The organism is Synechococcus sp. CS-603 (genome assembly GCF_977929215.1).
The window spans coordinates 1,105,979-1,157,705 of the sequence record NZ_OZ376778.1; the positions used below are offsets into that span (position 1 = coordinate 1,105,979).

The window sequence follows — 51,727 nt, forward strand, 5'->3', positions numbered from 1 at the left end:
GGCGGCGGGCAAAGCTGGTCTTGAACTGGGGCCCGGGGCCTGGCAGCGACAAGGCCGGAACGCCGAGTCCGACGAGTTGTTCGGTGGCGGTGCCGGCCATGGCCAGCCCCACCTCCCCCCAGCGGGCCCAACGCTCGAAGGCGCCGCTGGCAATCAGCAGCAACACCCTGCCCCGCTGCCAGGCCGCCTGGGCGCCGCTGCCCTCGGGTGGATCACTTTGGACATAACCGGCGGCGCGCAGCAGCGGTGCCAGTTCGGCGTCGCTGGGCCTGGTGCCGGTGGCGCAGAGCACGGCGATCGGTTCATTGAGCCTGCCCGGCCCTTCCAGCCCGCCTGGCCCGAGCCACTCCAGGGCCCCAAGCAGGCGCTGCATGTTGCCCAGGGCCTCCGGCAGGCGACTGCCCGCCAGCAACACCAGGCGCCGTTGGCCGGCCAGGGCGGGCGGCACGGGCTGGCAGAGGAAGCCATCCATCATTGAATTGCCCGGGGCCAGGGCCCGCACGCCATGGCGCCGAAGCCCCCGGGCCGTCAGTCCGTCCCTGACAGCCACGACCCGGCAGCGACGCTGGCCCATCAGGGCCCATTCCCATGGGTCCCACTCGCTCCCCTTGCAGCGGTGATAGCGGTCGGCAGGCCAGTTGTGGCCAGGCCCGCTGCGCCAGGTGTAGTCGCTCTTCGGGGTGCCGACGAAGCCATAGGACGCGCCGCTGGCAAAGGCCAGCAGCAGAGGCAGCAGATCGCCGACGGCGAGCACGGGCTGGCCGCGACGCCCCCAGCGGCGCAGGATCTGTAGCTGCCGCCAACTCAGCAGGGGCAGGCCGGCGCTGAGATCACCCAGCAAACCCGGCAGGCTCTGGTTGCTGAATCCGCCGCTGGGCAGCGCCAGGCGGGGTCCGATGCGTTTGAGCTCGCCGCCGGCCTCAGCGGCCTTGAAGGCCGATCCCTCTCCCACCAACGGCAAAACCAGCACCTGGAGGTCGGGCCGGCGCCGCCGTAGGGCCCGGATCAGGCGCAGGGCGATCTGGTCCTCGCCGTGGCCGTTGCTCAGGACCAGCAGACGGGAGGGCATGCCACGGCTGATACGATCCGGTTCAGGGAGTCTGCTCCCGGCTGGCGGCATGGCCAAGTGGTAAGGCAGAGGATTGCAAATCCTTTATCCCCAGTTCGAATCTGGGTGCCGCCTCTCTCTTCCAGGTTCCACCAGGACCTGTCTTCGTTTGGGCTCAAGCGCAGCCCAAGCGCTGGCGTTCAGAACTCGGCGACGGCACTCCAGGACTCCTGACTCGGGGCCTTGGCGCTGCAACGCACCTGGCGCTGTTCAACGCTGCAGCGCCCTTCGGCCGGCCAGGCTTTCGGCAGGCCGGTGGCCAGGCCGCGGTCATTGAAGCTCCGTTCGCTCATGCTCGACACCGTTGTCGTGAGCGGGCCCATCAGCCGGCAACGGCCCTGGTCGCACGCCATCGGCGTGCTGGCCGGTGCCAACACGCCAACAAAATTGAGCTGGGCGCTGGCGGCTCCGCCCTGGCCGGGAGAAAGGAAGCGAATGTTCAGCAAACCCTGGGAGGGTTGCTCGAACAGAACACTCGTACAGGCGGTCGCAGGCGCGTCCGCCAGATTGTTCTGGCAGGTCTGGGCCCTGCTCTGCAGCCGGCCAAAGTTGTCGGCTGGGCGCGAATGAGGCGTGGCCGCCTCGGCTGCTCCCGGAGTCGCCGCCAGCGCCCCCACCGGCCAGCTCAGTAGTAGGGCGAAGGTGAGAACCAATCGGTGCAGGGAGCTGGGCACGGGAGACCTTTCTCAGCCATTCATTCTGGAGGCCAGAGGCCGGGGCAAGAGGCCAAAGGCCGGGGCTTGGAGGTTCAGCTGTCGCCGTCAGCTACGCAGAAACCCTGGCAGCGGATGCCATTGCTGGCCGTACGACCACAGTGGCCGCAGAGGATGGGTTCTGAGCTGGTCTTTGCGTTGGCCTGCGAGCTGGCTTGCGATTCCGCCCCAGATCCCTCTCCGTCGCGGGCGGAAGACGATGGGGCCGGGGCGTCGGGCCCCGGGGAAGACGGCTGTGGATTCAGCGGTCGGTCGCAGCTGGGAGGATCATGGCGTCGAAGCCCTTGGCGGTGCGGCGTGATGGCGACGGCTCTCCCCCTCGGCGGGTTCCTTGGCCCCGATAGCGACCTGCCATCGATCGGCGTCGGCACCTGGGCCTGGGGCAACCAGTTCCTCTGGGGGTACGAACCGGAACGGCACGACGCGGCCCTGGCAGCCACATTTCAGCGGGCCGTGGACCTGGGCCTGACCTTCTTCGACACGGCCGATTCCTATGGAACGGGCCGCTTCCAGGGCCGCAGTGAGGTCTTGCTCGGCGGCTTTCTCGCCACCCTGCCGGCGGCCAGGCTTGCCGGCCTCTGCGTGGCCACCAAGCTGGCGCCGTTCCCCTGGCGGCTGGGTCGAAGCGGCTATGCCAGAGCCTTCGAGGCCTCGCGGCAGCGCCTGGGAGGAAAGCTCGACCGGGTGCAGCTGCACTGGAGCACGGCCCGCTACGCCCCCTGGCAGGAGGGGCCCTTGCTGGAGGGTCTGGCCGATCTGGTGGACCGCCAGGAGGTGGCCAGCCTGGGGCTCTCGAACCTGGGGCCGCGGCGCCTGGAGCTGATCCTCCAGCGGCTGGCCGCCCGTGGCATCCCGCTGGCCAGCCTGCAGGTCCAGCTTTCCCTGCTCGCTCCAGACGCCCTCGCCCCCGGTGGGGTGGCCGAGGTCTGCCGCCACGCCGGCGTCGAGTTGATTGCCTACAGCCCCCTGGCCCTGGGGCTGCTCAGCGATCCCGGCCGCAGCGGCCGGCCCTGGCCTGTCGGGCCGCGGGGTTGGCTCTACCGCCGGCTGCTGCCGAGGATCGAACCGCTGCTGGTGGAGATGCGAGCCATCGCTGCCGCCCACGGCGCCTCGATGGCTGAAGTGGCGCTCAACTGGTGCCGGGCCCACGGGGCCCGGCCAATCCCCGGCCTGCGCACGGTGTCCCAGGCAGAGACAGCCGCGGCAGCCGTGGGCTGGCGGCTCGAAGCGAGCGAGGTGGGAGCTCTCGATCGCCAGGCGATCGCCCTGCCCGTGCGGATGCCGGCCAATCCGTTCCAGTCGAACTGACGTCAGCCGGTGGTGAGCGACGGGGAGGGGTCGGGGCTGAGGACCACCGGTAAGGAGGCCGGACGGGGCAGCTCCCCTGCAACTGTGCGGGCTGGGGCGGGGATCAGCCGGGCTGGCGGGCTGGCCTTCGCCGCGGCCTCTGCGTCTGCTGCGATTGGCTGACGATCGTCGCTGCTGGGGCCAGGCTCGGTTTCAGGGCTGCTTGCTTCGCAGGCGGCGAGTGTTTCCTGGATCAGGGAATCGAAGAGGGGACCCGGCAGCCGCAGCCGCGCCAGTTCCAGAAAGGTTCTGGACATCGATTCACTGGCCACGGCCCCCACGGCCGGATTGTTGCGGCGCTGCTCCTGCTCTTCGAGCACGGAGCGAATGAAGCGTTCGGTGACATCGCGTTTGGTGCCCGCCCGGATCCTGGTCTCCTGCTCCAGTGTCGAGAGCAGGCTCTGTTGCTCAAGTTCCTGCAGGCGCCGCGTCAGGCTGTCGAGCACCTCCCGCGCCTCGTTCAGCACATGGCCCAGCTGGCCATCGGAGAGGCGGGGCAGATCCGAGACATACACCTTGCCGTGGTCTCTCAAGGCCAGAAAGGTGGGCCGGATCAGCGGGGCGTTGCTTGGAACCTGACGCGGCCGGCGCGGTGGATTGGGGGGTAAGGGGCCGGCGGAACTGCGACGACGGGTGCTGCGGCCGTTGATTGGAATCATCGAATATCCATCCTCAAAACTGGCGCCAGAGGCTTTTGACGGCTTAACAACTCCATCATCTGACTTCGCCGAGTCCCGAGGCGGCTTCAGTTGCTCGGCAGGCCGGCCACCGGGCCGCCTCCGCTCGGGCCCGCCACAACCTCGCCCAGGTGCCAGGCGCGCACACCCAGGCCCTCGCTGATAGCGATGGCGGCCGCTTGATCCTTCGCTGGCACCACCAGGCAGTAGCCGACACCGAGGTTGAAGGTGTTCCAGAGGTCCTCCTCCGGCACCTCGCCTTGTTCCTGTAGCCAGTGAAAGAGGGCGGGACGCTCCCAGCTGCCTGGATCGATGCGGGCGTGAACGCCCGCCGGCAAGCAACGGGGCAGGTTTTCCGGCACGCCTCCCCCGGTGATGTGGGCCATGGCGTGGAGAGGGATTCCGCCGGCCTTCAGGGATCTGACCACAGCGCCGTAGAGCTGGGTTGGCTTGAGCAGGGCCTCGATCACCGGCTCGTCACTGCCGTTGAAGGTGCTGGCGGCCGTGATGCCGCGCGCGTCGAGAATGCGGCGCACCAGGCTGAAGCCATTGCTATGGACCCCGCTGCTGGCCAGGCCGAGGATGGCGTCACCGGCCTCCACCTGCTTTCCGTCGATCAGGGCGTCGGCTTCCACCACTGCCACACAGAAGCCGGCCAGGTCGTAGCGGCCAGGGGCATAGAAGCCCGGCATCTCGGCCGTTTCACCTCCGAGCAGGGCGCAACCGCTTTGCCTGCAGCCGTCGGCAATCCCTTCCACCACTGCGGCCATGGCCTCGGGGCTGAGCTTGCCGGTGGCGATGTAATCGAGAAAGAAGAGAGGCTCGGCGCCACTGGTGATCACGTCGTTCACGCACATCGCCACTAGATCGATGCCCACGTCATGGTGGCGGCCATGGGCCTGAGCCAGTTCCAGCTTGGTGCCCACCCCATCGGTGCCGGCCACCAGCAGGGGGTTGCTCAAGCCGCTCGGCAGGCGGCAGAGCCCACCGAAGCCCCCCAGGCCGCCGAGCACCTCGGGGCGCCGGGTGGATTCAACGCTGGTCCGGATCCGCTCGACAAAGGCCCGACCTGCGGCCACGTCCACTCCTGCTGTGCGGTAGTCCATGGCATCCGTTCTGTGGGAACAACTCTGGATCCTGGTGATCCTCTGATGGGACACGGCACTGGCTGCTCCCGGGGCTGACCACCCGTGGCGGTGGACGGCTGCGAGATTGACACCCAGCTCCATCACCACTGCTGATAGCAGACATCCTTTCTGCTGATTGATCGAGGCGGTGTTGGCCCGCTCCATCCTTGATGGGGCCGGCGATGTTGGCTTCGATGATGATTCCTGATCATTCTTGTGATCCCATTCCTCCACACAATCTTTTCAGGATTGCCATTAAGTTTCCTGAGTCTTTGATTTGGTCAGGAACTTCACCACCTCGATCATTCCTCTCATGCTTTTCGATTGAGTGGATTGGTCGTCGGTTTGATCGTTGATCTTCAGGTGATTGCTGTTTTAGGCAGCGGGTTTCGTTTGTTATGCCTTCCTCCCTTTCCCTCGGAGCTCTTGCTCTCCTGCTCTCCAGCAGTGGTGTTGCCATCCCCGCTTTCGCCGATTCCACCAAGGGCCCACAACCCCTTGCCTTGGCGATGTCAAGCGAGCAACCTGCCCAAGCAAAGCCCTCCACCAGCCCCAACGGCAACGTGGTGATCCGCGACGTTCAGGACCAACCTGACTTTGAGCCTGTCATCAGGCCGGTGGTTCCCCAAACGGTGGCTTCGGCTCCCAGCCAGTCCAATGTCAGGCATGTGACCACCGGCGAGGCCAGCTGGTACGGCCCTGGTTTCTTCGGAAACCGCACCGCCAACGGTGAAATTTTCCGTCCTGGCACCCTGACCGCCGCCCATCGCACCTTGCCCTTCGGCACTCGGGTGCGGGTCACCAACCTTCGTAACGGCCGCATCACCTACGTGCGCATCAACGACCGTGGGCCGTTCGTCGGCAACCGGGTCATTGATCTGGCCCACGGAGCCGCCCAGAAATTGGGGCTCATCTCCAGTGGCATCGCCCAGGTCCGCCTTGAGGTTCTCCAGTAAGGTCTGACACCTCTCTGATCTCCGGCCCATCCGTCCCTTTGGCGTGGTGGGTCTTTGTTTTGTCAGCCGATGTTGTTGCTGCGAACCTGCGCCGAGCTGCTGCGCTGGTGCGCTTCTCTGCGATGGCAGCAACGGCCTTTGCACTTCGTGCCCACGATGGGTGCTCTGCATGAGGGCCATCTCAGCCTGATTCGCCGGGCAGCCCTGGCTCAGCCAGTCGCGGGCGCTGAGCCGGTTCAGCCCGGGGTTCTGGTGAGCGTGTTCGTGAACCCACTCCAGTTCGGGCCGGGCGAGGATTTTCAGCGCTACCCCCGCGATCTCGAGACCGATGCCGCAACAGCAGCGGTGGCTGGTGCCCACGCTCTGTTTGCACCCTCCGTTGAAGATCTCTTTCCGGGTGGAGAGGCCGAGGTCACCCGGGTCATTCCGCCGGCGTCCTTGCTGGAGACTCTCTGCGCCCGATCCAGGCCTGGCCATTTCGACGGCGTGGCCACCGTAATCGCCCGTCTGCTGGCGTTGATTCGTCCCGATCGCCTCCTGCTCGGAGAGAAGGACTGGCAGCAACTGGTGGTCTTGCGCCGGGTCGTGGCGGCTCTTGGTCTGCCGGTGCGGCTGCAGGGCTGTCCCACCTGGCGCGAAGCCGACGGACTGGCCGGCAGTTCTCGTAATCGCTACCTTTCCCCGGCTGAGCGCCAAAGGGCCAGCGCCATTCCCGTGGCCCTGCTAGAAGCCGCTGAGGCCTGGCGCTGCGGCGGCCTGAGTGAGGAACGGCTGCTGGCAGAGTTACGAGACGGGTTGGAAGCCTCCGGTCTGCAGGTTGACTACGCCGAGCTGGTCGGGGCCCAAACCCTCCAGCCACCCCCATCCGGTCATCGGGGTCTTGCTTTGCTGGCTGTGGCTGTGAACTGTGGGTCCAGCCGTCTGATCGATCACCACTTTCTGATGTCCCGAGCCCCGATTGTTGCCATCGACGGCCCCGCCGGTGCCGGTAAGAGCACCGTTACCCGGGCGTTCGCCCGCCGGCTGGGTCTCCTCTACCTCGATACAGGAGCGATGTACCGCGCCGTGACCTGGTGGGTGCAGCGCCATGGGGTCGATCCGGCGGATCCGGAGGCCGTCGCCCTGCTCCTGGGCGATCTCGACCTGCGGCTGGAGGGCGGGCTTGGTGCCGAGCAGCGGGTCTGGATCAAGGGCCACGAGGTCACCGCGGCGATTCGTCACCCCGACCTGACCGCCGCGGTGTCTGCGGTGGCGGCCCATGCGGCCGTGCGTGAGGCCCTCACCGGCCAGCAGCAGGCCATGGGCGAACGGGGAGGGCTCGTGGCCGAAGGCCGCGATATCGGCACGGCGGTTTTCCCCGACGCTGATTTGAAGGTGTTCCTGACCGCCTCGGTGCAGGAGCGTGCCAGGCGGCGCGCCCTGGATCTGGAGCAGCGGGGATTTCCCCCGGTTTCGCTCCTTGAACTGGAGGGCCAGATTGCCGAACGCGACCGTCTTGATTCCTGTCGGGCGGTTGCCCCGCTCGCTCAGGCCGATGACGCGATCGAGCTGATCAGCGATGGCCTGGAGATCGAGGCGGTGATCCAGGCCCTGGTGGATCTGTTCCGCGAACGGGTGCCTGAGGAAGCCTGGCCAGGAACTTGACGGTTTGTTTCGACTCCCCCTTAAGTCCCTTCTCCTCAGCAGTAGGGTTGAAGAGCTAAAAGAGCGTGAAACAGCTACACACCATAGGATTCAATCAATAGTTTTAAGCGAATTCCGCGCAATCAGCGACACCCGTCACCATGACACTGAGCTCAACGTCTTCCATTGCAATGACCTCCAACCTTTCGGCGTCTGTGGATCGCCCAATCGTTTCGTCATCGGCGATGCGGCATCCATCGGAGCGTCCCCAAAGCAGTGGCAATCAGGCTTTTGGCATGATGATTCATTCGATGGTGAGCATGGTCAAGAATGGTTCCTGTCGCTAAGGAACGCAAGTAAACCCTTGCAGGCATCTTCCAAGAGATCGAGCACATCCTCAAAGCCGCTTTCCCCGCCGTAGTAGGGGTCTGGAACTGATGTGGCTGAAAACTTGGAGCAATACATGGTGATCGGTTCGATCAGGGCCATGCTTTTTTGGTCAAAATTACTCTGTTTGGCCATTCTGCAGACCTGATCAAAGTTGTCCTGATCCATCGTCAGGATCCGATCAAACTTCAACAAGTCAGCCTTTGTGATCTGTCTTGCCTTGCTGGGTAAGTGGATACCGCGTTGAGCGGCAGCGGAACGCATTCTTGAATCGGGATCATTCCCGACATGCCAGGCGCCAGTTCCAGCGGATTCGACAAGATAATCCCCGTTGTGTTCGCTTGACTTGAGTAGATGAACGAAGATCCCCTCGGCAGCTGGGGACCGGCAAATGTTGCCTAGGCAGACGAAAAGTAGGCGCTGGGTCATGGTTGATTCAGGCTGAAAGCTCAGGTGTAGAGATGCTGCGATCAAGCCGTTGATCGTTCAGTCGCCGCAGGGCCAGATCGGCTCGCAGTCTGACCACCACCACGGGCTCGCTCGCTTCATTGGCAAGGCTGCGGAGGTTGGTGATCAACTGGGTCACCACGTCTGGATGGCTAAGGAGAGCCGGTGCGAGTTGTTCCAGGCCTGCCGCAACGGCGTAGCGAACGATCCACTCGCCATCGCTTTGGCCCTTCTCCAGGGAGGTAAAACAGCGCAGGGTGGCTTCTTCGCGCTCCTCAGGCCCCAGGCCATCGAGCACAAGCTGTCCGAGGCCCCGGGCAGCGGCTCGGCGCACACTTGGCACCACATCTTCGGCCAGGGCTTGCTCTAAAACGGCCAGTCCTCGGACGTCGCCGATACCAGCGAGGACCCGGACCGCCCAGGCCCTCGCTCCGTAGTTGTATTGATCAAGATTGGCGAGCAGCGGAGCAACGGCTGGCTTGCCAATCTTGATCAGGCCCTCCACGGCCGCCACAGCCGCTCCTGGGTTGTTGAACGTAAGAATCTCCATCAGGCACCCCAGACTTCCAGGGTCTGCCTTGGCACTGAGGGCTTCGGTGGCTTCCAGCAGTGCTTCGCCCGTGCAGGCTCCTTGAACCGCTGCAATCAGAGTGGCCAGTTCGCCGTGGGGCGTGGATGTCGTCATAGCAAGTCGTCCATTGCCGTCAAAACGGCTTCGGCGCTGCCTGGGCTGGGAGCGGCTTCGGCAAGTCCTCGCAGGGCGATCAGTTTGAGGCTGTTCTCCGCCAGGGTTGCGCAGATCGGCCCCAGTGCTGGCAGCCAGCCACAGGCACCAATGTCCAAGAGCGCTGAACGGCGCACCTGGAGCTGGGGGTGACGAAGCATCGCCACCAGTCGCTCACCCCAGCAGGGTTGACCTGTGAGCTGAAGCAGGGCTCGGGCGGCGGCATTGCTCACCACCGGTCGTTCATGGTCGAGGAAGGGCGTGATCACCTCCAGCACCTCCGAATTCGCCACGCCCAACTCCCCCAGGGCCTCCAGCAGGGCCTCACAGGGCTCCACCAGACGAGCTGATCCCTGCTGAGCACGTCCGGGCCCAGCAGGGCCACCCTTCAGGCGGCGCGCGAGCGGCTCGACGGCTTCGCGCGCGCCCAAGTTTCCAAGTGCTCTTGCCGCGGCTTCGCGCAGTCCTGGGTCGTCATCATCAAGTGCGCGGAGAAGATCTGGTATGGCCTGATGGGCCGCCTGCCCGAGTTTGCCAAGGGCTCTGGCCGCATTTCTGGCTACCGCCGTGGCATCAAGATCTTGATCTGGATTGTGAACACTGCGTTGTCGCAGGGCCTCAAGTAACAATGTGATGGTTCTTGGATCATCGCTGCGATGCCGCCCTAGCCACCAGGCGGCGTAGTAACGGGAGGAGGCATCATCAGTCAGGCCGAGTCTGCGTAGTGCCTCGTCTTCGCTGATGGGGCTTCCAATCAGCTCCGAATTTGCTTGCCTCTCCATCAAATCAACGCCCAATGATTCCATAAAAAATGGGGGCTTGAAGCCCCCAAGATAGACACTGATCCTTTTGCCAAGTCAGACTAGTGCGTTGATCGCATAGTCAAGATAGTTATTGGCTTCGGTTGCAGCTTCGCCACTCAGGCCGTGGTTCGCCTTGATATAACGCAGAGCTTCCACATACCAGGAGGGTGAAAGTTCGAAGGTGCGGTTGATCTCGTCGAGACCGGCGATCAGGTAATCGTCCATGGGGCCGGTGCCACCGGCCACCAGGCAGTAGGTGACCTGACGAAGGTAGTAGCCAATGTCACGGGCACACTTGGCTTTGCCTTGGGGAGTGGAGGCGTAGTTGGGACCCTGCTGCTGGGTTGTGAACGGGAACTTGGTGTAAACCGCTTGGGCGGCACCGTTCACCAAGGCATCAGCCTTGGCTGTGAGCTGCTTGGCGGCTTCCAGGCCTGCCTTGGCACGGCCGAAACGGCCGAAGGCGGCTTGCATCTCAGTGTTGCTGAGAAAGCGAGCCTGGGAATCAGCTGTAGAGACGGCTTCTGTGAGTGGGGATTTCATGGAATGGGAGAAGGGAAGTAAGGGTTGAAAGCTTCTCTAAAGCGTCAAGCGACAGAGGATGCGGCCCGGTCAAAATAGGTGCCAATCTCTGAGGAGAGAGCCGTGCAATCACCTTGGGTGATACCACCGCGATCGTTCACAATGCCGAGGGCGGCTTCCTTCATCTTGCGAACACCTTCTGCAACCGAAGCTCCAGGGGTGCCCAAGGCCAGATATGTCTCACGCAGGCCATTCAGGCAACGATCCTCCAGAACGCTGGAGTCTCCGTTGAAGATTGAATAGGTGACGTAACGAAGAATGATCTCCATGTCGCGCAGGCAGGCAGCCATGCGACGGCTGGTGTAAGCGTTACCACCGGGGGCGATCAGGCCGGGTTGCTCAGCGAAAAGGGCGCGAGCCGCGTTAGCGATGATGGTGGATGAATTGCTGGTGATGCGATTAACAGCATCAAGACGCTTGTTGCTGTCTGAAACCATTGAAGCTAAAGCATCAAGCTCGCCAGCGGAGATGAAACTGCCACGGGCATCAGCCTGAGCAATAACCTTTGTGAAAGCATCAAACATGGGGAAAGCACCTATTCTTGGAGGCAGTGTCTTTGATAATACCCTGACAAACTCCAGGACGTCGAAACGCCAGAGGCTAGGGCTTCGCTGGCTTGCCGATGCCGAGCACTGGAGGGCCAAGCGACCTGTCTATTATTTAATAGGCAAGCCCCGGATCAAGCGGGTGTTAACAAAAGGTCACCCCCTTTCGTCAAATCGACTGTGAGATCCACCTTTTTCTGCCCAGTAGTGTAAAAGCTCCACCCAGTGTTGATTCATCAATGAGGCCTTCCCCTGCAGCACCCGGATGATGCGATTGCCAGAATAAAGACTTTTATCAGTATTGACACTGAGGAGGCGTCCGCCAAGGCTCTCCACGGCTTCCGCGAAGCGATCGATCGCGTTCTGCTCAAGGGACTCCATGACCAAAAAGTTGCCTTTCAAGACAAGGTGCCGGCTGCGAATCCAGCTCCTGAGCCGTTGTTTGGCCATGGGTGGCAGATCGGCCCTCGTCATACAAGTGACTGGGTTGCGCTCAACGAACAGGGTAATTCGTTTGCAAAACTTTCTATCAGTTCAAACTCAAACTGTCGATCTGTTAGACCCCAGAGTTGTTCGTGGCTGTTTGGATCACAGCCAAAGTCGCGGCTACGCCAAAGACCTTCTTCAAGTAAAACCTCACTGACAAGGTAAGTCAGCTGGCCATTGCGCGGAACCAGGCACTGGCAGCCTTCTTCAAGCTGGCCGCGGAAGGTGCTACTGGTTTCAGGGAAAAATTCCATCGCGCAGCCCTGCCTTGCGATCAGCTCGCTACGCTCCAACTTCTGAAGAAGACTGGGCTCATGACTTGCACCTGCTACTAGGAGGGAATCTGGAGGGCTGAAGTTATCAACTCTGAGTCGATCAGGCAGCTGCCGGACATGGTGAACTCCTTGGCGATAGGGACGCCATAGATCAAAGGTATAAGCTTGTTCTGAGTAAAGCCAGCACCCATCAAAACCCGAAGTAGTAATAGGCCTGAAGGCCAGTTGAATATGGGATAGCTCTGTTGAGTGGGCCGCAAACTGGCGATCATTGCGGTAGAGACCCGCAATCAGTTGAAGGCATTGAAAAGCTTGGGTATCACTCAAGGCCTTTGCAGCCATTGTGGGTTTCTTCTCAACTTCCATCGTGCTGGCGAATTTCAGAGGAAAAAGAAGCTTGGACGATACCTTGGCCACTTTGCGTGCGCATCATGGAGACCCTTAATCTCACATCTTTGGTTGCAAACCAGATGCGTTCTTCGGCGCTGGATCCTTCATAGGGAGTGATCAATGTGAAGGCACCATCGTCATCAATATTATATCGGCCGATGGCTGGAATCTTTTCTGTATAACCTATGCTACGCAAAAGTATGCCGCTTTTGCTGTCTGTTGGCACTGGCACAAGCAGGCATTCACCAGCGCTGACATCTGATTCATCCCAATCAGAAGTACCGCGCCAACTCATCCGAAAGGGATTGGTGATCGCTTGTTGCGCGATGCCATTGAGGTCAAGTAATTGGGCAAGCTCAATCGATTCATTGGGCTCCGCCATAATGACAATTGTGGAATCAATTTCCTCAACGTGCCGGAAAGCCAGATTGTGGCCACTTCGCTTTGAATGCCATGTGCCAAGCGACTTCTTGACAAAATTTGAAATCAAAATGTCAGTCGAGGTCGCCAATTCGTTGAAGTGCGGATGAGCCAGATGATTGTGGATTCTTTGGTTTAAGCAACTAACCAATCGCAGAAAAAGCCGCCATTGTAAACATGGCGGCAATGGGATGCTGATTGTTTTGAGCTAGTTCGCAACAGGCTTGACAGTGCGTATACGAGCGCCCTGACGCTGAATCACATTGATTCGCTGAGTGAGCTGAGCATAGTCAACAGTGATAACTTGGGCCGCTCGTCGGTTGACAGAGCTATTGCGAGGCATGTCAATCACAATCTCGAAGCGTCCATTCTGATTGCCGCCTGATCTTGTCGCGATCGGCGGGTTGGCCGACTCTGAAAGGTTGGACGCCAAACTGCGAGCATTGGGCTGATTCTGACCCAAGTCACTGCTGGCATAACCACGGCATTGATTAACTGTACGAAGAAAATCCTTCGTTTGGCTCAGCTGAGCAGAATCCGTGCGGGTGTAGGGCGCAATATTTTCCCCGAAGGCTAAGCCGTATTCGTCACTATCTATATAAGAAAGGATCTCAGCCTCGTAGCCTCCAGCAGCATAGATCGCTGTATGCTCGGCGATTTCGGCTTGGTTGCGTGGCGCCCGGCCGAGCAAATGCTTGAAGTTCAACTCAATGAAACGATATTGTGAGTTCGTGTCAAAGAATCGTTGCCGATAGGCGTCAGAGAGGGCAACTGCTGCTACAAACTGCCTGACAGAAATGTCACGATTGCGTAGTTGTGACTCTAATGTGCTGAGCCTGTCGGATTCAATGAGGTGAGCATTTCCCAGCACCTGACGATAGACCGATGTCATGACATCGTCTAATTCCATTTCATTCGAGCTGGCCCAGAGTTCACTCGTGGGATTCGCTTGTATCCAGAGAGACATTATTTTAGGGTAAGGGGAAGTGAATAGACGCGGCATGGTGCTGCGTCAAAGCATCAGCTAAGCCGTTATAAGTGGATCTCAGGAGATCTCGCTTATGCTGGTAATGCGGCCGCTTGTGCTGTGAATGAACTTTAGCTGGCTTGTCATGCGGTCTCCAGCAACTTCATAAGTCGTTTGAGCTTTACGGCGACGGCTTCCGAAGGTTTGGCTTGTGACCACAATCCTGTAGCGCTTGCCTGGCGGTTCAGTTGATCCACTTGCTGCAGTGGAACGCAACGGAATGATCTGATTGGCACCACCAGTGACCTGGTTGAGAAGGCGAGAGCTGGTGACTTGTCGGTCCCCTCCGCTATAGCCATTGACGAGCGCAAGGGTGCGGTTGAAACTGTTTTGACTGCGGCCTTCGGCAGATTTGACACCTCGGAGGTACGGAACAATATCCTCACCGAAGTTATTGATGTATTCTTCACTATTCAGGAAGTGGTCAATCAAGGCTGCGTATCCTTGGCGAATCACGATGTCAAGGGGGACACGGAATTCAGCTTGACTTTCTGGAGCACGGCCGAGCAATTGCTTGAACAGCAATTCCACAAAGCGATAGGGAGAAGACTTTGTAAAGAACCGCTGCCGATAGTGCTCAGTGAGGCAGACGTTGCGAATGAAGCCCCTGACGCTCACTTCCCCGTCAATCAATTGGGATTCAAGCGATGTCGGAATATCCCCTTCCATCAGGTGTGGGTTCCCCATCACTTGGCGGTAGACGGCGCGAATAACCTGCTTCACCTCCTCGGCGCTGCTGCCAGCCCAGCGCTCAATCCTTTGCTGATCTTGTTGTGATACCCCAAACCCTGCGTAAAGCGAGGCGCTGAACGGGGCGCTATCTTGACCGGAAGTGGAACGCATCGGCTTGAAGACAGCGGTTGGAGAAGGGTTGTATCGGCCGAAATTCAAGCCCGACATAGCTCTTGCTGCAGCAGCAAGATAGGGAAGGGTCTGCGAACGTTTCGGTTGCGCATTATCACTACTGCTGTTGCTGCCCTTCAGTGAGAGCATTTTGGTGTAATTATTCTGGCCAAGACTGACTTGACTCACAACAGAGCGTAGGTATGGAACTGTGTCTTCACCAAAAGCATTCTGGTATTCATCACTACCCGTATAACTTCTAATTTCTTCTTCAAGGCCTTTGCTTTGAAGAATTTCAACTTGTCTGGAAACTTCAGCTTCTGACTGTGGCGCCCGGCCAAGAAAATGCTTGAAGTTCAGCTCAACAAAACGATGCGGTGAGCATGTTTCAAAAAAGCGACGACGATAGAGTTCGGAGCAACCCAGCTCCGTGACGAATCCACGGACGGAGAGTTCGCCGTTAGCCAAGCGAGATTCGGAAGAGCTCAGTCGCTCGCTCTCCATCACTCCGATATTTCCAAACACCTGTTTGTAGGCGGCACGAATGGCCACTTGGCAGGCTTCGGTCCCGGCTTGAGGCCAGAAACTTGTAGGGGCCATGTTTGGCTGCATCAGATTAGCTTGAGGAGCTTGAAACCGATTGAGGGTAGGCATGGCAGAAACAAGATTAGGACTCAAGGGGATTGATCAATTGACAGGTGTAATGCTGGCTATTTTCCCGCCCTCGGCGTGAATTCGTTGGTATTGTTCGGAGAGTTTTTCGAATGGGACGTAATACACCCGGCTTGATTGGCGGTAACGCGAAAACTTTTGAACTTTGTTCGCTTGATTGCCACTGACCTGAACTCGAAACACCTTTCCCTCTTGGCCGGCTCCGACGCCTGAGCGGGTCTTGCCTATGCCATTCGGAGAAGCCAGGCGGAAGCTGCTGGCCGTATTGCTGGGGCTGATCACTGGGAAACTGGTGTTCTGGTAAGCGGCACTGCCGAGCTTGGGAGCAATGCCAGCGACGTCTCCCTTGAGATCGCTGCTGCTGGCTCCCCGGGTGAGCTGGAACATCCAGGTGAATTCCCGCATACTCTTGCCAGCGCCGGTTTGCCAGCCGTGCAGATAGGGAACGGTGTCTTCGCCAAAGCGATTTTGATATTCGACGCTATCGATAAAACTGTCGATGTCGGCTTGAAATCCAAATTCGTCAAGAATGGTGCTATGGCTGCGAAGCTCTTCGAAGTTGTCTGGTGCTCTGCCCAGTAAGTGCTTGAAGCTGAGCTCAATGTAGCGATACCGGCTACAGGTATCGAAAAAGCGGCTTTGGTATGTATCGCTTTTTGCTAATTGCCTGACGAATTCACGAACGCTGATTCGACCGAGCTTGAATTGTGATTCTGCAACGACTTGGCGCTCTTCTTCCATCACATAGGCATTGCCAAGAACTTGGCGGTAAATTGCTCTGATGATGACGTCTTTATCAGCGTTTTCATCACCCGTGAAATGCTCTTGAGCGCCGATTGATGTGAATCGCTCTACGCCAAGGAAGGAAGCAGGTCCAAAGGTCATGCTGGGAGTGCTCGGGGGACTAATGGCATACCCAGGGGGCTTGGGTGCCATGGTTCAGTTCTTCAAGATCTTACTAATGGGCACCGGCCCATTCTCTTCTCATGCGTCAATTGTTACATCAATCCGACGATCAGGGCTTGATCGTTTTGTTGAGTTCAATCAGCGAATCTGACAAAAAAGCGGCCCCGAGTGGGGGCCGCAGAAGAGGCTGCAAAAGAACAACGTGAGGCGTTGCCCTAGGGCAAGGCTGTGATCAGGAGAGGGACTCGATCACATAGGAGAGGAGCGACTTGAATTCCTTGGCGGCTTCAGGGCTCATGTCACGAGGAGCACAGGCGCGCTCACGGGTGTAGGAGAAGGCTTCGACATAGGCCGCGGTGGGCAGATTGAGGGCACGGTAGACCTCACGAGCGCCGGCAATGCCCCACTCATCGATAGGACCGGTGCCGCCAACGACGAGGGAGTAGTTGATCAGACGCAGGTAGTGAGCGATGTCGCGGTAGCACTTGTCGGTTTTGACCTGATTTTCACCAGCTTCACCGGCTTGCTTGAGGTAGGGGTACTTCTTGAAGCAGGCATCACCGGCTTCCTGCACCACTTTGTCGAAGCCAGCAGCAAGCTTTTCAGCAGCTTCAAGGCGAGCAGCGGAACGCTGGATGGACCCTTGGACCGACTCGAGATCGGACTGGGTGGGGAAGCGACCGGCAGCGTCAGCGGCAGTGACGACGGTGGTAACGACAGATTTCATTGGAAACTTCGAAGCGAATGGGTTTGGGAAGGATCAGTCAGAGACTGGAGGAAATCAGCCGAGTGCGCTGATGATGCGATCGAAGTAGCTGGCGGCTTCTGACGCGACAGCGGAGCAGTCACCCTGGATGGTTTCCATCTTGTTGAAGCGGGTGCCACCCATGCCTGGGGTGTTGGTCTCGCTGATGTGGGCGCAGGAGGAAGCCTTCATGATGGCAACGGCGCGACCAGCGGACTGGAGGGGCACACCCAAAGCGATGTAGGTCTCCTTGAGGCCGTTGAGGCAGCGGTCGTCGAGGACGGAAGCGTCGCCGGCGAGCAGGGCGTAGGAGATGTAACGAAGAACGATTTCGCCGTCACGCAGGCAGGAAGCCATGCGGCGGTTGGGATAGCAGTTTCCACCAGCCTGGATCAGGCCGGTGTTTTCGCAGATCATGCCCGAAACGGCGTCCGAAACGATGCAGCTGGCGTTGCTGGCGATCGCGTTGACGGCATCAAGGCGCTTGTTGCCATTGGCCACGTACTGGCGCAGAGCGGCGAGTTCGGACTCACCGATGGTGGCGGTCTTGGCGTCGGCGCTGACTACAGCGCGGGAGAAGGCGTCGAGCATGGGTTCTTGAAAAGAGGGTGAGCCGCGTCGTGATGAGCGGCGTGGTTGTTGGTGAGGACGATGTGCTAGCGGCAGGCGTAGGCATGCCGAAACCGACACTTCGCTCGCCAAGGCGCTAAGCAATCCCTAAGGTCGAAGGGTTGGTTCTCAACTTGAGACCTTTGCGGCTGTCCGCCCAGAAAGGCTAGATCTCATCGGTTTTCCTTTCCCCTGAGTTGGTGGACTCATAGGATTTCGTAACAAGCTTTTCAGCGCAAAAGCTTTTCAGCCCAGCCCGCCGACTCCAGTCAGGGGGGAAGATGGGTCGGTTGGGCCCCAAAACGCCTTGATGCCAGACCTCAGCGATCGTTCCATCACCAGTTCAGAAGGCCCGGGGGAGCTTGAGCTCGCCATTCAAGACCTGCAGGCCTACCGGCAGCGGTTGGTGCAGGACGTGATGACCATGGGCCACAAGCTGAAGCTTCCCCAGGCACGGGTGGAGCGTGACCTGCTCGAGCATCCCGAAATTAAGGAGGTTGACCAGCTGCTCAGTCAGTTGGGCCAACAACGCGCCGGCAACGCCTAGCCCGTAGGCCAACCAGCCGATCTCCGTCGCTCAAGCACGCCTCTGGTGGGTTGAGGCCGAGGCTTTCCAGGGCCATCACACAGGCGTAGCGCAGCTCCCAGCTTCTGGCACTGACCGCATGCTCCTGCAACACGCTTCCGGCCTCCGTTGTTTGCAGCCGTGCCAGGGCCAGGGCTGCAGCCGGTCGGGATTTCAGAAATTGGGGCCGCTGGTTGTTGAGCCCATCGATCACCAACGGCAGCAGCATCGGGTCGCCCAGTCGTCCGAAGAGATGCATCATGTGGTAGTGGGCTCCGTAGTCGTTCCAGCCCTCCTGCTCAAAGCTGCTAACCAGGGCCGGTAAGGCCGCTTTGCCGAACTGCTCCTCCAAGGAGACGATCGCCAGGTAGGTGCGTCCGAAGTCGGTTCCGTACAGCTCACGTACCAAGGATTCAAGCGCTTGGGGCTGGTCGTAACGATGAACCAGTTGCAAGCTTTCGGGGCGATCATCGAGTTGACGATCGAGGACATCTAACAGCAGCTCATCGGAGAGAGGCTCGCCGAAGCAGGCCGCGTCTGTGTTGCCGGCAAGGCTGGCCAGATGACGGATTCCCCGTAACCGGAACACAGGCGAGACAGGGGCTTGTCCGATGCGTGGAATGGCCGGCAGCCAACCCACGTCCATCAGGTCTTGGATGACGCCTCGCCTGACGTTCACATTGGGGTGAAACAGGAACGGCTCCAATTGCTCCAACTCTGAGCCATTGCCCGAGATCAATGCGCAGGCTGTGATAGCGGCCGTGGCCAGCATCCCGTCGTCGGCATCCACGAAAGCCGCGATGGGTTCGAGGGCGGCCTGGCATCGCTGGCGGGCGAGAACCTGCACGATGACTCTCCTGCTCTGGCTGGGGTCGGCCAGCAACTCGATCAGGCTGGCCTGGATTCCCGCATCGTCTGCGCCCAGTTGACCCAAGGCCCAGGCTGCATTCTCGACAAGATAGGGATCCTGACTTGTCAGACAGTCGACGATGCCCGCTGTGGCACGCCGGCAGCCCAGCCGGGCGAGGGTTTCTACTGATTTGCGCCGCGCAATCCTCTGGGCTTGGGCCCCGTCTGTGTCCTGGAGGCAGGCCATCAGTGCCGCTTCGGTGTCCTCTCCAGGAAAATTGATCAGGTGCGCGGCTGCCGTGTAGCGGTCACTCTCAAGGTCGAGATCCTTGAGCGGTCTCAGCAGCATGGAGATGGCTTCATCCTTGCCGAGGCCGGGATGAATGTTGAAAAAACGGTGATCTGACATGGTCTGAAGTCACTGGCACTGAGGTTCCCAGATTTCGAAGACGGCATCGATCGGACGAGCGCCCTTCAGGGCCTCCCAGGAGATCCCCTTGAGAAAGGCTTCGGGACTGTTGGTCTCCACCAGGTCGACACCCCACCCTCCGAGCTGCAGTGGAGATCCAAGCTGTCCTGGTTGATCCTTTCGGCCTCCTAAAAGCAGCACGGTATAAGCATCAGATTCCCCGGCCCGCACACGCTGGTTGCGCAAGGTCTGGCCGAGAAGGCGGGCCAAAGCGATTGGCTCCAGTGGTGCGGTTACCTTGGCGCGCCAATGCGGGTGCACAAGTTCTTTAATGGCGATTCCATTGGCCGCTCCAGTGGTGATTCCGGTGTCCAGCCCGTCTGTGAGAAGCTCAACCAAGGCGCTTCCCCGTAAATCAGCGTAGCTCTCGCTCGGTAACTGGAAGTTGTGGGAGATCACGAAGCTGGTGTCAGTGGCCATAGCTGGTGATCTGTCTTGATTCATTTTATCTGATTGTGGTTCGCGCTACCGCCATGCAGTCGTCACGGGGAAAGCCAATAATCTGGTTCCAAGGACATTAACCAGTGGTGCTCCAGCTCAAGTGGTGGGATTCCTCAAGGGCCGAGTGGATGCCAGCGAGGCCCAAGAGCAACAGCTGCTGGGTGGCGGAGATGGCTGAAGGTTGGAGCTGCGCGCGATAGGTGCTGGCCATGTCCAGCAGGGCTGAAGCCATGGCGTCGACCGGAACATCGAGCAGCCGATAGAGCTCCATGGTCGCGGCATAGCCCTGCTGGTCGCAGAAGCCCGCCTCACCGATGGCTGCGCCATAGCTGGCGATGCGCAGAAAATGCCAGAGATCGCGCCAACAAGCCTTGGATCGATCGGGAGTGTGCAGGGAACCGCCGATTGTGAACAGCTGTGGAAACTGCCCATGAAGGGTTGATTTGGCATGCTCCACAAGCGATGGCATCAAGCGTTGAAAATTCAGAATGTCTTCCTGATCTGCCTGTGATTCGCTACAGAGGGCTTGGAGCTCTTCGCCATGCAGCAGTCGCTTCGCTTGATCCGCCTCAAGGAGGTATTGGACGTGCTCATTGCTGAGTGACAAGGAATTGGGCAGCGTGAATAGGCGAGCCTGGGCGATCAGTGCTTTCATGTGCGCCGAAGGCGATTGTTGTTCCATCGACGAGCGCATGATCTGAGTTGGCAACGACAATAATGAAAGCTTTGGGCCAGAAGTCTGAGGTAGCAGTCTTGAAGAAACGACAGGGCCACTGCTTTTGAGCAGGATCAAGGTTAGACGGGCCTGATTCGAAGCTGTAGGGCCTCAGCTCGTGAGTAGTCGCTCGATCAATTTGGCTTTGGAAAGTTTTCCTGCATTGTCAATGCCTTGCCGTGCGGCCTGCTTGCGAAGTTCAGATAAGCTGAGTTTTGCTAAAGAATTTTTGAAACCCGAATCAGTTATTACAGTTGTTGGTTCGCCATGTTTTGCCGAGCCCATAGACTCATCTGAAGTAGGGTATTTCCCGGTTCTGGTAAGGAAATGCCAGGGGCGTTGGTGAGCCACTGGAATCAGTTTTTCCATACTTGCGAACATTGGGCCTGTTGATGGGGCCCTATCTAGGACCAGGCTTTGGTATTGGCAAGAACTCTTCAGAACTCGTGATCCAATACCGAGGTGATGCTGCATGTTGGAGAATGGCTTTCCAAGACCAGGACTCTCAATGAGCGGTACGGTTTCACCTCAGTTCACGCCGAAGGAAAATGATGCCCTGCTGGCTGAAGTGCGCTCTGCCCTGGCCAACGGTCAATTCTGCGGCGATGACCCGAAGGCCTTGGCGCGCGTTGTTGAGGGATTGGCGGATCCCCGCGGTCTTGTGCGCTTCAACTTCGCCGAGACGCTCGGAGCGATTGGCCGCCCAGCCATTCCGTTCCTGCTCAAGGCCCTGCGCGGGCACGAGAATGTGGCGGTTCGTCGTGCTGCTGCCAAGACGCTGACCCTGATTGAGGCCCCAGAAGCCCTGTCAGATCTTGATGCTGCCCTCAGTCATGATCCCGATCCGGTGGTGCAGGGCTCGGCGGCTGGTGCCATGGCCCGTTGTGGCGCCGACGCGGTTCCGTTCCTGATGAAACAACTTCAGGATCCTGATGCGGGTGCCATCGTTAAAGGATTGGCCCGGTGGGCCCTCTCGTTTATTGGCGCTGAGGAGGTTGGGCCCTTGGCTGAAACCATGCAGACGGGGAACCCGGATCAGCGCGCGGCCTTGGTGGAGGTGATTGCGGAGCAGATACGCTCCAGTCAGGATGCTGAACTGATCGCACTGCTGATTCAGTGTTACTCGGATCCTTCGGCGGATGTTCGCGCTGAGGTTGTCACGGCTTTAGGTAATCTGCTCGATCCTCAATACCTGCCTCAGCTTCTTATCGGGCTTGCCGATTCATCTGGAGTTGTGCGCAGGGTCGCAGCACTGGCTCTCGTCAAACAAAAAGATCCTGGTGTGCTCAGCCAGGTGAGAGATGCCGCCCATGCAGAGAAAGACCCCAGTGTGATCCCCGTGATGGAACTGGCAATTCGCCAGCTTGAGCAGCTCATCAAAATCGATTGATTCAGCTCTGCCAAGCCTGTTCGCTGAAGCGATCCAGGGCCTGGGTTGCCGCTTGCTGAATCATGCTGTCTTCCCTGTGGGCTCCATCAGCCAGGAACTGTTCGACCAATAGCTTGCCCTCGGCATGATTCATGGAGGCCAGGGCATTCAGTGTTGCCATGATCACAGCAAGATCATCACTCTTGAGAGCAGATTCCAGGGCTGGCAGAGCCAATGAACCCATTTCCCCGAGTGCCATCACAGCGGTCAGCTGGACCACGGGATTGGGCTCCAGACATTTTTGACCCAACAGATGGATCGTCTCGGCGCTGAAATTGTGATCCGGCCAAGCCACGGCGATCTGGGCCATGCCCTTGCAGCAACTGGCGCTGATGGTTGGATCGACGCTCTCGGCGAGCTTGTCTCGGATCAGCGGCTCCACCGCAGGACCGATGGCCCCCATCGCCCGAACTGCGCTCCGGCGCAGGCTCACATCTTCAGCATCGAGAAGGCCGAGTAGCCGAGTGCTGACGCTCGGATCACCACTGGCGATGATCTCATGCATCAGCCTGTCGCGCTGGTGGGGATTCGGATGGCTGAGTTGGGCGAACAGTCCGTCGATCGACATTTCTGGCAGAACCCGGGGTGTTGTTGTGAGGCGATAGGGGAAGTCTGCCAGACAAAAAAGCGGCCCCGAGGTGGGGCCGCAGAAGGGGCTGCAAAAGAGCAACGGGAGGCTTTGCCCTAGGGCAAGGCTGTGATCAGGAGAGGGACTCGATCACATAGGAGAGGAGCGACTTGAACTCCTTGGCGGCTTCAGGGCTCATGTCACGAGGAGCACAGGCGCGCTCACGGGTGTAGGAGAAGGCCTCGACATAGGCGGCGGTGGGCAGGTTGAGGGCGCGGTAGACCTCACGAGCACCGGCAATGCCCCACTCATCGATAGGACCGGTGCCGCCAACGACGAGGGAGTAGTTGATCAGACGCAGGTAGTGAGCGATGTCGCGGTAGCACTTGTCGGTTTTGACCTGATTTTCACCAGCTTCACCGGCTTGCTTGAGGTAGGGGTACTTCTTGAAGCAGGCATCACCGGCTTCCTGCACCACTTTGTCGAAGCCAGCAGCAAGCTTTTCAGCAGCTTCAAGGCGAGCAGCGGAACGCTGGATGGACCCTTGGACCGACTCGAGATCGGACTGGGTGGGGAAGCGACCGGCAGCGTCAGCGGCAGTGACGACGGTGGTAACGACAGATTTCATTGGAAACTTCGAAGCGAATGGGTTTGGGAAGGATCAGTCAGAGACTGGAGGAAATCAGCCGAGTGCGCTGATGATGCGATCGAAGTAGCTGGCGGCTTCTGACGCGACAGCGGAGCAGTCACCCTGGATGGTTTCCATCTTGTTGAAGCGGGTGCCACCCATGCCTGGGGTGTTGGTCTCGCTGATGTGGGCGCAGGAGGAAGCCTTCATGATGGCAACGGCGCGACCAGCGGACTGGAGGGGCACACCCAAAGCGATGTAGGTCTCCTTGAGGCCGTTGAGGCAGCGGTCGTCGAGGACGGAAGCGTCGCCGGCGAGCAGGGCGTAGGAGATGTAACGAAGAACGATTTCGCCGTCACGCAGGCAGGAAGCCATGCGGCGGTTGGGATAGCAGTTTCCACCAGCCTGGATCAGGCCGGTGTTTTCGCAGATCATGCCCGAAACGGCGTCCGAAACGATGCAGCTGGCGTTGCTGGCGATCGCGTTGACGGCATCAAGGCGCTTGTTGCCATTGGCCACGTACTGGCGCAGAGCGGCGAGTTCGGACTCACCGATGGTGGCGGTCTTGGCGTCGGCGCTGACTACAGCGCGGGAGAAGGCGTCGAGCATGGGTTAGGGGAGAAACAAGGATGATGACGCAGTGAATAGAACGAAAACCGCTCTGTCACTTGAAGGAGAGTTTTTCAGGTCTCTCGCCCCCGGACGGGTTAACAAGGGACGCCACCAACAAAACTTCAAACAGAAGAAAGTATGAAGTCTTTCGATGGCTTGTGGTCTTGGTGTGGTGGCTGTCGGGCCTGCCTCGCCCTTCTGGCCACGGGGCCTGCCCAGGCCCTGACCCTGGATCCGGATCCGAGCAGGCAGAGGCGTTGTCCCGATTGTTGCCCGTACGCACTGCTAACCGGTGGACCCCCCGGCAGCCAAGGGAAACGCTTGTTGCTGCCCATCAGCCTCAGGCGCCTGGCCCCCGGCAACCCAACCCAGATGTCGGCGCCTGTTCCCTTGGTTCATCAGCTGTTTGATCAGCTGTTTGATCGGTGGATCGGCGCGTCACGGAGTGAGAAGGCTGTCGCGGCTGCTGCAACGCGCCAGGGGATTCCAGCAATCCAGTTCCTGGTTGGAGCGTGTCAGCAAGGAAGGGGCCCATTCCTCGATCCCCAGCGCTTCTGAGAACACCGCCCCTTTGATGCTGCGAGCCTGGGCCAGATCGGCTCCGCGCAGGTCAGCCCCGCGGAAGTCGCAGCCTTCGAGCTCGGTGTCCCGGAAGCGGCAGCGTGCCATCAAGGCTCCGGCAAAACGAGCCCCCCGCAGGTCTCCGCCCACAAAGGAGATGTCTTCGAGAATGGCTCCGCGCAGATCGGCACCACTGAGATGCACGCCGAGCATCGAGCAACCGCGCAGATCCATCCCACGCAGGTCGGCGGTGCAGAGGTACTTCCCAGACAGGTTGGCACCGGGGCCGACGGCACCCGAGTGGCGATAGTCGAACCCTTCAGGCCAGCGTGTCGCCGAGTCGTAGCGGGCCTGGCTCAGGCGCGCCTGGTCCAGCCGGGCTCCGCGCAGGTCTGCGGCCCTCAGATCGGCACGGCAGAGGTTGGCACCGGTTAGGTCCTGATTGCGAAGGTTCGCTCCCTGCAGGACTGCGGCACGTAAGTTCTGGGTCATGACAAAATCTGTTAGGCCTGCTGGAAACTGCTTCCGATCATGCAGCATGCAACAAGAGACGATTTGTCTGTGCCTGCATCAAGGTCGTTGACCTCTCCGCGCACGATGGCGGAGTTCCTGGCGAAAAGCGCTGGAATGTGGCTGTCACATCGATCCGTGCACCATTTCGAAGAGAGCGATGATGAGTCTGGATGTTCTAATCTGGTCATTGTTCCATTCGGTGCTGATGATCCTGCCGTGGAGCGGGTGTCTGAGCAATTCAACATTTCGGGCGGAGGCGCTGTAGGAGGCGCTCGATTTTATTGGCAGAGCAATACGATGAAGATGGATATCGTCAATGATAATGCTGCTGTATTGGTGGATATTCCTGACCCGAAAGATGTCACTCGAGGTGTGATGTATCGCGATATTGGTTATCTTGAAGGCTTGGCAGTCGCCAGTCGCTACGATATCAGTGAGGCTGGCGTGATGACCCTCCATACAGAATATGATCGCAACTCTGGGGTGGAGCGTTGTTGGTTTTTGAGTGACGACACGCGAGTCCGCGTGGGATCGTCACAGGTGATGGGAGGAGTCAATCTTGTCAGTTACTCTACGGAAACTAGGTGCCATGAAATGCAAGACTTTCACGCCCTCCGCCGGGACGCTGAATTGAGGCGTGAGGCACTCATGAATTTGGATTTGGATGCTGTTGATTTGGATGGAGCTCGCCGTTAATGTTTGACCATTGTCATAGTAGCCTGATTGAGCAAATTAAGAGTCTAGGAGGTACGCAGCTTCCCTTGGATTCTGATTTGGCTGAGCAAAGTAATCCACGCAAAGGAGCAGTTATTCGCAGTAGCCTTTGGCAGGCGCCAGGTATTCGCCGGTGGAGAGTGACGCAACTAGATGGCGGTGATGCTGTCCAAGTTCTCAATGCTGTGGCCTACCCTGAATTCGGTCGAGAGGAACCGATTCTTGGCATCGATCTTCTTGGTTTTGCCGTTCGAGATAAGTTGGTTGCTGTCATGGACTTCCAACCTTTGGAGCAGGGCAGCAGCTATGCCGAGCGGTATTTGTGTGGATTGAAAGCCATTCAGGCTCGCCATCCAAGCCTGGCTGCTGGTGAAGCGATGCGTGCGTACGATGCAGATCAATATTTTTCGCCGTTTCTTTTATTTGCGCGGGGGTCTATCACCGAGCTTGAGCCGCTGGTGGAGCAGTCTTTTCAGGAAATCATTCAGGCCTATGCGGCGATGCACTTAGAGGCAGTCAGCACACCTGAACAGAGTGATCGTGTCGAAACTCTGCAGCGTGCTTACGATCAGTACAGCGCGGAACGTGATCCTGCCCACGGTTTATTTACCAGTTATTTTGGGGAGGAATGGAGTAATCGTTTTATGCGATCGTTCCTTTTTCCCCTTTCTTCTTTTGTGTCTACTCCTGTCAAACACTTATGACCTGGCGCTGGGAACCTTTCTTCAACCATGCTGTGACTCAGATCACGGCAAAACTCGCGTTGGAGCCTTATCCGATTCCGGCAGGTATGGCGGAAAAGGTGGGTAGCACCGGGTCTCGTGCCAAGCCGATCGCTGTCACGACCACAAGCTGGGGAGTGCGAAATGACAAACTCCGTCAGGCGAGGGCTGCCTGTGTGGATGCAGAGCCGAATCCCCAGGTGCTGAATCTTGTGATCAGCCCGGAGCCCCGCTTTGATCTTCCCTTCTTTGGTGCTGACCTGGTGACGTTGCCGGGAGGTCACCTGATCGCTTTGGATCTTCAACCCGTCTTGAAACGAGATCGTCTCCATACGCAGGCTGTCTGGTCAAGATTGAGGCCGGTGTTTGACCACTTCCGCGCACTGTTACCCGATGGAGGCCCTATTCCTGATGAGGCAGAACCATACTTCTCTCCCTGCTTTCTCTGGACCCGGTTGCCACTGACAGCAGAGAGTGAGACCTTGATTGAAGGGCCTTTGATGGCTGCATTTGTTGCCTATCTGGATCTCTATCTTGATCTCATTGCAGAGGCCAATCCAGTGGATGATTCACGGATGCAGCAATTAAAAGAGGGGCAACTTAGATATCTCGACTACCGAGCTGAGAAAGATCCTGCCCGCGGTATGCTAACAAGATTTTATGGTGAAGAATGGACCGAGGCCTACATCCATGGATTTCTTTTTGACCACCGCTGAGTGAGGAGCGGTGCTTTAAGAATTCAGCCATCGCTGCTCATTAAACTTGCAGCGAATTCAGTGTTCATCAGTGGCACTGCAATGAGAAAATCATGACGATCTCGGTAAAATGACCACACCATCCCAAGGTCAAGACCTTCGCAATGGTCTGCCACAAGCCATGCATCGCGAGAATCGACACCAATCCCCATCATCAATGCATAGAGTTCATCGGGATTATGGGCGCCAGTCACCTTCAACGCCGAGCCAACGACGTAGGTGAGGATGCACGGCTTTTCGTTTTCCTGTTGATCTGAAGCGAAGACAATATTGTTATCTGTGGTTAAGTGAAGACCTGCCACTGCTGACTGCCAAGTCGATTGGATATCGGCCTCAAGACTGACAATTAGCTTGCCCCCCCCGGCGTTGATTTCCAATCTTTTGCCCCAGTTCTGAACCAGCAGTGCTTGGAGCCGCGTTTGCTGCTCAAAGGCGGAGCGATGGTTCAGGGGATTTGCCATGGGTTGATCAGATCTACCAGTCTTGTAGATGGACAATAAACTCTAAGTGGCCAAGGCTGGACTTGCCACGAATTAGCGGTAAAGTCGATTCGTGTATCCGCGATCTTTCCCGTGGACCGATCTCATCAGAGGTTAGCAGAGCAGGTTGAGGCTTTATCGCAGATATGTGAAACCTTGGTCATACGCCTTTTGGAGGCAGAAGAGCAGCTTGAACTCTTATCTGCCTTAATGAATGAGGGCACTATAACCGGATTGAAGGATGGTTTGAGCTGTCAGGCGAGTGATCAAGCCTTAAGTGAAGCAGCTGCCACGATCCAGAGACTTGGGCTCTATTTAGATGCCAAAACCTCAGCGGTGGGTCAACCCCTGGAGTCCTTCGCACAACCGAATCATTCTGACCCTCAGCGAATTCAAGCCAGCCATGCAGAACCTTTGCTGGATGACTCTGATTTTATCGATGACGTTAATCAAGAATTAAATGCCAACTACGAGGAAAGCCTTGATGATCGTCAAGACTTTCTCGCGGCGTAGCAGGCCTGCAAAGTTATAGAGTTTATCGGCTTTAACCTGTCCCATCAATTCTGGCATTACAGGCACCTACAGCCTATTTCCAGCCCGTGCTCAACATGGCCCCGGCAGTGGCTAGTAGAATTCCAATAATGGCTACGCCGCCGAAGGCCGCCAAGCCCAGCCAGATCTGCAAAATAACTTTTGGGGGCTGGCCATTCACCCATCCAGGCAAATTCAGACCAGCTTGGCCGTTCCCTGAGGGGGCTCGTTGCTGGCTGACCTCACGCCAGTAGGCGTCATAACGAGGTGCTTTCTGGTTGAAAGGCAATTCGCCTTGTTGACGGCCCGGTAGAGATCTGGAGCGTTGATGGGGGATCTGGTCATAACCGAAAGCGTCAAGATACTCTGGCGAATCAAGCAGAGTATCGATGAATCCCGCAAATCCCTTTGTTGCAATAACAATCGACCACGCCATTTCTTCGTCGGCTCCGAAGGTGTCGCGCCCTAAGACTCTCCCGACGACTTGCTCTACGACGCGGTAATTACTGTTACATTGATAGAAGCCATCTTGAAATTTCTTGGACAAAAGCAAGCCTCGCACGAAGTCACGAGCTTGAATTTGTTCGTTGGTGAATTGCGACTCCAGCATCGCTTCGCGGTCATAGGCGAAAGCATGAAAGAATATCTGACGGTAGGCGCTTTCTATTTGTTCTGTACGGCTTGTTTTTTGGCGTATGGACTCATCGTTCCCAACCGAAAAAGATGCAACGCGTGCGTTCTGGGTTGTGCGCGCGTAAGGGAGAAGCGTCAGTGCCATACGTGTCAATGTTCTTTTCAAGATACTAAGCAATAGTGCTAATATTTATACCAAGATAGGTGAAATCATTACATAGCTTCACTGGCCTCCTGGGCGTCCTCACTTGGCAAGCCAGTCCATCGGTAGCTCATCGCTGTGGTCGGCCAGGCGTTCAAATACGAAGGGTCCTGCCAGTGATCCCCACAGTTGCTCGTGACTCTGGGGATCGTGGCCGCGGTCGACGGTTTGCATGGTTTGACTATCCAGTTGGAAGTTGCTCACCAGATAGGCCGGCACTCCTTGGCGTTTGACGATGCAACGGCAGCCAGGTTCCACTTCTCCGAAGAACCCTTCGCCCTGCTCCTGCACGTAGTAGGTACAACCTTCCAGGCTTTCGAGATCATCCATTGTGATTTCAGCCCTCCTGCTGGGATCCTCTACGGCACCCCAGAAGCGTTTGGAGTCTCGAAGGGTGTGGTTGACGATCACAAGTCCGCGGTGATCTTCCTTCACTGTGAGGACACGAATTCGATAGGGTTGCAATGGAGTGACGGCATAAGCCTGCTCCAGTAGCAGTGAGCCTGGCATCAACTGGGGCAAGGGCCGGAATCGAACCAGGATGTGGCCATAGAGAGGAGGATTCTCGAAGGCCTGGCGTTGATTGCTGAAACTCGCAGCGAGTTGGATCAGTAATCGGGAGGATGGGGTCATCATTCCGTCACCCTATTCGTTTGGCTTTGGCTCTTCTGGTTCGTCCTTTCCTGGCTGCAGAAGGACCTGTTGCAAGGTTCTAAAGGCTCCATGAGCTCTGCCTTAACTGGCGACTGACTGGCAACGGACTTGAAACTGCTGGATTCAGGCAAGGCCGCGTTGATCAACGTTCCATCGGCATCGGCATCGGCAGCTGGCTGAGCTTGAGTTGTGCCATGCCATGCTGTGCCGAGCCTGTGCCGAGCCTGTGCCGAGCCTGTGCCGAGCTGGCCGCTTGGCGCTGGTGCGTGCTTCCTCACCGTTCCCGCAGGCGCAAGCGGAACAGGGCGACCTGCATGACCAACTCGGGCTTGCTGATGGCGAATGGATGGTCACTGAGTTCAGCGATGGCTTGCTGCAGCGTTAACTCACGGTTGGCTGGCTCGCCTGTGGTTGCTGGGTTGAGCTTCTCCCAGACAGCGTCAAAGGCCACTCCGTAGCTGTCGGCATTGGTGAACTGCCGATCAAGTGGCTGCTCGGGAGGGATGGGCATGGAGAAACCTGGGAGGGAGGTTGGGCGACTCAGGAATGGGGCGTGGGCCGCATGGGTCAGCCGACTGCTGTGAGTGGGCCCTTTCATGGCCGGCATCTCAGCGAGCTGACGGGAACGGAGCGGAGCAGCGCGGACGCTGGATGGGATGGTCTGATCAATGAATGCCAGGACCCAGATTTGAACTGGGGACACGGCGATTTTCAGTCGCCTGCTCTACCAACTGAGCTATCCCGGCTTGCTACTGAGGTAGCAGATGTGGATCTTAGATCACGGCCTGGAGCTGGGGTGCGGGCCAAGCAGAGCAGGCCAGCCACGCGAAATCCTGCGTCTTGCAGAGCCACTGCGGCGGCGTTGGCCGTCGCTCCGGTGGTGAGGATGTCATCGACAATCAAGATCGGCTGCCGGCGCCAGCCAGGCGGCTTGCCCATGGCACTGGCCTGGCAGCGGAAGGCCTCCGCCTGGTTGAGCGCGCGCATGGCCCGGTTCAGGTGGTGCTGGCCCAAGGTGGGCCGGCGCCGTTGCAGCGGCTGGATTTCAGGTAGCCCAAGCCCTTGGCAGATCAGTTGGGGTAAGGGATTGCACCCCCGCTGCTTCCAGCTGGGAATCGCCACGATCCGGCCGTTGCCCTGGAGTTCGGCAGGCAGGGTCTGGCGCAGACTTCCGGCCAGGCTGCGCAGCATTTGTGGCTGGGGGTTGGTTCGCTGGCGGAGCAGCAGCTGGCGCAGGGCCCCTTCGTAGAGCCCAAGGCTCCACCACGGCAGCGGCCATTGCCCCTGGAGTCCGCCGGCGGGTAGGGCGAGGCGGCTCTGGCAGGGCTCGCAGAGTGCGGCCTCGCTGCCGGAGCGGATGGCCTGGCGGCAGATTGCGCAACAGGGCTGGCAGACAAGCTCCAGGCTTCCGCGCAGAACGGCGTGAATCCAAGACAAGGCTTCGCCCCCAGGCTGGGTTGCCTGCTCAGGGTTCCCACCTTGAGCGCTCACGGTTGCGGCCTCTTTGCAGAGCGAAGCGACCAGAACAGCGGGCTGTACGCAAAAGGCAATCCGGTTCACAGCTCCTGGGCCTACTCAGCCCTTGGGCCTGCTCAGCCTTTGGGCATGGAACGCAGCATGGCCACCAGGGTGCGATGGGCATCCTCGCTGTCGGTGAGGGTGTGATCAAACGGGACGGCCACGGTGCTGCCGTCCACCTCCAGTTCCATGGCCTCGGGGAGCACCTGCAGCATCCGGGCCGACTGGGGGGCTTCAACGCCGCCGTAATGGCGGGCGTAGGAGAGCACCGCTTCGGCATGGTCGTTGTTCATGTGCAGGCAGATCCTTGCGCTGACATCGGGAGTGAGTGGATCGGCGGGCATTGGCTTCCAGGTGACAGGGACGCCGATTCTGGCCCGCCCGGCTTTCAGCCGGCTCCGAAGCGCTGCCAGAGCAACAGGGCCAGGCGCGTACTGCTGAAGGCCACAAATCCGGCCAGCACAACGAACAGGGCCATCGACACCACGGATTTGATGCGTTCGTTCATGGCTCTGGGGGCAATGGGAGCAGGTCGCCTCCATCTTCGGGCCCTAGCCCCCGACAGGCCAGCCGGGCGCTGCCCAGGGCCGACGACAATCCCGGACGGTTGATCACCGGCACACCCAGGGCCTGCTGCCTCAGTCGGCGCCACTGGGGATTGCGGGCGCCGCCACCGAGGGTGATCACCCGCCCGATCGCTGGAGCTCCAAGCGCCTGCAACCGTTGCCAGCCTTCGGCCTCGATCTGGGCCATCCCCTCCAGCAGCCCCTGCAGAAACAGGGCATCGCTCACAGGCCTGGGACCCAGCACCGGCTGCCGATCGGGATCGTCGACGGGGAAGCGCTCACCCCGGCCCGGCAGCGGCTGGAGCTGGAGGCCGCTCGGCCGGCTGGGGTCGATCTGGCGGCTTAGCTCCGCCAGCTGCTGATCGCTGAAGAACTGGCGTAATACGCCGCCACCGCTGTTGGAGGCTCCCCCCACAAGCCAGCGTTGATCCAGGCGGTGCGCGCTCACCCCAGGGGCCTGAATCGGGCGGTCGACGAACTGTTTGAGCACCAGCGTGGTGCCCAGAACGGTGAGGCCGTCGCCGCTCGCCAGGCCGGCAGCCAGCACGGCGGCATTGGCATCGGTGGTGCCGGCCACCACCTGGCAGCTCGGCGGCAGGCCCAAGGCTGTGGCCGCCAGCGGGTTCAAGCTGCCGAGCCTGCTGCCGCTTGGAACCACCTCAGGTAGGGCTGCGCTCCAGGGTTGATCCAGGAGTGTTCCCAGCCAGCGCCCGCCGGCTAGATCCCAGCCCAGGCGCAGATTGTTGCCTTCTTCGCCCCAGCGCCAGTGACCCAGCAACCAGCCCATCAGCCAGTCGGCCTGATGGCGGAGCAGGAAAGGGCCACCCTGGTGCTGGTTGATCAGTCGCAGTGCCCTGGCCAGACTGCTGCTTGCGCTCGCTGCCGAAGTCCCCTCCGGCACCAGGGCCTGGAGCCTGCCGGCCTGCTCGGGGCAGGCCTTGTCGTAGGGCAGGGCCTCAGCCAGTGCCGAGCCGTCCGGCCGGCAGAGCAGCAGGGTGCCGGATGTGCCATCGAGGCTGATCGCACCAACGCGGCAGCGCAGTTCCCTGGGCAGGGAGCCCACCAAGGCAACCAAGCCGAGGCGCCATCCCTCAGGATCGGAAAAGGGTCGTCCATAGGCCAGAGCCCGTTCGCAGCCACGAATCGCGAGACCTTCAGCATCCATCAAGGCGAGCCTCAGCCCACTGCTGCCGAAATCAACGCCCAGGGCCAGGGTGTCTGGTGGTGCCGGCCGCACCATCTCCGCTCAGATGGCGCTGCCGGCGGCAATCTTTCCAACTGTGGCCTGCCGCAAGACCGTGGCGTTGGCCTCCACGTTCTCCCAAGGGAGATTCAGATCATCCCGGCCGAAATGGCCATAGGCCGCCACATCCTGGTAGAAGCGGCCGCCGCGCTCCTGGGGAAGGGTGCGCAGGCCAAAGCTTTCGATGATGGCGCCGGGGCGCAGATCGAAGTGCTCCTGGACCAGGGCGGTGAGATCCTCGTCGCCCAGCTTTCCAGTGCCGAAGCTCTGCACCAGGATGCTGGTCGGCCTGGCCAGCCCGATGGCATAACTGAGCTGCACTTCAAGGCGCTCGGCCAGGCCTGCCGCCACCAGGCTCTTGGCCACATGGCGGGCCGCATAGGCAGCGGAGCGGTCCACCTTGGTGGGATCCTTGCCGGAGAAGGCACCACCGCCGTGGCGGGCGGTGCCGCCGTAGGTGTCAACGATGATTTTGCGGCCGGTCAGGCCCGCATCGCCCTGGGGCCCCCCCACCACGAACTTGCCGGTCGGGTTGACCAGAAAACGGGTGGAGCCGCGATCGGGCTGGATCATCAGATCGGCCGTGGCGGGGACGACGACGTGCTCCCAGAGGTCGTCGGCGATGCGCCGCTGCAGGCCGGCCTCATCACTGATGCCATCGATCACGGCCGTGTGCTGGGTGGAGATCAGCAGGGTGTCGATCGCCACCGGTCGATCGTTCTCGTACACCACGCTGACCTGGGTTTTGCCATCGGGCAGGAGATAGGCCAGGAGGCCGTTGTGGCGCACCTCGGCCAGGCTTCTTGCCAGCCGGTGGGCCAGGCTGATCGGCAGGGGCATCAACTCAGGTGTTTCGTCGCACGCGAAGCCGAACATGATGCCTTGGTCGCCGGCGCCCACCTGGTCGAGCGGATCTCCGGCGTGATCGTCGGCCTCGTCCACCCCTTGGGCGATGTCTGGGGATTGCTGATCGAGTGCCACCAGCACGGCGCAGCTGTGGGCATCGAACCCACCGGCTCTGGCTCCGCTATAGCCGATCTGCTCGATCACCCCGCGCGCCAGGGTCGTGAAGTCGACCTTGGCGGTGGTGCTCACTTCGCCGGTCAGCAGGCAGAGGCCTGTGTTCACAACCGTTTCACAGGCCACCCGACTGAGTGGATCGATGCTGAGCAGGGCATCGAGAACGGCATCACTGATCTGATCGCAGATTTTGTCGGGATGCCCTTCTGTGACCGATTCAGAGGTGAAGATGTAACGGCTCATTCAAGGATGATCCAAGACGTTGGCCATGAGCTTATCGCCTGTTCCCAGCATCCTTTCTCACATCAGGCTTGCCTGATTCACTGTGCCGCCGCCCCTGAACTTGTTGGCTTCAGGCGTGATTGGCTGGATCTGTGGCCTGCACCGTGAGCTCCGACCAGTGATCGATCAGCAGGTGCCCGCCGGCCAGCTTCGGCTTGGTGGCCCAGCCGGCCGTGTAGCCCAGTGCATGGGGAATCCCGGCCGCGACCGCCATGGCTAGATCGCTGTCGGCGTCGCCGATCAGCGCGCAAGCGCCAGGGTCAACGCCCAGTTGGGCGCAGAAGTGATGGACGGCCAAGGGATTGGGTTTGGCCGGCAGGTGATCGGCGCTCCAGATGCCCCGGATGTGTTTCTCCAGGCCATGGGCCGCTAGGAAGTGCTTGATGCCATGGGTCTGATCGTTGCTGATCACCCCGAGGACAACACCGGCCCGATCGAGAGCAAGCAGCAGCGGCGCCAGCCCTTTGGTGGTCGGGGCGGAGGCTGGTTCGCTGCCAGCAGCCGCGTCGATGCTGTCGAAGAGGATTTCGCTGCGATTCAGGGCCTCAGGCCAGCCAAGACCCACCTGGGCGAAAGCCGTTGCCGTGGCGATCAGGTTGTGCATCCTGCTGGCCACAGCGGTGATCCCGGCCGGATCGATCCGGCCAGCCCTGACGCCATAGGCACTTTCCAGAAGATCCCGAAGCCTGGCGCGATGCCCTGAACCCACCTGGCTGAGGCAGGCCAAGATCCTGGCTTCAGCCAGGGCAAGCAGCTTGGGTTCGCTGCGGCTCATGGTGCCGTCCTTGTCGAAGAGAACGGCCTGAAGCCAACCCAGTGGAACACCTTTAAGCCGGAGTTGGGCCACCGGCGCCACGGCAGACCCTGGGAACGGCTCAGTCGAGGGTGACACCCATCGGTTCGTTCTCTTCAGCCTGCTCCAGCAGCATCTGCTTGTAGCGGGCCGCCATCTCCTCGGCCTTGTCGAACACCTTCTGGGGGTCGGTGAGCATGTCACCGGGTTCCGGCTCCAGGGCCTTGGTGGAGAGCGAAATCCGACCCCGCTCGGCGTCGAGGTCGATGATCATCACCTTCATCTGATCATTCACATTCAGCACCGTGTGAGGTGTTTCGATGTGCTCGTGGCTGATCTCAGAGATGTGCAGCAGACCGCTGACTCCACCGATGTCGATGAAGGCGCCGTAGGGCTTGATGCCGCGGACGGTTCCGAGCACTACCTCGCCCACCTCGAGGCGATTCATCTTGCGCTCAACCAAGGCGCGGCGATGGCTGAGCACCAGGCGGTTGCGCTCTTCATCGACCTCCAGGAACTTGAGGGGAAGGAAATCGGCAACGAGATCTTCCTTGGGCTTGCGGGTGCTGATGTGGCTGCCTGGGATGAAGCCCCTGAGGCCTTCCACCCGAACCAGGGCACCGCCGCGGTTGGTGGCGAAGACTTCGCTGTAGATGGTGGCGTCTTCCTTCTGGAGCTGACGCACCCGCTCCCAGGCCCGCTGGTATTCAATGCGGCGGATCGAGAGCGAGAGCTGGCCGTCCTCGTTCTCCTCACTCATGATGAAGAACTCACGCACCTCGCCAGGCTGCAGCACATCGCTGAGAGCCTCGACCCGGTTGATCGAGACCTCCTGCAGGGGCATGAAGGCGGCCGTTTTGGCGCCGATGTCGATCATGGCGCCCTTGGGCTCCATGGCGAATACCGTGCCGTTCACCACATCACCCGGCTTGAAGTTGTAGTCGTACTTGCTGAGCAGGGAGGCGAACTCATCGAGCGTGAAGCCGGCGCTCTCAAAGTCACGGGAGACGGCCCGGCTGGCTGGGTCATCCGCAGTGGGAACCTCTTCCGGGATGTCGAGGTCCAGATCTGCCGCTGGTTCGTTGGCGAGATCCAGATTGGCCTCGGTGCTGCTGATCTCGGAAGGGGTCACGGTCATGAAGGGATGGCGGTCTGCCTTTGGCAGAACGAGGGAGTGGTGCCCTGCCCGCCGACAGAAAACACCTGACCATCGATCATACAAAAGCCCCCTGCGCAGACCAAGCTCAGCCTGGGCTGATCAACGCGCCACGACCGCCAGGCTGGTGGAACTGCCATCGCCCTGGGGCCGTGACGTTCGCAGACTGAGGCCTTTCAAGGTGGCCACGAAATCGTGGATGCCCTGGAACTGGCGATAGACGGAAGCGAAACGCACGTAGGCCACTTCGTTCATCTCGCTGAGCTGGTGCAGAACGAGTTCACCAATTTCGCTGCTGCTGACCTCGCGGCTGTTGCGCTGCTGAAGCAGCATTTCGATCTCATCGACCACCAACTGCAGCCTGGCGGGCTCGAGGCCGGTTTTTTCACAGGCCCGAATCAAGCCATTGAGAAGCTTGGAGCGATTGAAGATTTCCCGGACACCGTTGCGTTTGATCACCGTCACCGGCACAGTTTCGACCCGCTCGTAGGTCGTGAAGCGAAAGTCACACTGCAGGCATTCGCGCCGCCGCCGCACACTGCGGCCACTGTCAGCGGAGCGAGATTCGAGCACCCGGCTGTCGGTGTGTTGGCAGGAGGGACATTGCATCCCACGGACGCCCAAAAGTTTGACTCAAGTGTAAACAGTAACTCTCGAAATAAGAAGGCTGTTGTTGCAGTCGTTCTGGATTCCGGAACCGGCACCATCCTGCTGTAGCCACGAGGCAGCCATAAAACAACCCCCTTGCCGAAGCAGGGGGGTTGGAGTTGAGGGGAGACCCGGTGGTTCCCTCGGTGTTACTTGCCGATCTTGGGGGGATCGCGGAAGGCGATGGCGAAGAACAGCGTGGCCAAGGCCAAGGTCAGGATGAGGATGTAAGCAAAGCTTTCCATCTGGATTCTCCGGGAGTGAGGGGATCAGCTGATCGTGCTGCCGGCAGAAGGTGTGGCGCTCTGGGCCGTCCGGCGTGTGGTTTTGTCGCCCAGCTTCTGGAAGAGACCGAACTCAATCTGCTCACCGAGATCGGGGTCGATGCCGGCAAACACATCCCGGTAAAGGGTGCGGGCCCCGTGCCAGATGTGTCCGAAGAAGAAGAGCAGCGCAAAGGTGGCGTGGCCGAACGTGAACCAGCCGCGAGGTGAACTGCGGAAGGTGCCATCGGAGTTGTAGGTGGTGCGATCGAATTCGAAGGCCTCACCCAGTTGCGCCTTGCGGGCCAATCGCTTGACCGCGGCCGGGTCGGTGAAGACCTGACCATTGAGGGCTCCGCCATAGACCGTGGCGGTAACGCCGGTCTGCTCGAAGGAATACTTGGCCTCGGAGCGTCGGAAGGGGATGTCGGCCCTGACGATGCCCTGGCTGTCTTCCAGCACCACCGGGAAGTTCTCGAAGAAGTTCGGCAAGCGCCTCACTTCAAGTTCACGTCCTTCCTGATCGGTGAAGCTGATATGGCCGATCCAGCCTGTGGGCAGGCCGTCACCATTGACCATGGGGCCGACACGGAACAGGCCTCCCTTGGCAGGACTGTTGCCGACGTAGTCAAAGAAGGCGAGCTTCTCAGGAATCGCGGCATAGGCCTCTTCCTTGGAGGAACCGTTCTCGAGGGCCGTGGCCACACGACGGTTGATTTCTGTCTTGAAGTAGCCCTGATCCCACTGATAGCGAGTGGGTCCGAACAACTCCACAGGAGTGGCCGCTGAGCCATACCACATCGTTCCAGCCACGATGAAGGCGGCAAAAAACACGGCGGCGATGGCACTGGCCAGCACCGTTTCGATGTTGCCCATCCGCAGGGCTTTGTACAGCCGCTCCGGTGGACGGGTGGTGATGTGGAAAATGCCGGCGATGATGCCAACGATCCCCGCCGCAATGTGGTGGGCCACAATTCCGCCTGGATTGAAGGGGTTGAAACCCTCTGGCCCCCAGGACGGTTGCACCGCCTCGATGTGGCCATTGAGTCCGTAGGGATCGGTGACCCACATCCCCGGACCAAAGACCCCGGTTAGGTGGAAGGCGCCGAAACCGAAGCAGCCAAGACCTGCCAGCAGCAGGTGAATGCCGAAGATCTTGGGAAGATCGAGCGCCGGTTCACCAGTGCGGGGGTCTTGCCAGATCTCCAGATCCCAGTAGGTCCAGTGCCAGATGGCGGCAAGGAACAGCAGACCGCTGAAGACAATGTGTGCTGCAGCGACGCCTTCGAAACTCCAGAAACCGGGGTCAACCCCGGTTTCACCGGTGACACTCCAGCCGCTCCAGCTTCCAGTCACGCCAAGGCGGGCCATGAAGGGCATGACGAACATGCCCTGGCGCCACATCGGGTTGAGAACCTGATCGGAGGGGTCGAAAATCGCGAGCTCGTAAAGAGCCATGGAGCCGGCCCAGCCGGCGACCAGAGCGGTGTGCATGAGGTGCACGGCCAGTAAGCGGCCCGGGTCGTTGATCACGACTGTGTGCACCCGATACCAGGGCAGTCCCATGGGGGTAGATCCGGCGAAACAAACAGTTGCCGCAACGCAAGCGTTAGCGGTGGACGATCGATTGGATCGATCCGTCGGCTGATCGTAAGGGTTCTCGGTGGCATGGGGCGGGCGAACCCCATCAGCTGAAACGAGCCGTGACCGTGGATCCTGTCGATTGACGCCAACGCGGTTACAAATCGCAACCTCTTCCCTGAGAATGGGGTCTGTCGCCTGACCCTCCATGCCCGTGATCCGATTCGTCCGCGAGGGGCTCGATGTGGAGTGCTTCCCCGGAGAAAATCTGCGTGAGGTGGCCCTGCGCGAGGGCGTCGAGCTCTATGGCCTTAAGGGCAAGCTTGGCAACTGCGGCGGCTGCGGCCAGTGCATCACCTGCTTTGTGGCGGTGGCCCCGGGCGACTCCACCGCGCTCAGTGCCCGCACGGCCGTGGAAGACCGCAAGCTCCAGAACCGTCCTCTCGATTGGCGCCTGGCCTGTCAGGCACTGGTGGAGCACTCGGTGGTGGTGCTGACCCGTCCGCAGCTGGGGCTTGCCGATGGTCAGGCCCAGCTGGAAGCGGCCCTGGCTGCCCCCCTGCCGGCCGGCCCCACCGCGTGGCCGGAGCAGCCGGAGACCGCTGAGCAGCAATCCGCAACGACCGATGAAGACAGCCCAGAAGGGCCGATGGCCGGTGATACGGTCCGGTGACTCCCGTCAACACCGATGGAAACCAACGATCTCGGTTTCGTGGCCAGCCTGCTGTTCGTTTTGGTGCCGGCAGTTTTTCTGATCATCCTTTACATCCAGACCAACAGCCGCCAACAGGGCTGAAGCTCAGTTGTTCCTTTCGGGCTCCCGCACCAGCAGCACGGGGGCCTGGGCGTGGACCCGGATGTAATCGCTCACCGAACTGCCGAGCAGCCGGTCGATGTCGACCAGGCTCTTGGCCACGAGAGGACGCCGGTCTTGGGAGGCGATCACCAGGAGATCCGCGTTGACCTCTTGGGCCGTCTCGCAGACCCCGCGACCGATGTCACCGGTGCGGTGCAGCCCCTTGAGCTCCACACCGAAGCTGCGGGCGCGTTGCACCGCTTTCTCGAGCACGTCATCGGCCGGGCTTTTGCCGCCCCGGCTGGGAACGATGTCCTTGCGGCTCACGTGGACTCCCGTGAGCACGCCACCGGGAATGTCACGCACCAGTTCGCAGGCGATTCGCAGAGCGTCGTCTCCCACTCCGGTGCCGTCAATCGCGACCAGGACTCTGTTGACGTGCCTCACGTAGAGGTCGTCGCGGACCAGCAGCATCGGCCGGGTGGCGAGCTGGAACACGTATTGGCTGGAGCTGTTCGAGAGGATCGACTGCAGTCGACCCAGACCGCGCGAGCCCATCACGATCAGGTCGACATCGAGCTCGTCGGCCACCGTGAGCACGGTCTGTTTGGCATCGCCCTGGCGGATGACTGCGTTCACCTCTTCGGGGTTGAGGCCCAGGCGTTGGATCGCTTCGGCCACGAGCCCGGAGGCCCGCTGCCAATGCTCCTGAAAGCCAGCGCCAGCCTGTTCGGTGACGACATGGAGCAGGTTGAGGCGAGCCTGCCTGAAGGAAGGAAGGGCACGCAACATGCGCACCATCTCCTCGACATTGCCCTTGCCGGAGTCGGCGATCAAAAGATTGCGAAACACGAGGCCATCGCGGTTCTGAAGCAGCTTATGGCTCAGCCCCCTGTAGGGATCGCATGGACGGAAAGGTCGTAATGCAGCCGCAACTGAATCCGCCTGCCCGTGAGTGGTGCCTCCGGCGCCTGGTGTTGCCCCAACACACCGACCACGCCGGCGTCATGTGGCATGGCGCCTATCTGGGTTGGTTGGAGGAGGCCCGGGTGGGAGCCCTGGCCTCGGTCGGGCTGGCCTACAGCGCGCTCTCGGAGCGGGGGCTGGAGCTGCCGGTGGTGGCCTTGGCGATGGATTACCGGCAACCCCTGAGGCATGGCGATGCCGTGGAGGTGCGCAGCGTGGTGGAATCGCGCCGGCGGCTACGTCTGATCTGGAGCAGCCGCTTTCTCAATGGGAGGGGTGAACTGGCGGCGGAGGCGCGGGTGGACCTGGTGGTGCTGGATCTTGGCCCTGACCGCGGCCAGCGCCGACTGCTGCGGCACTATCCGCCTGATCTGGAGACTGCCTTGAAGGCCTTGGCGCTGGGCCCTCCCGAGGACCCGGAATTTCATTGCTTGTAGTATTTTTGTACTGCTAAGTGAAGAGCGGAGGCCGTGGGCGATCTTGTGGCCGGAGTGTTCCCCAGCTGCCTGGGGCCTTGGCCCCGCCAGCGGCGGCTCTGGTGGTTGCTTTGGAGTGGCTGCCCGGGGTTGGGCTGGGCTCGCCTTGGCCAGCTCGAATCCGCCTTCGGCTCGCTGCAGGCAGCCTGGCGGACCTCCGCTGAGCAGTTGCTCGAGCTGCCAGGGCTGGGGCGAACCCGGGTGGCACAGATCGAGGCGCATCGCCGCCGCTGGGGGGCGGATCCATGGCGCAACGGCAATCTCCCGTTGCCCTCCCCCCGGCGGGTGCTTCTCCCCGGTGATCCGGCCTCTCCCCGGGCCCTGGCCCAGTTGGACCGTCCACCCCTGGCCCTCTACTGGGATGGTCACGGCACGCTTTGGCCGAGGCTGCGCGAGCGCCTGGCCATTGCCGTGGTGGGAACGCGCCGGCCCTCCCTGCATGGCCTCTCGATGGCGCGGGAGCTGGGGGCGGCCCTGGCCAAGGCGGGCTGGCCCGTGGTGAGTGGTCTGGCCGAAGGCATCGATGCGGCCGTCCACCGCGGCTGCCTCGAGGCCGGCGGCCGGCCTGTTGCGGTGCTGGGCACACCCCTGGAGCGGGTTTATCCCCGCCATCACGGCAGCCTCCAGGCCGCCGTGTCCACCAACGGGCTGCTGATCAGCGAGCTGCCTGCGGGGGCAGCGGTAGCGCGCGGCCATTTCGCCGCGCGCAACCGTCTGCAGGTGGCGCTCTCCCAGGCCGTAATTGTTGTTGAGTGCCCCGAGCAAAGCGGTGCGCTCCACTCCGCCAGCTTGGCCTGGGAGCAGGGGCTGCCCCTCTGGGTGGTCCCCGCCGATGCTGGCAAGGCCTCAGCCGCCGGTAGCAATCGGTTGCTGTTGCGGGGGGCGACGCCGTTGCTTGCTGCCGCTGATCTGATCGCCCAGCTGGGCCAGGGCCCCCTGGGCTGCCCTGGAAAGGCGGGGGTGCCGCTCACTCCTGGGCCGCTCCAGGGGGGGCATCCCGCCCATCAAGCCTCAGCCTCTGACCGGGCCCTGCTCGCTGCCCTCGGTGGGGGAGCCTCGCTGGAGCAGCTCCGCTTGGCCCTGGGCCTGCCTGTCAAGGATCTCGCCTCTCGGTTGCTGGGCCTGGAATTGGCTGGCCAGATCAGGGCAGAACCCGGACTCTGCTGGCGACCATGCGGGGGATCAGGTTTCTAGGCTGATGACCAGCTCCTGCCCAGCGTCTGGCGTGGCACTTCAGGTGGTTGAAAACCTCACCGGTTCCGAGTTGCTGGCCTGGCGCCTCACCATGCTGGCCGAGGGGGGCGAGGCCGCGTCGTTCGATTGGCTGCTGGATCTGGCCGCCGGGTTAAGAGGGCCGGAGCGTCAGCATCTCTGGTTGGATCCAGAGCGTGCTGTTGTTTTGCAGTGCAGCTGTGAGCAGTTGGCCGGGCTCTGGCGCCAGCATTTGCGCGAGCACACCCCCTTGCAATATCTGGTCGGGCTCTGCCCCTGGCGTGATCTCGAGCTGCAGGTGGCCCCCGGCGTGCTGATCCCGCGCCAGGAAACCGAGCAGCTTGTGGATCTGGCCCTGGAGCTGATGGCACAGCAGGCGCCCGATTCCCCAGCCCACCTCCTGCGCTGGGCCGACCTGGGCACCGGCTCCGGATGTCTGGCGGTGGCCCTGGCCAGGGCGTTGCCCACCAGCGCTGGTGTGGCTGTGGATTGCAGTTCTGCCGCCCTCCTTCAGGCCGAGGCCAATCTTTTGGCGGCAGGGGTTGCTGATCGGGTCGACCTGCAGCTGGGATCGTGGTGGGGCCAGGCGGCCGCCTTTTGCGGTGCCTTTGATCTGGTGGTGAGCAACCCTCCCTACATTCCCTCCTCACTGCTGGCCAGCCTGGAGCCGGTGGTCCGTCTGCATGAACCGTGGTTGGCGCTCGATGGTGGTGAGGACGGCCTCGATGCCTTGCGCCTGATTGCCGCTGGTGCCGCCAGCGGGCTGGCTCCCGGGGGGTGGTTGGTGCTGGAACACCATCACGATCAAAGTGAGAGGGTTCAGGCGCTGTTGGCGGGCGTAGGCCTTGAGCAGGTGGCCTCGTTTGCTGATCTCCAGGGCCATGGCCGCTTCAGCTGCGGCCGCCGCCCGGAGCCTGCTCGATAACCCCCCAGCTTTCCCGCGCTGTCATCTCGCTCCGACACCCCGCGCCTTCACCCCGTGCAGTTGACCGACCCACCGCAGATCCAGCCCCCAGAGACTGGCGCCAAAGGCCTTCTCATGGCCGGCGAGCTTGCCGCGGCGCTGGCTGCTGGATCTGCTGGAATCTTCCCCACCGACACCCTGCCGGCCTTAGCGGCCGTGCCAGCCAGTGCCGGCCAGCTCTGGCGCTTGAAGGGGCGGCCATCAACGAAAGCGATGATCCTGATGGGCGCCGATCCCGGCAGCCTGCTTGCGGCCCTGGAGCTGGCTGTGCTGCCGCAGTGGCGGGCGATGGCGGCCCGTTGTTGGCCTGGTCCGATCACCCTGGTGCTGCCGGCCCGCGGCGTGGTGGTGCAGGCCCTGCAGCCCAATGCCCCCGCCCATGGCGCGAGCCTGGGCCTGCGCATTCCCGCCAGTGATCCCGCCCTGGAGCTGCTGGCCTGCAGCGGTCCGTTGGCGACCACCAGCGCCAACCGCTCAGGGGCGCCCCCCTGCCGCACGGCCGGCGAGGCGGCGGCGGTTTTCCCGAACGTTCCCCGCCTCGCCCCGCTGCCCTGGCCGTCGATGGCTGGCTTGGCCAGCACCGTGTTGCGCTGGGAGGCCGATGATCACTGGCGGGTTCTGCGGGGCGGTGCTGTGATGCCAGAGGGTTGGCCTGGTTCGTTCAGCCTCGAGTGAGATCTGGAACTGCCGATGCTTCTGCTCAGCCTGGCGATCGTGGTGATTTTCAGCTTCTTCCATGCGGTGATGGAGCCGCTGATGCAGTGGGGCACCCCGTTGTTCGAGTTGCGTGGCCTGATCTGGCTGCCCGTGCTGGCAGCGGCCTGGCTACTGGCCGGTAAGCGGCACTGAGTCCCTGCTCAGAGGAATTCTCTGCTCAGAGCAAACCCCTGTAGCGAACGAACAGTTGCAGAATCGCCCAGGAGCCCAGGGTCACCTTGAGGGCCACCAGCACGTTCAGCCAGGGGATCCAGCCCCCACTGACGAGGCTGCCGAATGGCCCGGAAGGTAGCCCCAGGCCGATCAGGCTGAACGACGAGAGCACCACAAAGCCAATTACCGCCACCTTTTCCCAGATGTCGGCCCGGTAACGGCTGTAGAGGGCCTCGGTCGCGGCGGCGGAGCCACTGATCACCAACAGGCCGATCGCGGTGCCACCGGCGACGCCGGCGGCAAAGCCGCCGCCCGGCGAAAGGTGACCGCGCAGGGCCAGTTCCACGGCCACCAGGGCGCTCACCATGGCTCCGAGCTGGCAGAGCACGATCGAGGGTCCATCCTTGACCCCACGGATCCGTGTGGCTGGCGTCTCTCCAGAGAGCGACGACTTCACCCCGATCGAGGCGAGGGTGAACACGATCACTTCACCGACGGTGTCGTAGAGGCGGATGTCGAAAATGATGCCGGACACCGTGTTCGGCACGCCGGCCGCCAGGGCGATCCCGGCGACTAAGCCCGGGGTGGGCGACTGGCGTACCAGGTCGAACAGTGGCGCCAGGCAGAGGGCGGCCGCGCTGATCAGGTAGAGGATCGTCATCCGTTCGCCACCCCTGCCCCTGTGGCGATCAGGCCGCCAGCGCGTTGCCAGAGCTGGGCTCCGGCGAGACCCTGAAGCTGATTGCTCAGCCAAGGCGAGGCGATGGAGAGCTGGTCAGCGCTGAGCAACCAACCATGAACAGGTAGCCCAGCAGGGTCAGTCAATACGGGCTTCTCTTTGGTTGGGGAAGCCGCTTGGGCGTTCTTGGCAGGCGAGATCACCTCAAGGCGCAAAAAGGCCTGCTGCAGCCAACGTTCCAGCAGCTCGCGCCGCTCGGGTGCCAGCTCGACCCCTGCCTTGAGTTCGAGGCGAAAGACCATCGAGGAGCGCAGGGCGATGGCATAGAGGGTGGTGGAGAGCAAGGTGCCCACCAGGGCTTCGGTCAGGGCCACATCGGCGGCGCCCAGCAGCGCATACACGAGGGTGGCGATCGCCCCGAGAACGCCCCGCAGCACCAGGGTCTGGTACGGGCTGCGCTGGTTGACCAGCAGGATCGCCGTCAGGGGCAGCAGGGCTGTGATCGGCACCAGCAGGCCAAGACCCGTGATCATTCCGGCCGGCCTGTCGCAGGCCTGCTCAGCGAGCACACCGCCAGCACGTAGCCGAACAGGGTGTTCCAGACCACCAGGCTGAGCAGGGCCAGGCTGAGCAGGGGCCACTCACGCGGCAGCTTGAGCAGCAAGCCCACCACGATCAAGGCCGATCCCAGGGTGTCGGAGATCGAGAGGCTGTGGAGCTTGGCGAGGTAGCTGGCCCGTCCAAGCAGTGGCCAGGTGCCCCACAGCCAGAAGACCAGTCCGAACAAGAGCAGCAAGTCACTGATCAGCGTGACCAGGGTGGGCAGGGTGATCAAGCCTCCACCTCCCGCAGCAGGTTGGCGAGCAGCATCACCCCGGCATTGCCGACGCTGAGCACGATCACGCCGACCACGCCGATCATCCAGTCGTCGCGGAACACCGAGAACACCAGCAGCAGGATCGCCATCTTGGTGGAGATGCTCGCGAAAGCGGCCAGTCGATGCCAGAGGTCGGTGGTACGGCAGGTCATCAACACCGGCAGCAGCAACGCCAGCACCATCGCTGACACCAGAACACCAATCACGGATTCCCTCTCTCGAGCCGGTGAACCTGGTACGAGCCATCGGGAAGCCTGCCCAGGGCGATTGTCAGGGGGGTAAGCGTGATCAGAAACACCTCCAGAAACACCACCAACGAGGAGCGGGAGCCGGAGCCCGGCACGATCGCCAGCCGTTCACGGCCATGGTGTCGGCTGAGCATCTGAATCGCCTCCCCATAGGCTTCGGGCAGGGCCATGATCACCTTCCAGACCAGGCCCAGCACTAGCCCCGGTGCTACCGCGATGGCCCGGGAGCGGGGCAGGGCCACGGCCAGCAGCAGCCCTACGAACAGGTTGAACTGGCTTGTGTCAGATGTGAGCAACAACCAAATGCCCAGCCGGAAACCGATGGTCAGCAGCCAGAACACCCAGAGCTTCATCGCTCGCATCGTCGGGCCTCCTCAAGCGTCAATTGGGTCGTCCCAGCTCTCCAGAGTTCCATTCGGAGGGCTGTTTTCATCGGACCATTATCACAATTAAAGCCGTCCCCACCACAGCCAGGCCGCCCAGAAGGTCGTCGAGCCGCTCGAGATTGGGCATCTTCAGCAGTGGTCGCACGGTCTGCAGGAGTTGGTGCAGCAGCCAGCCAGCGGCCAAGATGGCGAGGGCCTTCAAGCTGGCGGCCCCTGGCGCCACCAACAGAAACCCCTCCCAGCTCGGTCCAGCCGGTCCGAGCCCCACCGCCAAAAGCAGAGCAAGGCTCAACAGCAGCACTCCGCCGGAGGCCCGCCAACCGGGCGCTTTCGAGCCTTGATCACTGGATCCTTGATCACTGGACCCTTGATCACGTTGGCCTAGCAGGGGCCACCCCCAGAGCCTGGCGTAGACCGCCGCCGTGCCCACCGCCAGGCTGGTGACCAGCAGGCCACTGGGGCCTGGCAATTGTTTGAGCAGACTTTCCTTGGCGAGGAACCCCACCAGCAGGGGACAGCCGGCGATCGATAGCGCCGCCAGTTGCAGGGGGAACCAGACCTGCAGCGGCAAAGGGTTCTGGGTCCAGATCTCAAGCCGCCGGCTTGGGAAATGGCGACTCAACAAAAAGAGGCTGGCCTTGGCCAGACCATGGCTGAGGGCGTAGAAGCCGGCCACAGCGGGCACCAGCACCGCCAGGCCCATCTGGGAGAGCGTGCTCCAGGCCAACATCCGTTTGGCATCGGTTTCGATCAGGGCAAGGCCAACCCCGAAGCAGGCACTGGCCAGTCCGATCCCCAGCACCAGGGGGGCGAGTGGCTCGACCAGGGTCGTGGCCCGCACGAGCGGGCAGGCGCCGGCGGTCACAACCACCCCGGAGAGCATGGCGGAGACCTCCGCTGGCGACTCGGCATGGGTGCGCGGCAGCCACAGACCTGACACAAACAGCCCGGCCTTGGTCAGCAGCCCCACCAGGATCAGGGCCATCGCCGTGCTGGAGGCACCGGCCAGATCGATCAGCCGGAAGGAGCCGCTGCTGCGGTACACCTGCGCGGTTCCGATCAGGAACAGCAGCATCGCGGTGTTGCCCACCAGCAGATAACGCAGGCCGATCCAGAGGCTCTTGGCGCTCTGGGGGCCGACGATCAGCAGGAAGGAGGCCAGACCCACCACTTCGAGGGCCACGTAAAGGCTGATCAGGTCTTGGCAGACCAGGGCGGAGTTCACGCCGCCATGGAGCACGAGCAGCACCAGCACGAAGGTGCCTGCCCGGGGGCGGCTTCTCCGGTCCAGCAACACCGCCGCGGTGACCAGCCCATTGAGGAGCAGGAACGGGGCGACGAACCGATCCATGAGCAGTGCAATGCCGTAGGGGCCCACCAGCTGCAGGCTGAGAGGTTCGGCGGCCATGGCGCCGAACAAGCCGGCCAGCACGGTTGCGATGGCGACAATCAGGGCCAGGGTTGTCTCAATGCCCGGCAGCAGGGCCCCGGTGAAGGCCATCAGAAATGGCAACACCAACCAGATGATGGCGGGGGTGGTCATTCGGTGCTGATCTCCTCCATCGCGCCGACTTGGAGGGTGGGCTCGCGTCGGGAGAGCTGGGAAATCGCCACCAGCATTAGGGCCTGGGTCGAGAAACCGATCACGATTGCCGTGAGGATCACGGCCTGGGGGATCGGATCGGCATAGGCCGCGTCGGCTGTGCGATCTGGAAGGGTTTCGAGAATCGGGGTATACAAACCACGACGGGCCGCCAGCAAGACGAAAAAGCCGATCACCCCGGTCGACATCACGTCCATGGCCAGCAGCTTGAGAAACAGGTTGCGGCGCAGCAAGAGCCCCAAGAAGCCTGCCAGCACGGTCAGCAACAGGAACGCTTCGAGCAGCAGTGGCAGGGAAAAGGCAGGCATGGCAAAGAGCAGTGGTGCTGGTGGGGAGTCGCGCGCGATTCCTGGTCAAGGAAGCCGGCTAACGGATTTGAACCGATGGCCTTCGCTTTACAAAAGCGCTGCTCTACCACTGAGCTAAGCCGGCAAGGCGCCAGCTTATCGCTCGCCCAGAGCCCAAAGCAGCAGCTGGCTGCGGTTGCCGCAGCCGGTCTTGGCCAGCAGGCTGGAGACATGGCTCTCCACCGTGCGGTGGCTGAGAACGAGCACCGCGGCGATGGCCTTGTTGCTGAGCCCCTGGCGCAGATGCTCCAGCACCCTTTGCTCGGCGGGGCTGACGCGCTCTGCAGTGCTGACAAGCTCGGTCGGGCTGGTCACCAGGCTGGGGAGGAGCGAAGGCATCGGCGAAGCGGGCAACTGGCTCCAGGGTTCCCACGGCCGCAGCGGCTGGTCAGCCGGGCCGGCTCAGGCCGAAGCAGTCGCCGTGTCAGTCGGAGTGTCAGTGGCCGCTTCGGCCTTGGACTCAGGATCGGGCTTGGCTTCAGCAGCCTCCAGTGGCGTGGGGCGGGCCCGCTTGATCGGCAGGTTGGCCACCAGGGCCGTCACCCGTTCCTCGGTTTCCAGGCTCACATCCACTTCCTCAAGGTCGATCTCCACATACCGCGAGACCACTTCGAGAATCTCGCGCCGCATCTGCTCAAGCAACTCGGGGTTGAGATCGCTGCGGTCGTGGGCAAGCACCAGCTGAAGCCGCTGGCGGGCGGTGGTGGCGCTGGCGGTCTGACGGCCCAGCAATCTGTCGATGAAATCGCGCAGGGTCATCGTGGCTCAGAAGATCTTGGTTTGCATCAGCCGGCTGAGCCTGGCGCGAAAGCCCTGCGACTCCTTGCTGGGGTCGATGATCGGCACGTCCTCGCCCCGCAGCCGCCGGGCCACGTTCGTGTAAGCCAGGCCAGCGGGAGATCGGCTGCCGTTCAAGGTGAGCGGCTCACCCCGGTTGGTCGAGACGATCACCTGTTCGTCTTCGAGCACGAGACCGACCAGGGGCAGGGCCAGGATGTCGGTGACATCGCTGACCGCCAGCATCTCCTGATTGACCATCATTTTCGGTCGCACGCGGTTGAGAACCAGCTGGATCGGTTGGATGTCTCGGGTCTGGAGCAGGCCAATCACCCGGTCGGCGTCGCGCACCGCTGACACTTCCGGTGTGGTGACCACGAGGGCTTCCTTGGCCGCGGCCGCCGCGTTTTTGAAGCCATCTTCGATGCCGGCCGGGCAGTCGATCAACACGAACTCGAAGCGTTCCTCCAGCATCCCGACGATCTTTTTCATGTCGTCGGGGGTAAGCCACTCGAGCATGCGCGGATTGCCGGCTGGCAGCAGCGAGAGCTTGGGCTCCTGCTTGTGTTTGACCAGGGCCTGCTCCAGCCGGCAGCTCTCGGCCAGCACCTCCTGGGCGGTGTACACGATGCGGTTTTCCAGGCCCAGCAGCAAATCCAGGTTGCGCAGGCCGAAGTCGGCGTCCAGCACAGCGGTGCTGGCACCCTGCTTAGCCAGGGCGATGCCCAGATTGGCGGTCAGGGTGGTCTTGCCGACCCCACCTTTTCCAGAGCAGATCAGGATCGTGCGGCTCAAAGCGGTTGTCACGGCGCTGCCAGGGGTGGGGTCAGGCTAAGCCCAGCGGCCAGGTCGCCTGGGCTGGATCGATGCGGATCACGCCATCGACCAGACGGGCCTCCTCGCTCAGGCCGGCGGGAGGGGGATCACTGGGGCCTCTGGCCACGGCGGCGGCGATCCGCAGTTGCAGCGGGCGCAGCTCCAGAGCAACGATCCGGGCGCTGCCATCGCCCAGGCAGCCGGCGTGGGCAATGCCCCGCAACCGGCCCCAGACCAGCACGTGTCCGGCGGCGCTTGCCCGCGCGCCCGGATTCACATCACCGAGCACCAGCAGCGATCCCTCCACCTGGAGGTGATCGCCGGAGCGCAGTGTGCCGCGATGGATGGTCAGCGGGTCAGGCGGGATTACTGGCTGTGGCGATGGTTCTGCCGGCGAAGACGAAGCTGTTGCTACTGGCGGCGTTGTGGGCGTGAGATCTGCTCCTGCGCTGGCGGTGACCCCCAGGGCCGCCGCCGCCACCAGGGTTTCAGTATTTCTGCATTCCACGCCGATCAGGGTCAGGCCTTGCCGCTGCAGCCGTTGCCGCAAGGCCTGCAGCTCGGGAAGGGTGAGCCGCCAGTGGTTGGCATGCAAGATCACGGCCCCGCCGGGGGGGGAGTGCTGCTCCAGGTCGTGGCGCAGCACGTCGTCTACAGCGCCCGACTGACGCGTCCACTCCGGCAGCAGCAGGTGATGGGACAGGCCCGGCCGTGCCGCCGCAAGAAAAAGCGCAGCCATCGCCCCATCCGAAGGCGACCAATTTAGGCAGGATGCCCGGATTCGCCGGCTCTCAGGTCTCGCTCTTCGCGCTTGAGGGCGACGCCAACTTCAGCCGGGTGGATCAACCAGGCCAGTTCGACGGGTTCAGTCAGGCTGGCCACCAGGTTGGAGCTGGTCTCCAGAGCCCGGAGTGATTCGCCATCCCACAGCCTCAGGCCACCTTTATAGGGGTGGTAGCCCTGGCTCTGGCGCTGGTGCAGGGCGCAGCAGAGGGCTGGATCCAGGCCGGCGGCCGTGCTCAGGCGCTGGGCCTTGGCAAGAAGCTGCAGTTGGCCGCCACGGTCCAGCCGTCCCACATCCATGGCCTTGAGCAGTTGGCGGTCGAGCAGGCGCCGGCTGAAGGTGCGCAGGGCTTCGGGTCCTTCCTGCCGCCAGCGCATCAGGTGATAGCCGGTGCGGATGTCGTCGTTGCCTAAAAAGGTGGGCAGGTCGATGGCCTCGGGATGCCAGAGCCAGCGGGCCATCACCGGGTCGGCGAAAACTAGTCCTGGCCCAAGGGCCCGGGCGGTGGCGATCGCCTGGTTCAACAGCCAGTTGCAGACCACGTTCAAGCGGTGGTTGTAGACGCTCCTGTACATCAGATTGCGCACCACCAGGTAATGCTCCACGGCCATCAGACCCTTGGGGTGGAGCGCCAGGCTGCCGTCGGGGGCCATGCAGAGCGCCGCCAGGATCCGCTCGAGATCCAGCTGGCCGTAGCAGGTCCCGGTGCTGTGGCTGTCCCGCAGCAAGTAGTCGAGCCGGTCGCAGTCGAGCTGACTGCTGACCAGGGCGGCCACGGCGGCGCAGTTGTGCCGGCCGCTTTCGAGCAGGTCGGCCACCGCTCTGGCCGTGCCGGGTTCAAAGGCCTCCAGCCGGTCCCGTAGGGCTGGGTCCTCGCGTACCAGCCGCGCTGACCATTGCTCATGGCGCAGCCCAAACATCTCCTCACCGGAGTGGCTGAGCGGAGCGTGGCCGAGATCATGCAGAAGGGCGGCGGCATAGAGCACTCCTTGGTGTCTGGCCAGATCGGGTTGTTGGCGGCTCAGCCCAGCCAGGGCTCGGCGCGCCAGATGCAGCACACCGAGGCTGTGGGTGAAGCGGCTGGATTCGGCGCCATGGAAGGTCAGGAAGGCTGGTCCGAGTTGGCGGATGCGCCGCAGCCGCTGAAAGGGCACCGTTTCGACCAGGTCCATCACCAGGGCTTCGGCCGGCAGGGAGCGATCCAGGCGAATGGCCCCGTGCAAGGGGTCGTGATACGTGCGGCTGGTCATGGCCTTGGATCCAGCAGGTCCACGAGCTGCTGCTGGGCCTCCTCCAGCCAGGTGTCATCAGTGCCGCCGGGGTTGAGTGGCTCCGGCTCGGCCAAAAGACGATCGGGGGCGATGCCGAGGTTCTGGATGTCCCGGCCGCTCGGCGTCACGTAGC

At 61.4% G+C, this 51,727-nt stretch carries 69 protein-coding genes, 3 tRNA genes and 1 pseudogene (2 of these 73 cut by a window edge); 17 read left to right on the forward strand and 56 right to left on the reverse strand.

Going from position 1 to position 51,727, the window contains the following annotated elements; genetic code table 11:
• On the reverse strand, positions 1-1,069 hold the 5' portion of the coding sequence (locus ACXMDM_RS05740; RefSeq protein WP_259722799.1) for a lipid-A-disaccharide synthase-related protein. It extends 227 nt beyond the left edge of the window; the window shows 1,069 of its 1,296 coding nt (coding positions 1-1,069); its start codon is at positions 1,067-1,069; the stop codon falls past the left edge of the window.
• Positions 1,070-1,112: 43 nt separating this feature from the next.
• On the opposite strand from ACXMDM_RS05740, the gene ACXMDM_RS05745 reads away from it, so the two are divergent.
• Positions 1,113-1,183: transfer RNA gene (locus ACXMDM_RS05745), tRNA-Cys, on the forward strand.
• A gap of 65 nt (positions 1,184-1,248) precedes the next feature.
• On the opposite strand, the gene ACXMDM_RS05750 is transcribed toward ACXMDM_RS05745, so the two are convergent.
• Both ACXMDM_RS05750 and ACXMDM_RS05755 read right to left on the reverse strand, forming a co-directional pair.
• Positions 1,249-1,782 carry a hypothetical protein gene (locus ACXMDM_RS05750; RefSeq protein WP_145536797.1) on the reverse strand — a complete coding sequence of 178 codons (534 nt, stop codon included), beginning with the start codon at positions 1,780-1,782 and terminating at the stop codon, positions 1,249-1,251.
• A 74-nt stretch (positions 1,783-1,856) separates the two neighbouring features.
• Entirely contained in the window at positions 1,857-2,192 is a 336-nt protein-coding gene (locus ACXMDM_RS05755; RefSeq protein WP_145536794.1) for a DUF8639 family protein, read from the reverse strand.
• Between ACXMDM_RS05755 and ACXMDM_RS05760 the strand changes: the two genes are divergently transcribed.
• On the forward strand, positions 2,122-3,129 hold the full coding sequence (locus ACXMDM_RS05760; RefSeq protein WP_071800970.1) for an aldo/keto reductase: 1,008 nt from the start codon (positions 2,122-2,124) through the stop codon (positions 3,127-3,129). The genes ACXMDM_RS05755 and ACXMDM_RS05760 overlap by 71 nt on opposite strands.
• A 2-nt stretch (positions 3,130-3,131) precedes the next feature.
• Here ACXMDM_RS05760 and ACXMDM_RS05765 read toward each other — a convergent pair whose 3' ends face one another.
• Together ACXMDM_RS05765 and purM are read right to left on the reverse strand one after the other, a co-directional pair.
• Positions 3,132-3,827, reverse strand: a complete 696-nt coding sequence (locus ACXMDM_RS05765; RefSeq protein WP_071800971.1) for a DUF8655 family protein — start codon at positions 3,825-3,827, stop codon at positions 3,132-3,134.
• A gap of 86 nt (positions 3,828-3,913) precedes the next feature.
• Positions 3,914-4,951: a phosphoribosylformylglycinamidine cyclo-ligase gene (gene purM, locus ACXMDM_RS05770; RefSeq protein WP_071802155.1), complete on the reverse strand. Its 1,038-nt coding sequence runs from the start codon at positions 4,949-4,951 to the stop codon at positions 3,914-3,916.
• Positions 4,952-5,370: 419 nt separating this feature from the next.
• Between purM and ACXMDM_RS05775 the strand changes: the two genes are divergently transcribed.
• Together ACXMDM_RS05775 and ACXMDM_RS05780 are read left to right on the forward strand one after the other, a co-directional pair.
• Positions 5,371-5,928, forward strand: coding sequence for a septal ring lytic transglycosylase RlpA family protein (locus ACXMDM_RS05775; RefSeq protein ID WP_071800972.1), 558 nt, complete (start codon positions 5,371-5,373; stop codon positions 5,926-5,928).
• Between the two features lie 69 nt (positions 5,929-5,997).
• Complete coding sequence (locus ACXMDM_RS05780; protein WP_071800973.1) at positions 5,998-7,572, forward strand: bifunctional pantoate--beta-alanine ligase/(d)CMP kinase; 1,575 nt, start codon at positions 5,998-6,000, stop codon at positions 7,570-7,572.
• A gap of 303 nt (positions 7,573-7,875) precedes the next feature.
• Here the strand turns inward: ACXMDM_RS05780 and ACXMDM_RS05785 are convergent, their stop codons facing one another.
• From ACXMDM_RS05785 to cpeB (ACXMDM_RS05850), 14 genes and pseudogenes are all read right to left on the reverse strand, one after another.
• Entirely contained in the window at positions 7,876-8,367 is a 492-nt protein-coding gene (locus ACXMDM_RS05785) for a low molecular weight protein-tyrosine-phosphatase (RefSeq protein ID WP_071800974.1), read from the reverse strand.
• A 7-nt stretch (positions 8,368-8,374) separates the two neighbouring features.
• On the reverse strand, positions 8,375-9,070 hold the full coding sequence (gene cpcF / locus ACXMDM_RS05790) for a C-phycocyanin alpha-cysteine-84 phycocyanobilin lyase subunit CpcF (protein ID WP_071800975.1): 696 nt from the start codon (positions 9,068-9,070) through the stop codon (positions 8,375-8,377).
• On the reverse strand, positions 9,067-9,447 hold the full coding sequence (locus ACXMDM_RS05795) for a HEAT repeat domain-containing protein (protein WP_311134070.1): 381 nt from the start codon (positions 9,445-9,447) through the stop codon (positions 9,067-9,069). The genes cpcF and ACXMDM_RS05795 overlap by 4 nt, the downstream gene beginning before the upstream one ends.
• Before the next feature lie 84 nt (positions 9,448-9,531).
• A pseudogene (locus tag ACXMDM_RS05800) lies at positions 9,532-9,915 on the reverse strand (HEAT repeat domain-containing protein); the annotation flags it as partial.
• A gap of 51 nt (positions 9,916-9,966) precedes the next feature.
• Entirely contained in the window at positions 9,967-10,455 is a 489-nt protein-coding gene (gene cpcA, locus ACXMDM_RS05805; protein WP_071800976.1) for a C-phycocyanin subunit alpha, read from the reverse strand.
• Between the two features lie 44 nt (positions 10,456-10,499).
• Positions 10,500-11,018 (reverse strand): C-phycocyanin subunit beta, encoded by a 519-nt coding sequence (gene cpcB / locus ACXMDM_RS05810; protein ID WP_071800977.1) that lies wholly within the window; start codon positions 11,016-11,018, stop codon positions 10,500-10,502.
• A gap of 177 nt (positions 11,019-11,195) precedes the next feature.
• Positions 11,196-11,489, reverse strand: coding sequence for a hypothetical protein (locus ACXMDM_RS05815; protein ID WP_083544489.1), 294 nt, complete (start codon positions 11,487-11,489; stop codon positions 11,196-11,198).
• A gap of 20 nt (positions 11,490-11,509) precedes the next feature.
• Complete coding sequence (locus ACXMDM_RS05820) at positions 11,510-12,217, reverse strand: chromophore lyase CpcT/CpeT (RefSeq protein ID WP_162922859.1); 708 nt, start codon at positions 12,215-12,217, stop codon at positions 11,510-11,512.
• Positions 12,156-12,701, reverse strand: coding sequence for a phycobiliprotein lyase (locus tag ACXMDM_RS05825; RefSeq protein WP_205526822.1), 546 nt, complete (start codon positions 12,699-12,701; stop codon positions 12,156-12,158). Before ACXMDM_RS05825 ends, ACXMDM_RS05820 begins: the two co-directional genes overlap by 62 nt.
• A gap of 117 nt (positions 12,702-12,818) precedes the next feature.
• Positions 12,819-13,502 (reverse strand): phycobilisome rod-core linker polypeptide, encoded by a 684-nt coding sequence (locus ACXMDM_RS05830; RefSeq protein ID WP_162922860.1) that lies wholly within the window; start codon positions 13,500-13,502, stop codon positions 12,819-12,821.
• A gap of 153 nt (positions 13,503-13,655) precedes the next feature.
• Complete coding sequence (locus ACXMDM_RS05835) at positions 13,656-15,158, reverse strand: phycobilisome rod-core linker polypeptide (RefSeq protein WP_145536791.1); 1,503 nt, start codon at positions 15,156-15,158, stop codon at positions 13,656-13,658.
• A 9-nt stretch (positions 15,159-15,167) separates the two neighbouring features.
• Complete coding sequence (locus tag ACXMDM_RS05840; protein WP_071800981.1) at positions 15,168-16,037, reverse strand: phycobilisome linker polypeptide; 870 nt, start codon at positions 16,035-16,037, stop codon at positions 15,168-15,170.
• Positions 16,038-16,290: 253 nt separating this feature from the next.
• On the reverse strand, positions 16,291-16,785 hold the full coding sequence (cpeA, locus tag ACXMDM_RS05845) for a C-phycoerythrin subunit alpha (RefSeq protein ID WP_071800982.1): 495 nt from the start codon (positions 16,783-16,785) through the stop codon (positions 16,291-16,293).
• Positions 16,786-16,839: 54 nt separating this feature from the next.
• Positions 16,840-17,394, reverse strand: coding sequence for a phycoerythrin subunit beta (gene cpeB / locus ACXMDM_RS05850; protein ID WP_071800983.1), 555 nt, complete (start codon positions 17,392-17,394; stop codon positions 16,840-16,842).
• A gap of 328 nt (positions 17,395-17,722) precedes the next feature.
• Here cpeB (ACXMDM_RS05850) and ACXMDM_RS05855 point away from each other — a divergent pair, with 328 nt between their 5' ends.
• Entirely contained in the window at positions 17,723-17,959 is a 237-nt protein-coding gene (locus ACXMDM_RS05855; protein ID WP_071802159.1) for a DUF8630 family protein, read from the forward strand.
• Here the strand turns inward: ACXMDM_RS05855 and ACXMDM_RS05860 are convergent.
• The 4 genes from ACXMDM_RS05860 to ACXMDM_RS05875 all read right to left on the reverse strand — a co-directional run bounded on the left by ACXMDM_RS05860 (position 17,922) and on the right by ACXMDM_RS05875 (position 20,820).
• A complete protein-coding gene (locus ACXMDM_RS05860) occupies positions 17,922-19,235 on the reverse strand; it encodes a HEAT repeat domain-containing protein (protein WP_071800984.1) in 1,314 nt (437 codons plus the stop codon). The two genes, ACXMDM_RS05855 and ACXMDM_RS05860, sit on opposite strands and share 38 nt — an antisense overlap.
• Positions 19,236-19,244: 9 nt before the next feature.
• On the reverse strand, positions 19,245-19,715 hold the full coding sequence (locus ACXMDM_RS05865) for a DUF2656 family protein (RefSeq protein WP_071800985.1): 471 nt from the start codon (positions 19,713-19,715) through the stop codon (positions 19,245-19,247).
• Between the two features lie 97 nt (positions 19,716-19,812).
• The gene (locus ACXMDM_RS05870; RefSeq protein ID WP_222428267.1) at positions 19,813-20,529 is read right to left on the reverse strand and encodes a bilin-binding protein; all 717 of its coding nucleotides are present in this window, start codon (positions 20,527-20,529) and stop codon (positions 19,813-19,815) included.
• 33 nt (positions 20,530-20,562) lie between these two features.
• Positions 20,563-20,820 carry a Rho termination factor N-terminal domain-containing protein gene (locus ACXMDM_RS05875; protein ID WP_145536785.1) on the reverse strand — a complete coding sequence of 86 codons (258 nt, stop codon included), beginning with the start codon at positions 20,818-20,820 and terminating at the stop codon, positions 20,563-20,565.
• Positions 20,821-20,959: 139 nt separating this feature from the next.
• Here ACXMDM_RS05875 and ACXMDM_RS05880 point away from each other — a divergent pair, with 139 nt between their 5' ends.
• Positions 20,960-21,841, forward strand: a complete 882-nt coding sequence (locus ACXMDM_RS05880; RefSeq protein ID WP_071800987.1) for a HEAT repeat domain-containing protein — start codon at positions 20,960-20,962, stop codon at positions 21,839-21,841.
• Between the two features lies 1 nt (position 21,842).
• Here ACXMDM_RS05880 and ACXMDM_RS05885 read toward each other — a convergent pair whose 3' ends face one another.
• From ACXMDM_RS05885 to ACXMDM_RS05900, 4 genes are all read right to left on the reverse strand, one after another.
• The gene (locus tag ACXMDM_RS05885; RefSeq protein WP_071800988.1) at positions 21,843-22,448 is read right to left on the reverse strand and encodes a HEAT repeat domain-containing protein; all 606 of its coding nucleotides are present in this window, start codon (positions 22,446-22,448) and stop codon (positions 21,843-21,845) included.
• Between the two features lie 133 nt (positions 22,449-22,581).
• Positions 22,582-23,076, reverse strand: coding sequence for a C-phycoerythrin subunit alpha (gene cpeA / locus ACXMDM_RS05890; protein WP_071800982.1), 495 nt, complete (start codon positions 23,074-23,076; stop codon positions 22,582-22,584).
• A gap of 54 nt (positions 23,077-23,130) precedes the next feature.
• Complete coding sequence (gene cpeB, locus ACXMDM_RS05895; RefSeq protein ID WP_071800983.1) at positions 23,131-23,685, reverse strand: phycoerythrin subunit beta; 555 nt, start codon at positions 23,683-23,685, stop codon at positions 23,131-23,133.
• Positions 23,686-24,126: 441 nt separating this feature from the next.
• Positions 24,127-24,741 carry a pentapeptide repeat-containing protein gene (locus ACXMDM_RS05900; RefSeq protein WP_162922862.1) on the reverse strand — a complete coding sequence of 205 codons (615 nt, stop codon included), beginning with the start codon at positions 24,739-24,741 and terminating at the stop codon, positions 24,127-24,129.
• An 87-nt stretch (positions 24,742-24,828) separates the two neighbouring features.
• On the opposite strand from ACXMDM_RS05900, the gene ACXMDM_RS05905 reads away from it, so the two are divergent.
• The 3 genes from ACXMDM_RS05905 to ACXMDM_RS05915 are packed head-to-tail and all read left to right on the forward strand — an operon-like array spanning position 24,829 to position 26,914.
• On the forward strand, positions 24,829-25,458 hold the full coding sequence (locus ACXMDM_RS05905) for a phycobiliprotein lyase (RefSeq protein ID WP_162922863.1): 630 nt from the start codon (positions 24,829-24,831) through the stop codon (positions 25,456-25,458).
• Positions 25,458-26,180 carry a 15,16-dihydrobiliverdin:ferredoxin oxidoreductase gene (locus ACXMDM_RS05910; RefSeq protein ID WP_259722885.1) on the forward strand — a complete coding sequence of 241 codons (723 nt, stop codon included), beginning with the start codon at positions 25,458-25,460 and terminating at the stop codon, positions 26,178-26,180. The genes ACXMDM_RS05905 and ACXMDM_RS05910 overlap by 1 nt, the downstream gene beginning before the upstream one ends.
• Positions 26,177-26,914 carry a phycoerythrobilin:ferredoxin oxidoreductase gene (locus ACXMDM_RS05915; RefSeq protein WP_071800992.1) on the forward strand — a complete coding sequence of 246 codons (738 nt, stop codon included), beginning with the start codon at positions 26,177-26,179 and terminating at the stop codon, positions 26,912-26,914. Before ACXMDM_RS05910 ends, ACXMDM_RS05915 begins: the two co-directional genes overlap by 4 nt.
• A gap of 23 nt (positions 26,915-26,937) precedes the next feature.
• Here ACXMDM_RS05915 and ACXMDM_RS05920 read toward each other — a convergent pair whose 3' ends face one another.
• Complete coding sequence (locus ACXMDM_RS05920) at positions 26,938-27,414, reverse strand: hypothetical protein (protein WP_145536782.1); 477 nt, start codon at positions 27,412-27,414, stop codon at positions 26,938-26,940.
• A gap of 174 nt (positions 27,415-27,588) precedes the next feature.
• Between ACXMDM_RS05920 and ACXMDM_RS05925 the strand changes: the two genes are divergently transcribed.
• Positions 27,589-27,945 carry a hypothetical protein gene (locus ACXMDM_RS05925; RefSeq protein WP_162922864.1) on the forward strand — a complete coding sequence of 119 codons (357 nt, stop codon included), beginning with the start codon at positions 27,589-27,591 and terminating at the stop codon, positions 27,943-27,945.
• A 73-nt stretch (positions 27,946-28,018) separates the two neighbouring features.
• On the opposite strand, the gene ACXMDM_RS05930 is transcribed toward ACXMDM_RS05925, so the two are convergent.
• From ACXMDM_RS05930 to psbB, 13 genes are all read right to left on the reverse strand, one after another.
• Positions 28,019-28,741, reverse strand: a complete 723-nt coding sequence (locus ACXMDM_RS05930; protein WP_071800994.1) for a phycobilisome rod-core linker polypeptide — start codon at positions 28,739-28,741, stop codon at positions 28,019-28,021.
• Between the two features lie 99 nt (positions 28,742-28,840).
• On the reverse strand, positions 28,841-29,434 hold the full coding sequence (locus ACXMDM_RS05935; protein WP_071800995.1) for a chromophore lyase CpcT/CpeT: 594 nt from the start codon (positions 29,432-29,434) through the stop codon (positions 28,841-28,843).
• A 292-nt stretch (positions 29,435-29,726) separates the two neighbouring features.
• Positions 29,727-29,963, reverse strand: coding sequence for a hypothetical protein (locus ACXMDM_RS05940; RefSeq protein WP_071800996.1), 237 nt, complete (start codon positions 29,961-29,963; stop codon positions 29,727-29,729).
• A 162-nt stretch (positions 29,964-30,125) separates the two neighbouring features.
• A tRNA-Phe gene (locus tag ACXMDM_RS05945) sits at positions 30,126-30,198 on the reverse strand.
• A complete protein-coding gene (locus tag ACXMDM_RS05950; protein ID WP_145536775.1) occupies positions 30,164-30,889 on the reverse strand; it encodes a ComF family protein in 726 nt (241 codons plus the stop codon). The genes ACXMDM_RS05945 and ACXMDM_RS05950 overlap by 35 nt, the downstream gene beginning before the upstream one ends.
• Positions 30,890-31,044: 155 nt before the next feature.
• Entirely contained in the window at positions 31,045-31,314 is a 270-nt protein-coding gene (locus tag ACXMDM_RS05955) for a DUF2470 domain-containing protein (RefSeq protein ID WP_071800998.1), read from the reverse strand.
• Between the two features lie 160 nt (positions 31,315-31,474).
• The gene (locus tag ACXMDM_RS05960; protein WP_071800999.1) at positions 31,475-32,776 is read right to left on the reverse strand and encodes an FGGY-family carbohydrate kinase; all 1,302 of its coding nucleotides are present in this window, start codon (positions 32,774-32,776) and stop codon (positions 31,475-31,477) included.
• A gap of 6 nt (positions 32,777-32,782) precedes the next feature.
• Complete coding sequence (gene metK, locus ACXMDM_RS05965; protein ID WP_071801000.1) at positions 32,783-34,042, reverse strand: methionine adenosyltransferase; 1,260 nt, start codon at positions 34,040-34,042, stop codon at positions 32,783-32,785.
• Between the two features lie 109 nt (positions 34,043-34,151).
• Positions 34,152-34,973 (reverse strand): HAD family hydrolase, encoded by an 822-nt coding sequence (locus ACXMDM_RS05970; protein WP_499570261.1) that lies wholly within the window; start codon positions 34,971-34,973, stop codon positions 34,152-34,154.
• Positions 34,957-36,012 (reverse strand): 30S ribosomal protein S1, encoded by a 1,056-nt coding sequence (locus tag ACXMDM_RS05975; RefSeq protein WP_071801001.1) that lies wholly within the window; start codon positions 36,010-36,012, stop codon positions 34,957-34,959. The genes ACXMDM_RS05970 and ACXMDM_RS05975 overlap by 17 nt, the downstream gene beginning before the upstream one ends.
• Before the next feature lie 120 nt (positions 36,013-36,132).
• Positions 36,133-36,639, reverse strand: coding sequence for a transcriptional regulator NrdR (gene nrdR, locus ACXMDM_RS05980; RefSeq protein ID WP_071801002.1), 507 nt, complete (start codon positions 36,637-36,639; stop codon positions 36,133-36,135).
• 188 nt (positions 36,640-36,827) lie between these two features.
• Positions 36,828-36,923, reverse strand: a complete 96-nt coding sequence (locus tag ACXMDM_RS05985) for a photosystem II reaction center protein T (RefSeq protein WP_043368769.1) — start codon at positions 36,921-36,923, stop codon at positions 36,828-36,830.
• A 24-nt stretch (positions 36,924-36,947) separates the two neighbouring features.
• The gene (psbB, locus tag ACXMDM_RS05990; RefSeq protein WP_071801003.1) at positions 36,948-38,507 is read right to left on the reverse strand and encodes a photosystem II chlorophyll-binding protein CP47; all 1,560 of its coding nucleotides are present in this window, start codon (positions 38,505-38,507) and stop codon (positions 36,948-36,950) included.
• A gap of 223 nt (positions 38,508-38,730) precedes the next feature.
• Between psbB and ACXMDM_RS05995 the strand changes: the two genes are divergently transcribed.
• Together ACXMDM_RS05995 and psbM are read left to right on the forward strand one after the other, a co-directional pair.
• On the forward strand, positions 38,731-39,195 hold the full coding sequence (locus ACXMDM_RS05995) for a 2Fe-2S iron-sulfur cluster-binding protein (protein WP_071801004.1): 465 nt from the start codon (positions 38,731-38,733) through the stop codon (positions 39,193-39,195).
• Between the two features lie 15 nt (positions 39,196-39,210).
• Positions 39,211-39,318 carry a photosystem II reaction center protein PsbM gene (gene psbM, locus ACXMDM_RS06000; protein ID WP_071801005.1) on the forward strand — a complete coding sequence of 36 codons (108 nt, stop codon included), beginning with the start codon at positions 39,211-39,213 and terminating at the stop codon, positions 39,316-39,318.
• A 3-nt stretch (positions 39,319-39,321) separates the two neighbouring features.
• Here the strand turns inward: psbM and ACXMDM_RS06005 are convergent, their stop codons facing one another.
• Complete coding sequence (locus ACXMDM_RS06005; protein ID WP_071801006.1) at positions 39,322-40,170, reverse strand: universal stress protein; 849 nt, start codon at positions 40,168-40,170, stop codon at positions 39,322-39,324.
• Positions 40,171-40,241: 71 nt separating this feature from the next.
• Between ACXMDM_RS06005 and ACXMDM_RS06010 the strand changes: the two genes are divergently transcribed.
• From ACXMDM_RS06010 to ACXMDM_RS06030, 5 genes are all read left to right on the forward strand, one after another.
• Entirely contained in the window at positions 40,242-40,721 is a 480-nt protein-coding gene (locus tag ACXMDM_RS06010) for an acyl-CoA thioesterase (protein ID WP_071801007.1), read from the forward strand.
• Positions 40,722-40,754: 33 nt separating this feature from the next.
• Positions 40,755-41,954, forward strand: coding sequence for a DNA-processing protein DprA (locus ACXMDM_RS06015; protein ID WP_071801008.1), 1,200 nt, complete (start codon positions 40,755-40,757; stop codon positions 41,952-41,954).
• A 4-nt stretch (positions 41,955-41,958) separates the two neighbouring features.
• Positions 41,959-42,897, forward strand: coding sequence for a peptide chain release factor N(5)-glutamine methyltransferase (gene prmC, locus ACXMDM_RS06020; protein ID WP_071801009.1), 939 nt, complete (start codon positions 41,959-41,961; stop codon positions 42,895-42,897).
• A gap of 114 nt (positions 42,898-43,011) precedes the next feature.
• Complete coding sequence (locus tag ACXMDM_RS06025) at positions 43,012-43,611, forward strand: Sua5/YciO/YrdC/YwlC family protein (protein ID WP_071802161.1); 600 nt, start codon at positions 43,012-43,014, stop codon at positions 43,609-43,611.
• A 15-nt stretch (positions 43,612-43,626) separates the two neighbouring features.
• Entirely contained in the window at positions 43,627-43,785 is a 159-nt protein-coding gene (locus ACXMDM_RS06030) for a hypothetical protein (RefSeq protein WP_162922865.1), read from the forward strand.
• Positions 43,786-43,810: 25 nt separating this feature from the next.
• Here ACXMDM_RS06030 and ACXMDM_RS06035 read toward each other — a convergent pair whose 3' ends face one another.
• The 14 genes from ACXMDM_RS06035 to ctpZ form a co-directional block, all read right to left on the reverse strand.
• Positions 43,811-44,467 carry a Na(+)/H(+) antiporter subunit B gene (locus ACXMDM_RS06035; protein ID WP_071801010.1) on the reverse strand — a complete coding sequence of 219 codons (657 nt, stop codon included), beginning with the start codon at positions 44,465-44,467 and terminating at the stop codon, positions 43,811-43,813.
• Positions 44,464-45,018 (reverse strand): hydrogenase subunit MbhD domain-containing protein, encoded by a 555-nt coding sequence (locus ACXMDM_RS06040; RefSeq protein ID WP_071801011.1) that lies wholly within the window; start codon positions 45,016-45,018, stop codon positions 44,464-44,466. Before ACXMDM_RS06040 ends, ACXMDM_RS06035 begins: the two co-directional genes overlap by 4 nt.
• The gene (locus tag ACXMDM_RS06045) at positions 45,015-45,317 is read right to left on the reverse strand and encodes a monovalent cation/H(+) antiporter subunit G (protein ID WP_233831303.1); all 303 of its coding nucleotides are present in this window, start codon (positions 45,315-45,317) and stop codon (positions 45,015-45,017) included. The genes ACXMDM_RS06040 and ACXMDM_RS06045 overlap by 4 nt, the downstream gene beginning before the upstream one ends.
• The gene (locus tag ACXMDM_RS06050; protein ID WP_370454109.1) at positions 45,317-45,568 is read right to left on the reverse strand and encodes a hypothetical protein; all 252 of its coding nucleotides are present in this window, start codon (positions 45,566-45,568) and stop codon (positions 45,317-45,319) included. Before ACXMDM_RS06050 ends, ACXMDM_RS06045 begins: the two co-directional genes overlap by 1 nt.
• A complete protein-coding gene (locus ACXMDM_RS06055; RefSeq protein ID WP_145536773.1) occupies positions 45,565-45,972 on the reverse strand; it encodes a cation:proton antiporter in 408 nt (135 codons plus the stop codon). The genes ACXMDM_RS06050 and ACXMDM_RS06055 overlap by 4 nt, the downstream gene beginning before the upstream one ends.
• 67 nt (positions 45,973-46,039) lie before the next feature.
• Positions 46,040-47,539 (reverse strand): proton-conducting transporter transmembrane domain-containing protein, encoded by a 1,500-nt coding sequence (locus ACXMDM_RS06060; protein WP_071801013.1) that lies wholly within the window; start codon positions 47,537-47,539, stop codon positions 46,040-46,042.
• Positions 47,536-47,907, reverse strand: coding sequence for a cation:proton antiporter subunit C (locus ACXMDM_RS06065; protein WP_186437618.1), 372 nt, complete (start codon positions 47,905-47,907; stop codon positions 47,536-47,538). Before ACXMDM_RS06065 ends, ACXMDM_RS06060 begins: the two co-directional genes overlap by 4 nt.
• Before the next feature lie 52 nt (positions 47,908-47,959).
• Positions 47,960-48,031: transfer RNA gene (locus ACXMDM_RS06070), tRNA-Thr, on the reverse strand.
• 11 nt (positions 48,032-48,042) lie between these two features.
• Positions 48,043-48,285 (reverse strand): response regulator transcription factor, encoded by a 243-nt coding sequence (locus tag ACXMDM_RS06075; RefSeq protein WP_083544497.1) that lies wholly within the window; start codon positions 48,283-48,285, stop codon positions 48,043-48,045.
• 63 nt (positions 48,286-48,348) lie between these two features.
• Entirely contained in the window at positions 48,349-48,705 is a 357-nt protein-coding gene (minE, locus tag ACXMDM_RS06080; protein WP_071801014.1) for a cell division topological specificity factor MinE, read from the reverse strand.
• Between the two features lie 6 nt (positions 48,706-48,711).
• Positions 48,712-49,530, reverse strand: coding sequence for a septum site-determining protein MinD (minD, locus tag ACXMDM_RS06085; RefSeq protein ID WP_071801015.1), 819 nt, complete (start codon positions 49,528-49,530; stop codon positions 48,712-48,714).
• 19 nt (positions 49,531-49,549) lie between these two features.
• Positions 49,550-50,278, reverse strand: a complete 729-nt coding sequence (locus ACXMDM_RS06090; protein ID WP_071801016.1) for a septum site-determining protein MinC — start codon at positions 50,276-50,278, stop codon at positions 49,550-49,552.
• Between the two features lie 23 nt (positions 50,279-50,301).
• Positions 50,302-51,573 (reverse strand): HD domain-containing protein, encoded by a 1,272-nt coding sequence (locus ACXMDM_RS06095; RefSeq protein ID WP_071801017.1) that lies wholly within the window; start codon positions 51,571-51,573, stop codon positions 50,302-50,304.
• Positions 51,570-51,727: the 3' portion of a carboxyl-terminal processing protease CtpZ gene (gene ctpZ, locus ACXMDM_RS06100; RefSeq protein WP_071802166.1), read on the reverse strand. The gene runs 1,021 nt beyond the window's last position; 158 of the gene's 1,179 nt are visible here — the last part of the coding sequence; its start codon lies beyond the right edge, outside the window — the gene reads right to left on this strand; the stop codon is at positions 51,570-51,572. Before ctpZ ends, ACXMDM_RS06095 begins: the two co-directional genes overlap by 4 nt.

Bases quoted from the DNA above. Each gene is read 5' to 3' on its own strand.
- ACXMDM_RS05930 (WP_071800994.1), bottom strand. From the start codon at position 28,741: ATGGCACTGACGCTTCTCCCTTACGCGCGCACAACCCAGAACGCACGC.
- ACXMDM_RS05760 (WP_071800970.1), top strand. From the start codon at position 2,122: ATGGCGACGGCTCTCCCCCTCGGCGGGTTCCTTGGCCCCGATAGCGAC.
- ACXMDM_RS05940 (WP_071800996.1), bottom strand. From the start codon at position 29,963: ATGCCCATCCCTCCCGAGCAGCCACTTGATCGGCAGTTCACCAATGCC.
- ACXMDM_RS05915 (WP_071800992.1), top strand. From the start codon at position 26,177: ATGACCTGGCGCTGGGAACCTTTCTTCAACCATGCTGTGACTCAGATC.
- ACXMDM_RS06055 (WP_145536773.1), bottom strand. From the start codon at position 45,972: ATGCGAGCGATGAAGCTCTGGGTGTTCTGGCTGCTGACCATCGGTTTC.
- ACXMDM_RS05775 (WP_071800972.1), top strand. From the start codon at position 5,371: ATGCCTTCCTCCCTTTCCCTCGGAGCTCTTGCTCTCCTGCTCTCCAGC.
- ACXMDM_RS05830 (WP_162922860.1), bottom strand. From the start codon at position 13,502: ATGACATCGGTCTATCGTCAGGTGCTGGGAAATGCTCACCTCATTGAA.
- ACXMDM_RS06060 (WP_071801013.1), bottom strand. From the start codon at position 47,539: ATGACCACCCCCGCCATCATCTGGTTGGTGTTGCCATTTCTGATGGCC.
- ACXMDM_RS05910 (WP_259722885.1), top strand. From the start codon at position 25,458: ATGTTTGACCATTGTCATAGTAGCCTGATTGAGCAAATTAAGAGTCTA.
- purM (WP_071802155.1), bottom strand. From the start codon at position 4,951: ATGGACTACCGCACAGCAGGAGTGGACGTGGCCGCAGGTCGGGCCTTT.
- ACXMDM_RS05955 (WP_071800998.1), bottom strand. From the start codon at position 31,314: ATGCCCGCCGATCCACTCACTCCCGATGTCAGCGCAAGGATCTGCCTG.
- ACXMDM_RS06040 (WP_071801011.1), bottom strand. From the start codon at position 45,018: ATGATCACGGGTCTTGGCCTGCTGGTGCCGATCACAGCCCTGCTGCCC.
- cpeB (WP_071800983.1), bottom strand. From the start codon at position 17,394: ATGCTCGACGCCTTCTCCCGCGCTGTAGTCAGCGCCGACGCCAAGACC.
- ACXMDM_RS05995 (WP_071801004.1), top strand. From the start codon at position 38,731: ATGCCCGTGATCCGATTCGTCCGCGAGGGGCTCGATGTGGAGTGCTTC.
- ACXMDM_RS06065 (WP_186437618.1), bottom strand. From the start codon at position 47,907: ATGCCTGCCTTTTCCCTGCCACTGCTGCTCGAAGCGTTCCTGTTGCTG.
- ACXMDM_RS05935 (WP_071800995.1), bottom strand. From the start codon at position 29,434: ATGATGACCCCATCCTCCCGATTACTGATCCAACTCGCTGCGAGTTTC.
- ACXMDM_RS06075 (WP_083544497.1), bottom strand. From the start codon at position 48,285: ATGCCTTCGCTCCTCCCCAGCCTGGTGACCAGCCCGACCGAGCTTGTC.
- cpeA (WP_071800982.1), bottom strand. From the start codon at position 23,076: ATGAAATCTGTCGTTACCACCGTCGTCACTGCCGCTGACGCTGCCGGT.
- psbM (WP_071801005.1), top strand. From the start codon at position 39,211: ATGGAAACCAACGATCTCGGTTTCGTGGCCAGCCTGCTGTTCGTTTTG.
- ACXMDM_RS05780 (WP_071800973.1), top strand. From the start codon at position 5,998: ATGTTGTTGCTGCGAACCTGCGCCGAGCTGCTGCGCTGGTGCGCTTCT.
- cpeB (WP_071800983.1), bottom strand. From the start codon at position 23,685: ATGCTCGACGCCTTCTCCCGCGCTGTAGTCAGCGCCGACGCCAAGACC.
- ACXMDM_RS05885 (WP_071800988.1), bottom strand. From the start codon at position 22,448: ATGTCGATCGACGGACTGTTCGCCCAACTCAGCCATCCGAATCCCCAC.
- cpcA (WP_071800976.1), bottom strand. From the start codon at position 10,455: ATGAAATCCCCACTCACAGAAGCCGTCTCTACAGCTGATTCCCAGGCT.
- nrdR (WP_071801002.1), bottom strand. From the start codon at position 36,639: ATGCAATGTCCCTCCTGCCAACACACCGACAGCCGGGTGCTCGAATCT.
- ACXMDM_RS05860 (WP_071800984.1), bottom strand. From the start codon at position 19,235: ATGTCAGATCACCGTTTTTTCAACATTCATCCCGGCCTCGGCAAGGAT.
- ACXMDM_RS05855 (WP_071802159.1), top strand. From the start codon at position 17,723: ATGCCAGACCTCAGCGATCGTTCCATCACCAGTTCAGAAGGCCCGGGG.
- ACXMDM_RS05840 (WP_071800981.1), bottom strand. From the start codon at position 16,037: ATGACCTTTGGACCTGCTTCCTTCCTTGGCGTAGAGCGATTCACATCA.
- cpeA (WP_071800982.1), bottom strand. From the start codon at position 16,785: ATGAAATCTGTCGTTACCACCGTCGTCACTGCCGCTGACGCTGCCGGT.
- ACXMDM_RS05920 (WP_145536782.1), bottom strand. From the start codon at position 27,414: ATGGCAAATCCCCTGAACCATCGCTCCGCCTTTGAGCAGCAAACGCGG.
- ACXMDM_RS05815 (WP_083544489.1), bottom strand. From the start codon at position 11,489: ATGGCCAAACAACGGCTCAGGAGCTGGATTCGCAGCCGGCACCTTGTC.
- ACXMDM_RS05875 (WP_145536785.1), bottom strand. From the start codon at position 20,820: ATGGAAAAACTGATTCCAGTGGCTCACCAACGCCCCTGGCATTTCCTT.
- cpcF (WP_071800975.1), bottom strand. From the start codon at position 9,070: ATGACGACATCCACGCCCCACGGCGAACTGGCCACTCTGATTGCAGCG.
- ACXMDM_RS06010 (WP_071801007.1), top strand. From the start codon at position 40,242: ATGCAGCCGCAACTGAATCCGCCTGCCCGTGAGTGGTGCCTCCGGCGC.
- ACXMDM_RS06025 (WP_071802161.1), top strand. From the start codon at position 43,012: ATGGCCGGCGAGCTTGCCGCGGCGCTGGCTGCTGGATCTGCTGGAATC.
- ACXMDM_RS05975 (WP_071801001.1), bottom strand. From the start codon at position 36,012: ATGACCGTGACCCCTTCCGAGATCAGCAGCACCGAGGCCAATCTGGAT.
- ACXMDM_RS06030 (WP_162922865.1), top strand. From the start codon at position 43,627: ATGCTTCTGCTCAGCCTGGCGATCGTGGTGATTTTCAGCTTCTTCCAT.
- ACXMDM_RS06095 (WP_071801017.1), bottom strand. From the start codon at position 51,573: ATGACCAGCCGCACGTATCACGACCCCTTGCACGGGGCCATTCGCCTG.
- cpcB (WP_071800977.1), bottom strand. From the start codon at position 11,018: ATGTTTGATGCTTTCACAAAGGTTATTGCTCAGGCTGATGCCCGTGGC.
- prmC (WP_071801009.1), top strand. From the start codon at position 41,959: ATGACCAGCTCCTGCCCAGCGTCTGGCGTGGCACTTCAGGTGGTTGAA.
- ACXMDM_RS06090 (WP_071801016.1), bottom strand. From the start codon at position 50,278: ATGGCTGCGCTTTTTCTTGCGGCGGCACGGCCGGGCCTGTCCCATCAC.
- ACXMDM_RS05985 (WP_043368769.1), bottom strand. From the start codon at position 36,923: ATGGAAAGCTTTGCTTACATCCTCATCCTGACCTTGGCCTTGGCCACG.
- minE (WP_071801014.1), bottom strand. From the start codon at position 48,705: ATGACCCTGCGCGATTTCATCGACAGATTGCTGGGCCGTCAGACCGCC.
- ACXMDM_RS05880 (WP_071800987.1), top strand. From the start codon at position 20,960: ATGAGCGGTACGGTTTCACCTCAGTTCACGCCGAAGGAAAATGATGCC.
- psbB (WP_071801003.1), bottom strand. From the start codon at position 38,507: ATGGGACTGCCCTGGTATCGGGTGCACACAGTCGTGATCAACGACCCG.
- ACXMDM_RS05785 (WP_071800974.1), bottom strand. From the start codon at position 8,367: ATGACCCAGCGCCTACTTTTCGTCTGCCTAGGCAACATTTGCCGGTCC.
- ACXMDM_RS05960 (WP_071800999.1), bottom strand. From the start codon at position 32,776: ATGGTGCGGCCGGCACCACCAGACACCCTGGCCCTGGGCGTTGATTTC.
- ACXMDM_RS05900 (WP_162922862.1), bottom strand. From the start codon at position 24,741: ATGACCCAGAACTTACGTGCCGCAGTCCTGCAGGGAGCGAACCTTCGC.
- ACXMDM_RS05765 (WP_071800971.1), bottom strand. From the start codon at position 3,827: ATGATTCCAATCAACGGCCGCAGCACCCGTCGTCGCAGTTCCGCCGGC.
- metK (WP_071801000.1), bottom strand. From the start codon at position 34,042: ATGAGCCGTTACATCTTCACCTCTGAATCGGTCACAGAAGGGCATCCC.
- ACXMDM_RS06035 (WP_071801010.1), bottom strand. From the start codon at position 44,467: ATGACGATCCTCTACCTGATCAGCGCGGCCGCCCTCTGCCTGGCGCCA.
- ACXMDM_RS05865 (WP_071800985.1), bottom strand. From the start codon at position 19,715: ATGGCCACTGACACCAGCTTCGTGATCTCCCACAACTTCCAGTTACCG.